Source organism: Nocardiopsis lambiniae, from assembly GCF_031845465.1.
Lineage (GTDB): Bacteria > Actinomycetota > Actinomycetes > Streptosporangiales > Streptosporangiaceae > Nocardiopsis > Nocardiopsis lambiniae.
Genome location: NZ_JAVREP010000008.1, coordinates 115,344 through 171,912 on the forward strand (window position 1 = coordinate 115,344; position 56,569 = coordinate 171,912).

Here is a 56,569-nt window from a genome sequence, read left to right on the forward strand (position 1 = left end):
GCGCGACTACCTGGAGGGTCAGGAGTACGAGCCGGCGCTGTCGATGTCCTACCTGGTGGACGCGGACGCCCTGCCGCCGGAGACGCACATCATGGCCGGCGGCGCGGAGGACCCGCCGATCCGGAACATGATCACCTACCCGCGCCGGGTGCGCGGCGCCGACGGCACCGTCCGCGACCGGCTGCTGGTGTTCGCCTACCCGGGACGGGCCGTCACCCGTCGTCTCCTGGGGCGCGGCCCCGAGGAGCAGTACGCCACCGTCACCCCGCTGCTGAGCAGGCTGTGGCCGGGTTTCCCCCGCGACCCCGAACCCTTCCAGGTGGCCGAGCGGCCCTACGGGTTCCCCATCCCCTCACCGGGGCGCTACCGGGCCTCGGTGGCCGCCACCCGGGACCAACGGCCGCCCGTGGTGTTCGCGGGCGACCACTTCAGCTCCCCCACCACCGAGGCCGCGATGCGCTCGGGCATCCGGGCCGCCCGCGGCATCCTGGGCACCTCGTAGGTTTCCGGTCGGGCGCCCCGGTCGGCGGTCGTGCGCGATCGACGGCCGCCCGGCCGGGGCACCGGGACGCGGACGGGCCCGGTGATCGTCGTCCGCCGACGATCACCGGGCTCAGGCGTACCACATGTCGTGCAGGGAGTCGCTGACCGGGACCACGGGACGCCAGCCCAGCAGGCGTCCGGCGGCGGCGATGTCGGCGAGCATCCAGCCACCGCCCATCCCCGCGACGGGTTCGAGCACCTCCTGCACCCGGTCCGGGTCGACACCGGACGTCCGGCGCAACCAGGCGACCATCTCGCCGATGCCCACCGCCCGGCCGCCGCCGACGTTGAGGATCCGCCCCGAGACACCGGGCCGGTCTCCGGCGAGCACCACGGCGCGGGCCACATCGCGCACGTCGACGAAGTCACGGCGATCCCCCGTCACCCGCAGGGAGACCCGTTCTCCCGCGACGGCCCGTCGGAACCGCTCCAGCAGGACGCCGGGGAAGGACGCCGGGGAGGGGTGCGGCCCGCAGACGTTGGCCACGCGCAGCACCACGGCGTCGACGCGTCCCTCCCGGGCGGCTCGGACGACCGTGTCCGACCCCGCGCGCTTGGTGCGGGCGTAGGCGTTGGCCGGGCGGGGCGGGGTGTCCTCGTGCACGGCCGTCCCGTCGGGGACCGGACCGTACTCGTGGAGGGTGCCCAGGTGCACCAGCCGGGGCGGGCGCTCCACGGCCTCGACGGCGTCGACCAGGGTGGCGACCGCCCCGACGTTGCCCTTCTCCAGCTCGCTCTCGGGCCGGTGCCAGCCGTCGCGGGAGTTGGCGGCGTCGGTGGCGTTGACCACCACCCGGGCATCGTGCGCCTCCAGCAGCCGCGCCATCTCCTCCGGGCCGGCCTCGGCCAGGTCGAGGCGGTGGAAGGGATGCCCTCCCAGGTGCGGGGCCGGCTCCCGCGCCACGGCCACGGCCGGGCGGCCGGTACGGGCGTGGGCGGCCAGTACGTGACGGCCGATCCACCCGGTGGCGCCGAGCACCACCACCGTCCCGGTCCCGTCCCCGGTCATACCGGCGTCCCCTGCCGCCACAACGCCTCCTCCAGTTCGACACAGGTGCGGTGGTCCGGTAGCCCGCCCTCCTCCATGACCTGTGCGAGGCCGGGGGCGGCCCGGTCCCGTTCGGACAGGATCGGGGTCACGTCCTCGGGCAGGGGCAGCCCCAGGTCCGGGTCCAGCGGGTGCAGGGCCCGCTCGTTGCGGGGGTCGTACTCCACCGACAGGGAGTAGGTGACGATGGTGTCGTCCTCCAGCGAGACGAACAGGTGGCCGACCCCCACGGGCAGGTAGAGCGCCACCGGGGCCGCCGGCTCCAGCACGACGCTCTCGTGCCGGCGGAAGGTGGGCGAGCCGACGCGCAGGTCGACGGCGATGTCCAGCGCCCGACCGCGCGGGCAGTGCACGTACTTGGCCATCCCGGGCGGGGCCTGGGTGTAGTGCACACCCCGCACGACGCCCCGGCGGGAGACGCTGTAACTGGTCTGCACCACGGGGAAGAGCCCGTGGCCCGAGACACGGCGCAGCTCCGCGCCCTGGAGGGGTGTGGCGAACAGGCCGCGTTCGTCGTCGAAGACCTCGTAGGGCAGCAGGTAGGCCCCCTCGATGCCGAGGGGGCGGGCCCGGAGGGTCACGCCGGGCCTCCCGCCACACCGACGAACAGCCCGGGGCCGGGGCCGGGGATGTACTCCACCGAGCACCCGGCGGCGGCGAACGCCTTCTCGTAGACCTCGCGCCGGTGGACGGCCAGCACGTGAACGTCGATGAAGTGCTCGACGCCCTCCTCGGGGGAGGCGACGGTGTAGTGCACGTCCATGTGGTGGGCGCCGTCCCGGTACAGGCTGTGGGACACGCGCGCGATGGTGCGGCCCTCGACGGTGACGAGCGCGCTGGACACGTGGCGTTCGGTGGCCCTCTCGGGGAAGTACCAGGGTTCCAGCACGATCACCCCGCCGGGCTCCGTGTGGGCGGCGAGGCGGGCCAGGGTCGCCTCGACCTCGGCGGCCTCGGACAGGTGGGCGATGGAGCTGAACATGCAGATGACCGCGTCGAAGCGGCGGCCCAGGTCGAAGGAGCGCATGTCGCCCTGGTGGACGGGCGTGCCGGGCAGGTTGGCGGCGGCGAGTCGCACCATGTCCTCGGCCAGGTCCACGCCCTCGACCCGTTCGAAGGATCCGGAGAGGTGGCCCAGGTGGGTGCCGGGACCGCAGGCGACGTCCAGCAGGGAGGAGGCGTCCGGGCGGCGCTCGCGCACCAGGGCCGTGATCTCGGCCGCCTCGGCCTCGTAGTCCTTGCCCCGGCCGCGGTAGACGGCCTCGTAGATCTCGGCGCGACGGTAGATCGCGGTGAGGGGGTCCTCATGGGTCTCGGTCATTGTTCTCCTTAGAGTTCGTCCAGGACCTTGCGCAGCACGGTGATGACCCGCTCCTGGTGCTCCCGGGGCAGGTGGGGGTACATGGGCAGGGAGAAGATCTCCCCCGCGAGGGCCTCGGTCACCGGCAGCGACCCCCGCTCGATCCCCAGGTGGGCGAAGCCGGACATGGTGTGGACCGGCCAGGGGTAGCTGATGTTGAGGTGGATGTCGTGTTCCCGCAGGCGCTCGATGATCGTGTCGCGCTCGGGGTGACGGACCACGTAGACGTAATGAACGTGTTCGTTGCCCTCGGTGGTGACGGGCAGCCGCAGGCCGTCGGGGGAGACGAGGTCGCCCAGGCCCTCGGCGTAGCGGCGGGCCACGTCGCGGCGGCCCTCGACGTAGGCGTCCAGGCGGGTCAGCTTGCGCCGCAGGATCTCGGCCTGGACCTCGTCCAGACGGCTGTTGTGCCCGGGTGTGCGAACGACGTAGTAGACCTCCTCCATGCCGTAGTAGCGCAGGCGGCGCAGCGCCCGTTCGACCTCGGGGTCGTCGGTCACCACGGCCCCGGCGTCCCCGTAGGCCCCGAGGACCTTGGTGGGGTAGAAGGAGAACGCGGCGGCGTCGCCCATGGTCCCGGCCGGTCGGCCGTGGTGACGGGCCCCGTGCGCCTGGGCGCAGTCCTCCAGGACCACCAGGCCGTGGCGGTCGGCGACGGACCGGACCGCGGCCATGTCCACGCACTGGCCGTAGAGGTGGACCGGCAGCAGGGCCTTGGTGCGTTCGGTGACCGCGGCCTCCAGCAGTCCGGTGTCCATGAGGTGGTCGCTCTCGTGGACGTCCACGAACACCGGGGTCGCGCCGACGGCGTCGATGGCGATCACGGTGGGGGCGGCCGTGTTGGACACGGTGACGACCTCGTCACCGGGCCCCACGCCCAGGGCCTGGAGGCCGAGGGCGACCGCGTTGGTGCCGTTGTCGACGCCGACGCAGTGGGCGAGGCCGTGGCGGGCGGCGAACTCCCGCTCGAAGCCGAGCACGCTCTCGCCGAGGATGAGTCTTCCCGAGGCGAAGACGGTGCGCACCGCGTCCAGGACGTCGTCGCGCTCCTTCTCGTACTCGGGCAGGTAGTCCCATACGCGGATGGTCATGTCGTCCTCACTCCTGTTTCCTCCTTCGCCGGGCACGGTGGCGCTCCCCCTTCCGGCCTCGGCCGGAGGGGGGAGCCGAGGTCACCGGGCGAGTTTCTCCAGCAGGCCGACGACCTCCGCCGGCGAGGGCAGCGCGGCCATCTGCTCCGACAGCGCACGGGCACGGTCGCCGTAGGCGGGGTCGGCGAGGATCCGGCCGCAGGCCGCGGCGATGTCCTCGGTCCGCTGGGCGCCCGGTTCGAGCAGCAGCCCCGCGCCGTAGTCGGCCAGGCGGCGCATGGCGTCGGCCGAGACGTCCTGCTCGACGATGAGCTGGGGGACCCCGGCGCGCAGGGAGGCCATGTCGGTCACACCACCGCCGTGGTGCAGGATCACGTCGCAGGTGGGGGCGACGACGTCGAGGGGGGCCCAGCCCACGTGGGCTTCGGGCAGGTCACCGCGCACCTCGGCGGCGACGTGCTCGGCGACCCCGATCACCACCTCGACGCCGAGGTCGGCGACGCCGCGGGCCATGTGGACCAGGGCCCGGGGGTCGGGCACCCGCGCCCCCGCGGTGATGTAGACGCGGGGGCGGTCGCCCTTGGTGTACATCCACGGTTCCAGGGGACGCTGGGGGTTCACCGGGAGCCAGCGCATCGGCTGCCGCCCGGCCTCCTGGCCGGGGGTGCGCAGGTCCGGCGGGCAGATGTCGATCCACAGGTCGGGGTCGGGGACGGCGTCAAGGCCGCGCCGTTCCAGTTCGGGTGCCAGGACGTCCCGGGCGCCGGGGGCGTAGATGGCGGAGTCCGTGCGGTCCCACTCCAGACGCACGGACGGCACGCCCAGCGTGTGGGCCAGCAGCGGGGCGGAGTAGAACATGGATCCGCCGACCACCAGGTCGGGCCGCCACTGCGCGGCCAGGTCGAGCAGGGCCGGCTGGCTCCGCAGGGCGATGTCGGCGTAGATGCGGCCGACGGCCACGGCCTGCTCGGCCGGGTCGGCGGGCGCGTTGCCCATGAACTCGGCGACGTCGGCCCCGGTGACGGGGGCGATCGTGAGGGGGGTCAGGCCGATGGCGGCGATGTCGGGGACGACCCATTCGATGCCGCCGACCACGACCTCGTGCCCGGCGCCGCGCGCGGCGTAGGCGAGGGCCGCGTGCGAGAAGATCGGCGAGGGACTGTTCCCGGGAATGAAGAGAATGCGCATGGGAATTCACTTTTCTGCGGCAGATGAGAACGCAGCCAAGGGTGGCCCCGGCCGAAGGGGCCGACAAGGGGCCCGAATCCGGTTTGTCATGTCGTCCCGCCCCCCGGAAATCACGACATGACATAGTGATCGCCGCGTTTCCGTGGCCGCGGGCACCGGGCGTTAGAACGGGGTTGACGCCTGGAAGGGAGAACGGCCGTGATCGACGACACCGAACTGACGACTCCGGAGAACCTGCCGGAGGAGGCGATCCGCAAGTACCAGGAAGAGGGGTACCTCCACATTCCCCGGGTCCTGACGGACGAGGAGGTCGCCGAGTGCTACGCGGACGCGAAGAAGCTCATCGAGGAGGAGAAGGGGGGTGTGTGGGACGACTCGGTGGACGAGATGGTCAAGGACAAGGGTGCGACCGTCATGCAGTGGCTGGAGGAGGCCGAGACCCGCAGTGAGGCCCTGCGCCGCCTGGCCCTGCACCCCCGGGTCACCACCATCGCCGAGATGATCACCGGCCGACCGCTGCGGATGTTCCGCTCCGAGATCCTGCGCAAGCCCAGCGACAACTCGGCGGCCACCCCGCCGCACATCGACGAGCCCTACTGGCCGTGGCAGGGCGGGGTCACGATGACCGCGTGGGTGGCCCTGGTGGACGTGCCCGTGGAGCGGGGGTGCATGTCGTTCGTGCCCGGTTCGAACAAGATCCCGCCGCCCGGCCCGGGTGACTGGGACATCTTCTCCAAGTACCCGGAGCTGTCGTGGCGGCCCCGGGTGACGGTGCCGCTGCGGGCCGGCGGCTGCACCTTCCACAACGAGCGGGTCGTGCACATGGCCGGGGCGAACCTGAGCGGCTCCGACCGGTTGTCGCTGGGCACGGTGTACATCGACGCCGAGACCCGGTTCGACCCCGACGCGGGCTTCTCCGAGGAGGACCTGGGGTTCGGCCCCGGCGACCTCATCGTCGGGGACAAGTACCCGCTCGTGGGCACGTTCTCCGGCTGAGCGGCCGTGTCCCAGAGCGCCGGGCGGGAGACCCGGCAGTCCACGGTCCTGGTCGAACTGGTCGATGACGGCGGGGCGACGATCGGCACGCGGGAGAAACTCGCGGCGCACCGGCCGCCGGGCGAACCGCACCGGGCCTTCTCGGTGTTCCTGTTCTCCTCCGACGGACGGATGCTGTTGCAGCGCCGCGCGGAGGGCAAGTACCACTCCCCCGGCGTGTGGTCGAACACCTGCTGCGGCCACCCCCTGCCGGGAGAGCCGCCGTTCCTGGCGGCGACCCGGCGCACCGTCGAGGAGCTGGGGGTCGCGCCCTGGTCGCTGCGGCCGGCGGGCACCGTCCGCTACGACCTGGAGGATCCGCACTCGGGGCTGATGGAACGGGAGTTCAACCACCTGTTCGTGGGTCGGGTCGCCGACACCCCGCGGCCCGATCCCGAGGAGGTCGCCGAGACGACCCTGGTGACCCCCGACGGGCTGCGCGGGCTCCAGAAGGAGACGGAGTTCTCCGTCTGGTTCGAGACGGTCCTGAACGCCGCCGCGCCGGAGATACGGAGGCTGGTGCCCGAACACCTTTGGTGAGGGCACCGCCCATCGGACCCCGGGCCCCGTGACGTTGCGCCAAACGTCACGGGGCCCGGCACCTTTCGCGGGGAGGCCGGCCCTCCGCAAGCCCGGATCGGGCCGGCCACGGGGTGGGCGGGGTCCCTCCGGAGAGCCCGCTCCTCCACTGGCCCGAGACTTGACAAGCTTGAAGCGATCAATAAAGTTGAGCGCAACCGCATCAAGTCATCGACGATTATGTCGAAGATACATGGAGGTGACGAGCGATGCTGATGCGCACCGATCCGTTCCGGGAGTTCGACCGGATCACCCAGCGGCTGCTGGAGAACGGCAGGCCGACCGTCGTGCCGATGGACGCCTACCGTGAGGGCGACGACTTCGTGGCCCACTTCGACCTTCCCGGGGTCTCCCCGGAGAGCATCGACCTCGAAGTCGAGCGCAACGTGCTCACCGTCAAGGCGGAGCGTCCCGCACCGCGCCGCGACGGCCTGGAGCCGATCGTGAACGAACGGCCGAGCGGCACGTTCACCCGACAGGTCTTCCTCGGGGACACCCTGGACACCGAGCGCATCACCGCGCACCACGCGGACGGCGTGCTCACCCTGCGCATCCCGGTGTCCGAGCAGTCCAAGGCCCGCAAGATCGCGGTCGGCCACGACGCCGGTCGCGAGCAGACCTCGATCGAGGTCTGACGGGGGCGCCCGTACCCTCTGCCGTGGGGGCCGCGCGAGCGGCCCCCCTTTCGCGTGTCACCAGTCGCGCTCGGCGAGCGCCTCCTCCGGATCGGCGTCGGCGAATCCACAGGCGGCCATCACGTGCTCGAAGGAGAGGGCGATGTCGTCGCGGGCCGCGGTCTCGATCTCACTGTCGGCCGCCCAGAACTCCTCCTGGAGGGCGTTGAACTCCTCGGCCGCCGCGTTGGTGAGGACGTAGAGGGCGGGCAGGTCGGCCGGGCGTTCGGTCTCGATGCGCTCGCGCAGAGCCACCAGGATCGCCCTGCCCTTGTCCACGAGGTGGTCGGGGAAGTAGGCGTCCCGGTACATGCCCGCCAGGTAGGCGTGTGCGCCGGCGGCGTCGGTGATGGGCACGGGGGTCCTCCTCGGTGACGGGTCCGCGCACATCCTGCCGGCCGGGTCCGACGAATCCGGTCAACCGGCGGTGACGGCCGCCGCGAGCAGGACGGCGGCGGAGAACAACAGGGCGCCGGGGGCGCCCACCGCGCCGGCCACCCCGGCGGCGGCTGCGGGGATGGCGACCTGGCCCAGCCGGTTGCCCCAGATCCGCAGGGCCAGGGCCGCGCCCCGGGCACCCTCGGGGGCCAGGGTGGTCACCTGGGCCATCGTGAGGGGCTGGCCGACGCCTAGCAGGAAGCCGCCGACGCCCAGGACCACGGCCAGCACCGCGAAACCGCCCAGGGGCAGGGCTACCAGGGTCAGCGACAGGCCCGCGACGGCGGTGCTGGTGACGATGAGGCCCGTGCGGGACCAGCGGCGCAGCATCCACGGCAGGGTCAGCCGCGAGAGCAGGGAGGAGCCGGCGCGCAGGCTCAGCAGCACGCCGACGAGCATCGGGGAGATCCCCCGGCTCTCGGCGATGAGGGGGAGGTAGGCGGTGAGGATGTCCACCGCGGACAGCAGCGCCAGACTGCTGAGCAGCGCGGAGGGCATCCGACGGCGGCGCAGCAGGTCCCGGGCCGGGACCGGCGGGGCGGCCCTCTGTTCGGCCGTGCGGCGGACCGGGCGCAGCCGCAGCAGCGGGATCAGGGGGAGCGCGGCCGAGGCGGCGACGAGGCCCGCGACGATCAGCGCGGTGGAGGTGGCCGGGAGCAGGGCCGCGCCGGAGGCGTCGGCGAGGATCGCGCCGGAGATCAGGGGGCCGGCGAGCTGGCCGAGGGAGGCGGCGGCGGCGAACCAGCCGAAGTCGCGGTCGAGGTTCCCCGGGCGCGAGTACCGCGCGATGATGCCCTGCCCGGCGACCATGCACAGCAGGTGGCCGACACCGACGACGGTGCCGGCCAGGGCCAGTCCGACGAGGCCGTCCGCGCCCGCCAGGAGCAGACCGCCCGCGGCCAGGATCGCCGAGCCCAGGCCGACGATCCAGGCGATGCGCGCCGAACGGTCGGTGAAGCGGCCCAGGGGGACGGCGATCGCGAGTGGCAGGAGCGCGTAGGCCGCGGTGATGAGACCGACCTCGACGGCGTCGCCGCCCACGGCGATGGTCCGGTAGGAGATGAGGGGACGGATGAGGTTGAGTGCGGTGTGGGTGAGCACCACACTGGCGAGGAGGGCCCAGAGCAGGCGCGTGCGCTCCGGAGGCTCCGTCTCCGCCATGGTCCCTCCCCCTCCCACCGTGCCCCCGCCGCGACGCCCCGGGTGGGATCCCGTCGCGGCAGGGGCATCGTATCGAGGACACGAGGGGCGAAACCGGGCGGGTCAGGAGCGGCTCGCGTCGATGACGCAGAAGCGGTTGCCCTCGGTGTCGGCGAGGACGACGAAGTCGGGGTCCTCGGGGTAGAGGTCCCAGTCGACGCGCTCGGCGCCCAGGGCGACCAGGCGTTCCACCTCGGCGGACCGGTCCGCGGCGTCGCGGGCGTAGAGGTCCAGGTGGACCCGGGGGTGTTCCTGGAGGGGGACGTCGCTGAGGCCGAGCGCGACCTGCACGCCGGGCCCTCGGGCGGGCACCAGGACGACCCAGCGGTCGGTGCCGGGCTCACGGGGGACGTAACCGAGGGCCGCGGCCCAGAAGGTCGTCGCGCGGGCCACGTCGGAGACGCCCAGTACGACCGATCCGATGTTCAGCATGTCCCGCATTCTGCCCGAGGCGGGGAAGGGACCGGTATCAGCCCGCGACCAGCGGGGGCACGAGGTAGACGAGTTCGAAGGCCTCGTAGGCCGCGCCGATGACGAACAGCGCCAGCGCGGGCAGGCTCAGCCACCCGACCTGCTTCAGCCCGCGGACGTACGCCTGGCGGCGGCTGTCGGTGCCGACCGTCGCGGGGCGCAGCCAGGCCCGGCCCAGGACGTAGGCGGCGAGCATGACGAGGATGTAGGCCTGGAACTCGATGAGGATCGTCAGCGAGTGCGGGATCAGGAGCTTCGCCATGGTCGCGTCGACCGGGGCCAGGGTCACCCCGAAGATGAACGCCTTGTACGAGAAGAGGACGATCCCGGCGAAGGGCACGACCATCGAGGGGAGCAGGATGATGGGCAGGGCGACCGTCAGGACGTTCACCGCGAGGATGGTCAGGGCGAACAACCAGACGTTCCCGAGCAGCTCCACCACCAGGTCCGCCGTACCGTCCTCTTCCAGGGACCCGGTCTGCGCGGCGTGCAGGTCGGGGAAGGCGAACGCCGCCGCGACACCGATGAAGAACAGGCCGAACACGATCGCGTTCATGGCGAGGTAGGCGCGGAGGTTCGCGCGGATGATCCGGAAGGGCTCTCGAAGGCGACGCATGTGTCTTCTTCCATGGTGGGGTCCGAACGGTCGCCACCACTTCAGACCATGCCCTCGGGGCATGGTCAAGCCCGGCGCGGGTTCGACCGGGGGAACGCTTGACCCGGTGCCGGGGTCAGGGTGTGGACTGGGAGCGGAAGCGGAGGAGGGTCACATGGCGTGGAGTACCCGGCAGGTCGCCGAACTCGCCGGAACGACGTTGAAGGCCGTGCGGCATTACCACGAGATCGGGTTGCTGGACGTACCGGAACGGACGGCGAACGGCTACAAGCGGTACGGGGTCCCACACCTGATCCGGCTGGTACAGATCAGGCGCCTGAGCGAGCTGGGGGTCCCGCTGTCGGAGATCGCGGCGATGGAGCACGGGGACCGGGAACCGGACGAGGCGATCCGCGTGCTCGACGCGGAACTGGAGGCGAAGATCGACCGGCTGACCCGGGTACGGGAGGAGCTCGCCGACCTCCTGCGCCACCGCGCCCCGGCGCACACCCCGCCCGGATTCGCCTCGGTCTACGGTGACCTGTCCGAGCGGCAGCGGTCGCTGTTGGCGGTCTACTCGACCGTGCTCAGTGAGAAGTCCGCCGAGGAGTTCCGCGAGCTCATCAGCGAGCCGGACGCGACGGAGCAGGAGTTCGAGGCGCTTCCCCCGGACGCGGACGACGCCGTGATCGCCGACCTCGCCGAACGCCTGGTGCCGGGAACCCTCCGTGCGCGCGAGAGGAGTCCCTGGTCGAGGGATCCGACCTCGGACTCCCCGCAGGGGTCTCGGCAGGCGGCGCGGGCGATGGCCGACGCGGCGGCGGAACTGTACAACCCGGCGCAACTGCGCGTGCTGAAGCGTCTGATCGAGCTCACGGCCGAGACGGCAGAGGGGACGGGCGACGAGGCGCGTTGAGCCGACCGTCCCGGCCGTACGCGGTCACCGGGGGCGGCGGATCCGGTGGTCGGCGGCGCGGCTGAAGACCGCGCGCACGGTGAGGGGGCCTCCGGCCTCGCCCGTCCAGTCCCAGTACAGGGAGAGGGATTCGAGCAGGCGCAGTCCGTGTCCGCCGACGGCGGGGAGTTCGCCGTCGGGGGCGGGTGGGAGGGCGAGGGGAACGCCGAAAGGCGCGGAGGTGTCGGGGCCGTTGTCGGTGACGTAGAGGATGTGCACGAATTCCTGGCGTTCGAGAACGATGCGAACGGTACCGCCGGGTTTTCCGGAAAGGGTGTGACGCAAACAGTTGGTGTGGAGTTCGCTGAGCGCCGACACCAGGGCGGAACTCACCGAGGGCCCGCTTTGGGAAGAGCGTTCGATCCACCGCCGCGCGACGGCGACGTGCCGGGGATCGCTGCCGCACAGGAGGCCGGTCGTGGCGGCGTCGGGGAAGGGAATGCGCCGGGGCAGGGCCGGGGCGGGCGTTGTGGCCTGCATGAATCTCTCCTCGTGTACCGGTGTCGAACCGATGGCTCGGGGTCGGAGGCCGCAGCCCCAGGGCTGTCGATGACAACCGCCGGGGATCCTTCGCCTCACCTCGAAGGAAGGCCGGAAGGTACGACGTGGAGGATTGACGTCTTCCGGATTTCTCCGCGATCCCCTGGAGAAGAAGATGCCACGGGTGAACTGCGACTTCTATGGTTCCGAGCGGAATGCAGGGAGGTGCCAACCACCTGTTGTCAGCTGTTTCCATATGTGCTTATCTGGATCCATGGATAAGCGTTCAAAAAAAGATCCGACTTTGCAGAGGTTCGCCAGGGAGTTATCTCAACTACGCCGAGATTCCGATTTGTCACAGAATGCCCTTGCTGCGAAACTCCGCATGAGCGGAGCCACCATCGGGCACTACGAGCGGGCGGAACGGGCTCTGACCAAACGAACGGTGACACTCCTCGACGAAGCCCTCGACGCCCGAGGAACACTCCTGGCACTGTGGCCGCAGCTCAGCCAGACACACGCCCCCGCGTACGCGACGACGTTCTTCGGCGCGCTCGCCCACGCCAGTCTGCTACGGGACTACCACCCGCTCCTGGTTCCGGGTCTGCTGCAATCCGAGAGCTACGCCCGGGCCACCATCAAGGCCGGGAGCGTGCGCGCGACGGAGGAAGAGGTCGAGAAGCTGGTCGAGGCCCGCATGCACCGACAGGAGGAGGTGTCACGGTCGCGGCTGACGATTTGGGCGATCGTCTCCGAACAAGTGATCCGACATTTGGAGCAGGATCCCGACATCCTGAAATCGCAGATCGACCGGTTGCTCTCGGCGGCAGACACCGGCCGTGTCGAACTCCAGGTGCTGCCTTCGACGCTGAGCGTCCGGCGGCACCCGGGGCTGTCCGGGGCTTTCAGCGTGCTGACCTTCTCCTTCCAGCCGGACCTCATGTACGTCGAAGGTCCTGGAAGTGGCACGATGATCACCGATGGAGCGGTGGTCGAGGAGACCACCTTGGCGTTCGGAAGAATCCAGGCCGCGGCCCTCTCCCCGGAGCAGACCGTGGACTTTCTCAAAAAGATCAGAGGAGATCTCCATGAGTGACGCTATGTGGCACACGTCCAGCTACAGCAACCAGCAGGGCGGTCACTGCGTCGAGGTCGCCGAGGGTGCCGTCACCGCCGTCCGCGACACGCAGAACCGGCATCTCGGGCACCTCGACGTCCCCGCCGCCGAGTGGACCGCCCTCCTGCGCACCGCCACCGCGCACGGCTGACGACACCGCCGGCCGGGCGGACCGCTCAGAGGACGTGGTCGGCCAGTCGGACGAACGCCTCCACCACCTCGGGGCCGTGCACCAGCTCGGCGTCGTTGTGGTCGGCCCCCGGCAGGACCACCTCCTCGAAGAGGTCCGCGCTCGCCTCGGCCACCGCGCGGCTCTGTTCCGGCGGCACGACACGGTCGGCGTCCCCGATCACCACCGTGGTCGGGACGTCCACCTCCGCCGCCCGCTCGGCCACCGGGTAGCGGTCCCACAACAGCATCCGTACCGGCAGGAACGGGTAGTGCCGCTCCCCCATGTCCGCCAGGGAGCTGAACGGGGAGCGCAGGAACAGCGCCGCGGGCGGGCGTTCGGCGGCCAGACCGGTCGCCACGGCGGCGCCGAGGCTCTCCCCGAAGTAGATCGTGCGGTCGGCGCCGAAGCCGCGTTCGGCGAGATGGTCGGCGGCGGCACGGGCGTCGGCGGCCAGCCCCCGCTCCGAGGGCGAGCCCTGGTTGCCTCCATAGCCGCGGTAGTCGAACAGCAGCACCGAGAAACCCTCGGCGGCCAGCGCGCGGGCCAGGGCCGCCCGGCTCTCCCGGTTCCCGGCGTTGCCGTTGGCGACCAGCACGGCGGCCTCACGGTCCCGGCCCAGGGGCGGAACGAACCAGCCGCCCGGTTCGAGGCCGTCCTCCGTGGTCAGGCGTACGTCCTCGGCCCCCGGAACGACCCCGGCGGCGGCCGGGGGGACACCGCCCGAGGGCAGGTAGATCACCGATCGCTGCCCGGCCCACAGGAGTCCCGCCGGGATCAGGATCAGGATGACGACGACCATCACCGCGACCACGGCCGAACGACCTCTTCTCCCACTCGTCACGGAACCTGGGTATCACACGCGCGAGTGCCCCGTTGGTCCCCGGTCTCCCGCGCGTGGACGCGGTGACGGCGCGGTGGGTCGGGTGAGTCGGAACCCGGACCGGTAGGCCGACGGGCTGAGGCCGGTGTGGGCGCGGACCGCCTGGCGCAGGTTGGCCGTCGTGCCCAGACCGCTGGCCCGGGCCACGGCGGCCAGGTCCAGCTCCGTGCCCTCCAGCAGGCGCCGGGCCGCGAGCACCCGCTCGGCGCGCAGCCACGCCAGCGGGGTGGTGCCCAGTTCGGCGCGGAAGCGGCGGTGCAGGGTCGCCTGGCTCACCGCGACCCGGACTGCCAGGTCGGCCACGGTGAGCGGGTCGCCCAGACGCTCGCGGGCCCATTCCAGGAGCGGGGCCAGGGACACGTCGGTGCTCTCCGGGACCGGGACGGGCACGAACTGGCGCTGCCCGCCCTCCCGGTGCGCGGTGAACACCAGGCGTCTGCTCACCGACGACGCCGCCTCCGCCCCGTGGTCGCGCCGGATCAGATGCAGCCCCAGGTCCAGGGCGGCTACGCTGCCCGCCGCCGTGAGCACGTCCCCCTCGTCCACGAACAGCACGTCGCGCTCCAGCCGCACCCTCGGGTAGAGGCGGGCGAACAGCTCCTCGTGCCGCCAGTGGGTGGCCGCCCGACGGCCGTCCAGCACCCCCGCCGCGGCCAGGGTGAAGGCACCCGTACAGAAGCTCACCAGCCGGGCTCCGCGCCCGTGCGCGGAGCGCACCGCCTCGATCACCTCCGGCCGGGGCGGCACCCACGGATCGGGCCGGTTGGGCACGATCACCGTGTCCGCCTCCTCCGCCGCCGCGTCCAGCCCCGCCAGGTCGGACAGGGTGAACAGGCCCAGGTGGACGGGCGCCGAGGGGGTGGCCGAGCAGACGGTGAGGGTGTACCACGTCCGATCGATCTCGGGTCGGCGCAGCCCGAACAGCTCGGTGGCGACCCCCATCTCGAAAGGGTTCGACCCGGAGTCGACGATCAGCGCCACCCGGTGCGAGGAATCTTGCGGCATGTGCGATTCCTAGCACTTCCGTGGCCCGCGCACCACCGAGAGGATGGCGTCCATGAGCGAAGAACCCATCGACCTGGCGACCGCGCTGGCCTCCTTCGAGCAGTTGTGGAGCCCGCGCGTCGTCACCCGGGTCAACGACTACGACGTCCGGGTGGCCAAGGTCCGCGGCGAGTACGTCTGGCACGCCCACGAACACACCGACGAGTTCTTCCTGCTGCTCGACGGGGATCTGCGCATCAGGCTGCGCGACGACGCCGACGCCCCCGAGCGCGCCGTGACCCTGCGACCGGGCTCGGTGTTCGTGGTGCCGCGCGGGGTCGAGCACCGGCCCGAGTCGGACGGCGGCGCCTCGATCCTGTTGTTCGAACCCACCGGAACCCTGACGGTGGGCGAGCGCCACGAGGAGATCCCCGACCACGTCGACGCCACCACCGGCCACCCCCTGGAGGGTTGACGGACCGCCGGAGGGCGGGACGTCCCCGGGCGAGGGTCGCCCGCTCCGGCGCGCCCGACCGGGATCAGGTGTCCGACCGCAGCTCCGGGAGCAGGTTCTCCTCGGCGTAGGCGAAGAAGTCCTCCACGTCGGCCCCGGCGTTCATCAGGACCAGGTGGTCGAACCCGGCCTCCGAGAAGGTCCGTACCTGCTTCAGGTGCTCCTGCGGGTCCGGGCCGACGGACGCCATCTGTCGCATGTCCTCCGCCCTGGTGAGGGCGGTGGCGGCCTCGAAGTTGATCGGGTTGGGCAGCTCCGACATCACCTTCCACCCGCTGAGGCCGAACCGGAACCCCTCCCAGGCGTTCCGGAGGGCGGTGTCCACGTCGTCGGCGATGGCCAGCGGCACCTCCACGTACCGTGGCCCGTCACCTCCGGCGGCCGTGTAGGCCTCCACGAGTTCCGGCTCGGGCTCGGTGGCGAACAGCCCGTCACCGAGTTCGGCCGCCAGGGCGGCGGCCCGCTCCCCGCCGGCCGCGACGATGATCTCGGGCGCGGTCTCGGGCAGGTCGAACACCCGCGCGTCGTCCAGGGTCAGGTACTCGCCCTCGTAGGAGTGGTAGCCCCCGGTCCAGAGCGCCCGGATGATCTCCAGCGACTCCCTGAGCATGGCGTGCCGCACGGTGACCGACGGCCACGCGTCACCGACGACGTGCTCGTTGAGCCGCTCGCCCGATCCCACTCCGAGGAAGTGCCGTCCGCCGGACAGCACCGCCGTGGTGGCCGACATCTGGGCGACGATCGCCGGGTGGTACCGCATCGACGGGCACGTCACCCCCGGACCGATGCGGATGCGCTCGGTGGCCTGGGCGATGGCCGCCATCACCGACCACGCGAACGGCGAATGGCCGTGGTCGAACAGCCACGGGTGGTAGTGGTCGCTGATCTCCACGAAGTCGAACCCGAGTTCTTCGGCGCGCACCGCCTGGCGCACCAGTTCGGGGGCCTCGTACCTCTCGGCCATGAGCTTGAATCCGATCTCCACCGTGTCTCCTCTCCATCGGGCCATCGCGTGGTGCCACTGCCCGGGACGGGCCGGTGGAACACCCGTGTCCCGGGAGTTTGGGGGATTCTTGGCGCGCCCTTCCTCCGACCCGGTCGGAGCCCGGCCCGTATCGTGGGCCCCGCCGATCCGAGAGGAGCCCCATGTCCATCCGGGACCTGCTGCGCGGTCTGCCCGTGTTCGCGGGAGATCTGCCCGAGTTCGATCCGTCCACCGCGCCCGACGACCCGATCGCGCTGTTCGTCGCCTGGTTCGAGGAGGCCGTGACGAGCGGGGTGTCCGAGCCGCACGCCATGACGGTCGCGACCGCCGACGAGAGCGGCGCGCCGTCGGCCCGGGTGGTCATCCTCAAGGACCTCACCCCCGAGGGCTGGTGGTTCGCGACCACGACGACCTCGCGCAAGGGGCGGGAGCTGGCCGTGGAGCCGCGGGCGGCGCTGCTGTTCCACTGGCGCGAGCAGGGGCGTCAGGTGCGGGTGCGCGGGACCGCCGGGCTCGCATCGCCCGAGCAGTGCGCCGCCGACTTCCTGCACCGGCCGTTGGAGTCGCGGGCCGCCGGGCTGCACGGCCGCCAGAGCGATCCGCTGTCCGACCCCGCGGAGATGGACCGGACCTTCGAGGAGAGCCGGGCCCGGGTGGAGGCCGACCCGTCCCTGGTGCCCGACGACTGGGGGCTGTACCTGGTGCGCCCGGCCGAGGTGGAGTTCTGGCAGGGCTCCCCCGACCGTCGCCACGTACGCCTGCGGTACCTGCGCGAGAAGCCCGAGGGACCTTGGGAGCGTGGCCTGCTCTGGCCCTGACGCGGGCCCCCGATCCCTCGGAGGCGGGCGTGGGACCCCGGGCGGCGGAGGTCCGGTGGCCGGAGCGCCGGTTCGCCCCCGACCGGGGCGGGTCCTGCTGCCACCGGGGCCGGCCGAATGCCCGGACGGCCGCACCGTGCGGGAAAAGCCCGTGCGCGCCCGGATCCCGCTTCCTAGGATCGCCGGATGACGAACTCCGCACACCTTCCGTTGCAGGGCAGGACAGCGCTGGTCACCGGGGTCTCCCGGCGCAGGGGCATCGGGTACGCGATCGCCGTCCGCCTGGCCGGACTGGGCGCCGACCTGTTCGTCCACCACCACCGGGCGCACGACGCGGACCAGCCCTGGGGCGCCGACGACCTGGGGCCGGTGCGCGACGGGGTCAGGGCGGCCCTGCGCCCCGGTGCCGCGTTCGGGGACCTGGGGCTGGACCTGGCCGCCCCGGACGCCCCCGAACGGCTCATCACGGCAGCCCGGGGCCTGACCGGCTCGCTCGACGTCCTGGTGTGCAACCACGCGCGTTCGGGCGGCGACGGCTCCATCCTGGACATGACCGCCGAGAGGCTCGACGGCCACTGGTCGGTCAACACCCGCTCCACCCTCTTGTTGACCTCGCACTTCGCCAGGGCGTTCGCCGGGGTGCGGGAGGCGCCGGCGGCCCGCCCCGGGGACCGGCGGGCGTTCTCCGCGCCTCTGGACGAGCACGCCACCGGCCGGGTGTTCTGGACGACCTCCGGGCAGATCCACGGCCCCATGGTGGGTGAGGTGGCCTACGCCGCGAGCAAGGCCGCGCTGGCCGGCCTGACCCCGACCGTCGCCGCCGAACTCCTGCCGCACGGCATCGTCCTCAACACGATCGACCCCGGCCCGGTGAACACCGGCTACCTGGACCCGGAGTCCACCGACCGCGCTCCGGAGACCATCGCACGGGTGCGGGACGCCACCCCCTTCGGGAGGTTCGGGCGTCCCGACGATCCGGCCCGGCTCGTGGGGTGGCTGGCCACCGACGAGGGCCGCTGGATCATCGGTCAGGTCATCAGCACCGACGGCGGCTTCTCGCTGGGGACCGGCGGCTGATCCGAGGAGGCCCGGGAGAGCAACGACGGGCGGGGGCCGCGCCCTCACGGACCGGGCCCCACGGGGGCGGTCGCGCCGGGCTCAGCTCCTGGTCGCGGGCGCCCTTTTCCCGGCCGAGCCGGTCCAGTTCCCGGGTGGGCCTCCCGACGGGGCCGGATCCAAACCGAACCCTGTTCTAGTGTCGCGGGTCGGTACGGGAGTAGGATGCGCGGCACCCCGGCCGCCTGCGAACAGGAACGGAAAGCACGCCATGCCCCCGACACACGAGGTGTTCAACCAGGCCGCCCCGCTCGGCGACTACAACGCCGCCGACGACCCGGCCCTCCTGGAGGGCGTACGGCGCGAGGGCGCCGGCTGGGCCGAGGCGGAGGTGCGCGAGGTCGGTGACGCCGCCGGCACGGAGCGGGTCCGCTCCTGGGGTGAGTCCGCCAACGCCCATCCGCCCGTGCTGCGCACGCACGACCGCTACGGCCACCGCATCGACGAGGTCGACTACCAGCCCGCCTACCACGTGCTCATGGACCAGGCGGTGGAGTTCGGACTGCACGCCGCACCCTGGGGCGACGAGCGGCCCGGCGCCCACGTGGCCCGCGCCGCCAAGTTCTACCTGTGGTCCCAGCCCGAGGCCGGGCACGGCTGTCCGATCTCGATGACCTACGCGGTGGTCCCCGCGCTGCGCCACGCCCCGGAACTGGCGCGGCGGTACGAACCCCTCCTGACCTCCCGCACCTACGACTTCGGGCTGCGCGCGCCGCACACCAAGCGCGGCCTTCTCGCGGGCATGTCCATGACCGAGAAGCAGGGCGGGTCGGACGTGCGCGCGAACACCACCCGCGCGGTGCCCACCGACGACGGGCATCACCTGCTCACCGGGCACAAGTGGTTCACGTCCGCGCCGATGAGCGACTTCTTCCTCACCCTGGCCCAGGCGCCCGAGGGGTTGAGCTGTTTCCTCGTGCCCCGGGTGCTGGAGGACGGCACCCGCAACCGGCTGCACGTCCAGCGGCTCAAGGACAAGCTCGGCAACAGGTCCAACGCCTCGGCGGAACTGGAGTACGACGGCGCGGTCGCCCACCTGGTGGGCGAGGCGGGCCGGGGTGTGCCGACCATCATCGAGATGGTCAACAGCACCCGGTTGGACTGCGTCATCGGTTCGGCGGCGGGCATGCGCGCGGCGCTCACCCACGCCCTGCACCACGCGGAGCACCGGTCCGCGTTCGGCGAGGTCCTGGTGGACCAGCCGCTCATGCGCAACGTGCTGGCCGACCTGGCGTTGGAGTCGGAGGCGGCCACCGCGCTGATGACGCGGCTGGCCGGGGCGGTGGACCGGTCGGTGCGCGGTGACGAGGCCGAGACGGCCTTCCGTCGGCTGGCGGTGGCCGTGAGCAAGTTCTGGGTGACCAAGCGCCAGCCCGCGCACGCCGCCGAGGCCCTGGAATGCCTGGGCGGCAACGGGTACGTGGAGGAGTCGGGCATGCCCCGGCTGTTCCGGGACTCCCCGCTCAACTCCATCTGGGAGGGGTCGGGCAACGTGGCGGCCCTGGACGTGCTGCGCGCGATGGGCCGCGGCCCCGAGACCGTGGAGGCGTTCTTCGCCGAGCTGGACACCGCCCGGGGGGTGGACGACCACTACGACACGGCGCTCAAGCGCCTGGAGCAGGTCCTGAGCGACCCGGAGGAGATCCGGTACCGGGCGCGTTCGGTGGTGGAGCTGATGGCGCTCACCCTCCAGGCGTCGGTGCTGCTGCGCCACTCGCCCACCCCCGTGGCCGAGGCGTTCACCGCGTCCCGGTTGGGCGGTGAGTGGGGGCACGTGTTCGGCACCCTGCCCCGGGGTGTGGACACCGGTCTGATCCTGGACCGGGCCCGGCCCCGGCGGTGAGCTCCCGGCCGGTCCCTCCTGTGGCGGGAGGGACCGGTGTGACTCTTGTGGCCATTTGCGTGGACCGAATGCGGGGAGCGCGGTCGAAGTTCGTCTCATCCGCGCGCCTCGTATATCCCCGGAAATCATCATTTTCGGGGTCGCGATCCTCGATCCGGGGTGGCCGATGAATGATCATCGGCCCAGTTCTGCATACTTCTGCGGTCAGAGCGGAAGGAAGAAGTCGTCATGAACACGACCGCCCGCTTTCGGACCATCGCAGGACCGTCCGCGCACCCGACCGCAAGGGGAGCGCTCACGGACGGCCCGGACGATACCCTCCGAAGGCCCCGAGATCAAGAGACCGATAACGTCCATGGTGGAAGTCTGGCCAGGTAGTTCCTATCCTCTGGGTGCGACCTACGACGGGTCCGGTACCAATTTCTCCCTCTTCTCCGAGGTCGCCGAACGGGTCGATCTGTGCCTGTTCGACGACGACGGCGAGGAGACCCGCATACCTCTGACCGAATACGACGGATTCGTCTGGCACGGATATCTTCCGGGCATCGGTCCGGGTCAGCAGTACGGGTACCGCGTCCATGGTCCCTACGCACCAGAGCACGGACTGCGCTGCAATCCGAACAAACTGCTCACCGATCCCTACGCCAAGGCGCTGAACGGCAATCTCACCTGGCACGAATCGCTGTTCAGCTACCACTTCGCCGATCCCGGTCGCAAGAACACCGCCGACAGCGCGCCCTACGTGCCCAAGTGCGTCGTGGTGAGCCCGTTCTTCGACTGGGGCAACGAGTCCAGACCGCGCACCCCGTACCACCAGACGGTGATCTACGAGGCGCACGTGCGCGGCCTGACCATGCGCCATCCCGGCATCCCCGAGCATCAACGGGGCACCTACTCGGGGTTGGCGCACCCGGCCATGATCGACTACCTCACCTCGCTGGGGGTGACGGCGGTCGAGATCATGCCGGTGCACCACTTCGTGCCCGAGCACGCCATGGTGGCGCGCGGGCTGACCAACTACTGGGGGTACAACACCCTCTCCTTCCTGGCCCCGCACAGCGGGTACGCGGCGCGCGGTTCGCGCGGTCAGCAGGTCCAGGAGTTCAAGGCGATGGTGAAGTCGCTGCACGAGGCCGGCATCGAGGTGCTGCTCGACGTGGTGTACAACCACACCGCCGAGGGCGACCACATGGGACCGACGTTGTCCCTGCGGGGCATCGACAACCTCAGCTACTACCGGGTCAGCGATCAGGACCAGCGCTACTACCTCGACTACACCGGGTGCGGCAACAGCCTCAACGTCCGGCATCCGCACTCGTTGCAGCTCATCATGGACTCGCTGCGGTACTGGGTCCTGGAGATGCACGTGGACGGGTTCCGGTTCGACCTGGCGTCGGCGCTGGCCCGGGAGTTCCACGACGTCGACCGGCTGAGCACGTTCTTCGACATCGTCCAGCAGGATCCGGTGATCTCCCAGGTCAAACTGATCGCCGAACCCTGGGACGTGGGTCCGGGCGGCTACCAGGTGGGCAACTTCCCGCCGTTGTGGACGGAGTGGAACGGCAAGTACCGGGACACCGTGCGCGACTACTGGCGCGGCGAGCCCGTGATGGGCGAGTTGGCGTCGCGACTGTCGGGCTCCAGCGACCTGTACCAGGACGACGGGCGCCGTCCGGTGGCCTCGATCAACTTCATCACCTGCCACGACGGTTTCACCCTGGCCGACCTGGTCGCCTACGACCACAAGCACAACGAGGCCAACGGTGAGGACAACCGGGACGGCACCGACGACAACCGGTCCTGGAACCACGGGACGGAGGGACCCACCGAGGATCCGGCGATCATCACGTTGCGACGCCGCCAGGTCCGCAACTTCCTCACCACCCTGTACCTGTCCCAGGGGGTGGTGATGCTGTCCCACGGCGACGAGGTGGGACGCACCCAGGGAGGCAACAACAACGCCTACTGCCAGGACAACGAGATCTCCTGGATCGACTGGAAGGCGGCCGGTCTCGGGGAGGGGGAGGAACCCGAGAACGACCTGCTGGACTACGTCCGAGGGTTGGCGCGGTTGCGCCGGGAGCACCCGGTGTTCCGGCGTCGGCGCTTCTTCCGGGGCAGCCCGGTGGAGGGCGGGGGGACCACGAAGGCGGGCGACCGGGAGGGGTTGCCCGACATCGCCTGGTTGCGTCCGGACGGTCGGCCGATGGACGGGGGCGACTGGAACCGCCCCGGCCGGGCCTTGGGGGTGTTCCTCAACGGGGACGCCATCACCGAGCCCGATCCGCGGGGGCGGCGCATCCGGGACAGCTCCTTCCTGCTGCTGCTCAACAGCGGCGCGGACGCGGTGGACTTCACCGTGCCGGGCACCGAGTACGGCATGGCGTGGGAGACGGTGCTGGACACCGCCGAACCTGACGTGGCGGACCGGCCCTTCGTGGCGGCGGGCGGCCCGATCCGGGTCATCGACCGGGCGCTGGTCGTGCTGCGCCGGGTGTCCCACCGCACCGGCGGCGAGGGCTGATGGGGGGCGAGGACTGATCGGCACCGACCCGGCGGCGCGACGACCGCGCCGCCGGGTCGGGCGGGGGCGACACGGGCCGGGCGTGGAGGGCCCCCGCCACGGCGAGGCCCTACGCTGGTGCACCATGTCCGGCAACGATGTGAACGTGACCTTCCGTGCGCTCCTCCCCTCCCCTGACGTGGAGGTGGACCTGGTCGCCGCCTACGCCCATCCGGTCGGCCTCGACCGCCCCTGGGTGAGGGCCAACATGGTGGCCAGCGTCGACGGCGGGGCCATCGGTCCCTCCGGGCGCAGCCGCGACCTGTCATCACCCGCCGACCGCCGGGTGATGGGGGTCCTGCGCGGACTGTGCGACGTCGTGCTGGTGGGCGCGCACACCGCCCGGGTGGAGGGCTACGACCCCGTCAAGGCCCGGACCTCCTGGGCCGCGCTGCGGGCCGGACGCCCCGCGACCCCTCCCGTCGCCGTCGTCTCACGCACGCTGGACCTGCCCGAGCGGCTCCTCACCGAAGCGCCCGGTCACGCGCGCACCATCGTGTTCACCACGGCCACCGCTCCGGCCGACCGCAGGGCGCACGCGGCCCGCCACGCCGACCTGGTGGTGGTCGAGGGGGAATCGGTCACGCCCGCCCACGTGGTCAACGCGCTCGCCGGCCGAGGGCTGTACCGGATCCTCACCGAGGGCGGCCCGCACCTGCTGGCCGAGTTCACCGCCGCCGGGCTACTGGACGAGCTGTGCCTGACCCTGAGCCCGCGCCTGTTGGGCGCCGGGGCGCCGCGCATCGTCTCCGGCGGTCCGGGCACCCCCGGGACGCGCGAACACGTCTCGACGCAAAGCACACCCGTGCGCATGGCGCACCTGCTGACGGCGGAAGGCGCCCTGTTCGCGCGCTACGTGCGGTGATGGCGCACACCCGCGAACCCTGACCATAACCGGTCGATTTCGGCCACCACTCAATCACGCATGAACCCTCCCTCAATCGGACATACCCGAGATGTGCCATCCAGTGGACACACCGCATCGACGGGACTGACCGGGCCTGGCCCCCGGCCGAGAGGAAGAACGTGGTGCCGACGTCCGAAAACGGATCCCCTCCGCCGGTCTACAGGGAGATAGCCGAGGAACTACGCGAGCAGATCCGCTCCGGACGGTACGCCGACGGCGACCGCCTTCCCGGGGAGAACGTCATCATGGAGCGCCATGGCGTCGCGCGGGCGACCGCACGGCAGGCGCTGTCCGTGCTCATCAACGAGGGACTGGCCGTGGCCGTGCGGGGGTCCGGCGTCTACGTGCGCCTGTTCCGCCCGATACGAAGACACGGTGCCCGACGCCTGTCCAGAGAGCTGTGGGGCAACGGACGGGCCATCTGGCAGACCGACACCGATGGCGAGGATCGCGGCTACGACGTGGACCGCCTGCGGGTGGAGGAGGGCACGGCGCGCGATCACGTGGCCCGCGTTCTGGGATTGACCGAGGGCGAGGGGGTGCTGCTGCGTTCCCGGCGTTACCTGGTGGACGGCCGGCCCGTACAGACGGCCCTCTCGCACCTGCCCCTGGCCCTGGTCGGCGACGAACCGCGCTTCCGCGACGGCGACACCGGACCCGGTGGGATCTACGCGCGCCTGGCCGAACGGGGGCTGGCCCCGGCGCGCTTCACCGAGGAGATCCGCGGCCGGATGCCGACCCCGGAGGAGACCGAGGCCTTGGGACTGACCCCGGGGACCCCGGTGCTGGAGGTGGCGCGGACCGCGCTGACCGCCGATCACCGGCCCGTGGAGTTCAACGAGATCACGATGGACGGCTCGGCCTACGTGCTGCAATACGACTTCGAGGCCTGAGCGTCGAACATCCCGGTGGGGCGCCCGCGCGGGCGCCCCACCGGGATGTTCACTCCCGTTCCTCCGCCACCGCGCGACGCCTCCGTCTGGAGGTGAACACCAGGCGGCCCAGGGGCAGCAGCACCGCCCCGACCACCACGGCGCCCAACCCGGCGATGAGCAGCGCCTCGGGCTCGGTCCGCATCCATTCGGCCACGCCGAATCCCAGAAGGAGGGAGACGGCCACCGCCACCAGGGAGAACACCGTCAACCCGGTGAACAGCGTCCGGTCGTCCCAGGGTTCGGACGCGGTGGAACGGCCCGCCCTGGCCGGGAGGAGGCGCAGGGTCGCGTCCGCGGCCCCCCGTATCTCCCGGGCCGCCGCCCGGGTGAAGGCGTGGATCCCGCCGCGCGCGCCGGCGGTGGCCCGTTCGACCCACCACAGCCCGTATCGCACCCTTCCGACTCTTCGTGTTTTCTTGGTCACATTAAGTGACTGTTCCGTTGTAACGGCCATGTCACCCGCCTCGTGCGCCCTCGATCTTCGAACCCTGTCCGCTGCCCTACCCGCACGGATGACTACCGAACGCCACCGAGGGTGAAGTTAGGGGTATGTCACGGCCAAGGGGGATTTACCACGCCGGAGAGTGAACGCGCCCCGAGTCCGCCCGGGGGCGACACCGGCATCCGTTTCCGGATAACGTCGAAGGTATGGCTGATACAGCGGACCGGACCCCGCACGGCGGGACCGACATCCCGAAGACCGACCGGGAGTGGCGCGAGCGGCTCGACGACCAGGAGTACGCGGTACTGCGCCTGGCCGGCACCGAACGCCCGTGGACCGGGGCCTATGTGGAGACGAAGACCCGGGGCGTCTATCGTTGCAGGGGTTGTGGGAGCGAGCTGTTCCGTTCCGACGAGAAGTTCGACTCCCACTGCGGCTGGCCCAGCTTCTACGACCCGGCCGACTCCGACGCCGTCGTCCTGCGCGAGGACCGCTCCCTGGGCACGGTGCGGACCGAGGTACGGTGCGCCACCTGCGACTCCCACCTGGGGCACGTCTTCCACGGTGAGGGGTACGCCACGCCCACCGACGACCGTTATTGCATCAATTCGGTCGCCCTTACCCTGGAGCCGACGGAGTAGGTTGGCGTACCATCCTGGTTCCGGGCGTACGCCTGCGGGTCGCCCGAGGGCGACCCGGTGTTCACCTGATCACCGCCCTCGGCGGATCAGGGATAATCGCATGCGGCGTGCCGAAGGCCTGCTCCCCCGCCGGCCCGCGACACACCGAATCACCCGCGACGAAAGCGCTCGATGACCGACGACTCACCTTCCACATCCGTCTCCCACCGGCCACCGGCACGCCCTCGGTTCGGCATGGCCCAGGGTTCCGCCCCGTGGCTGCTGCCGGCGCTCGGCGCCGCCGGCGTCGCGGCCCTGGCCGCCCGCGGTTCCAGAGCACGCACGGCGGTGGCCGTGCCGGTGGTGGCCCTGGCCGCCGGGATGACGTGGTTCTTCCGCGACCCCGAACGGGGTCCGGCGACCGGTCGGGTGTTGTCAGCGGCCGACGGCGTCGTGCAGAGCATCGATGCCCGATCCGATGGCCGCACCCGGATCGCGGTGTTCATGAACCCCCTCAACGTGCACGTCAACCGTGCCCCCCTCGCCGGTGTGGTGACCGGTGTCGAACACCGCCCCGGGGGCTTTCGCCCCGCATTCGACAAGGACAGCGAGCGTAATGAACGCGTCATCTGGACCCTTGAAACCGAGATCGGTGAGATCACGGTCGTTCAAATCGCCGGCGCGATGGTCAGGCGTATCATCCCGTATCTCGCTGCGGGGCAGAAGGTCGAACAAGGCGAGAGGATCGGGCTCATCCGGTTCGGCTCCCGCGTCGACGTCTACCTTCCGGCCGGTGTCACCCCGGCGGTGGAGGTCGGCCAGCGGGTCCGCGCCGGGGAAACCCGCCTTGACGCCGACTGAGGGCCCCCTCGCCTCACCCGTCACCGACGGTACCCCCCGGCTTCGTCTGGCCCTGGCCGACTACCTGACGCTGGGCAACGCCCTGTGCGGGTTCCTCGCCGTGTTGGCGCTGGTCTCCGCCCTGTCGACGCACATCGCCACCGGCGCGACGGGGCCCCTGCCCCGCAGCGCCATGGCCATGGTCGTGGGGCTGATGCTGGTGGCCGCCGCGCTGGACGTGCTCGACGGGCGGGTGGCCCGCAAGCTCGGCGGCAGCGGCATGGGCGCCGAACTCGACAACCTCGCCGACGTCATCAGCTTCGGGTTCACCCCCGCGTTCCTGTTCGTGGTCTGGGGCACCCAGAGCGGCGGAGCCGGGACACTGACGATCATGGCGGGCGGCGCGGTGCTGCTCGCGGTGATCGTGCGCCTGGCGCGCTTCTCCCTCCAGGCCCCGGGCACGGGGTACTTCACCGGTCTGCCGTGCCCGTTCGGCGCGATGGCCGTGGTCACCGTGGTGTTGCTGAACCCGCCGCCGGCCATCGCCGCGGTGGCGGTGCTGTTCATCTCCTGGCTGATGGTGAGCCGGGTCGAGTACCCCAAACCGCGCGGACGCAAGGCGTACGCGGTCCTGGGCGTGCTCGGCACCGGTGTGGCTCTCATCGTGTCCTGGGGTCTGGGCCTGCCCGCCGGACAGTGGTTGGTCTACCTGATGAGCGCCCTGGTGCTGGCCTTCATCGTGACCGTGCCCTTCTACGTCCTGGCCACCCGGCACGCGATCGAGGAGCCGGCCCGACCGGCCGCCCCCGTCGAGGAGTAGGCGGGAAGCGGGACGAACGCGCGACGGCGCCCCGGCGGAGATCCGCCGGGGCGCCGTTCGCCGTCCGGGGCCGGTTACGGCAGGGACTCGACCAGCTCGGCGACACTCTTGCGACGACCCGTGTAGAACGGGATCTCCTCGCGGGTGTGCAGCCGGGCCTTGGCGCCGCGCAGGTGGCGCATGAGGTCGACGATGCGGTGCAGCTCGTCGGCCTCGAAGGCCAGCAGCCACTCGTAGTCGCTCAGACCGAACGAGGAGACGGTGTTGGCGCGCACGTCCGGGTAGGGGGCGGCCATCCGGCCGTGCTCGGCCAGCATCGCCCGACGCTCGTCGTCGGGCAGCAGGTACCACTCGTAGGAGCGCACGAAGGGGTACACGCAGAGGTTGTCGCGGGGCTCCTCGCCCGCCAGGAACGCCGGTACGTGGCCACGGTTGAACTCGGCGGGCCGGTGCAGGCCCATCACCGACCACACCGGGGTGGCGGCGCGGCCGACCGCGGTGCGGCGGAACGCGGCGTAGACGTCCTGGAGCCGCTCGTGGGTGTCGGCCACCCACCAGAACATGATGTCGGCGTCGGCGCGGAAGCCCTGCACGTCGTAGCCGCCGCGGGTGGTGACGCCCTGCTCGGCCGCCTTGTCGAGCAGGCCCTGGAGTTCGTCCGCGGCGGCGGCCCGGTCGACGCCTTCGAGGGTGTCGACCTTGAAGACCGACCACATGGTGTAGCGGATGAGGGCGTTGAGGTCGGTGCCGTCCTGGCCGGTGGCGTCGTTGTGCTGGCCCGTCACGGGTTGACTCCTTGCTGGTTCGTGCCGTCGGCTCCGTCGCCGCGGCTGGTGTGACTGTCGGTCTGGAGGGCGGAGAGCAGGTCCCGGGCCTGGCGATCCGCGTCGGCGATGCACGCCGGTACGCCCACCCCGCCGTAGGCCGCTCCGCACACCGACAGTCCATGGTGGCGGGCGAGGGCCTCACGGACGCGGGCGACGCGCGCGGTGTGCCCGACCGTGTACTGGGGCAGACCGTCGTCCCAACGGGTCACCCGGGTCTGGGCGGGGCGGCCGATCGGGCCGAGCACCTCGGACAGGTCGGCCACGGCGGTGGCGACGAGCTCCTCGTCGGAGCGGTCCAGGACACCGGTCTCGCCGAAGCGGCCGATGGAGCAGCGCACCATGACCAGGTCCTCGCCGGTCGCGGCGAGCTCCTCGGCGATCCAGGGCCACTTGTTGCTCGAAAAGGTGGCCGCCTTGACGGTGAGGCCGCCCTCCCCCACCGGGACGAGGAAGCCGGTCCCGGTGAGCGGAGCGGGCAGCGCCGACGCCGGAAGGGCCAGGGTGATCAGGGCCATGCTCGCGTACTCGATGCCGCGCAGGTCGCGAGCGGCCTCGGGGACGTGGTCGGCGAGGAGGCGGGCCGCCTCCGGGGCCGGACAGGCCAGCAGGACGGCGGAGGCCTCGACCCGGTCGCCGCCGTCGAGGTGGACGCGCCAGCCCTCGGGGAGGCGTTCCAGGGAGCGGGCACGGGTTCCGGTGCGCAGGTCCTCGCCGTGGCGTTCGGCGAGTTCGCCGGTGAGACCGGCGATGCCGCCGCGCAGGGAGGCGAAGACCGGTCCCGACACGGCCGCGGGGCCACCCAGGGCGTCGTGGACGCCGCGGATCAGGGATCCCCCGTCGCGGGCCATCGCCGCGATCCGCGGCACGGTGGCCTCCAGGGAGAGGAGGTCGGCGTTGCCCGCGTAGACGCCGCCCAGCAGCGGTTCCACGAGGCGCTCGACGACCTCGCGGCCCAGGCGCACCCCGACGTAGGAGGCCACGGGGAGGTCGCCGCGCACCGGGGTGCGCGGGCGCACCAGGTCCAGGGCGGCGCGAGCGGTCCCCAGGGGGGAGAGCACGCCGCTGCGGGCCAGCGCCCGCAGGTCACCGGGGACGCCCATGAGCTGTCCCCGGGGCAGGGGGCGGACGCGACCGCGACTGTAGACGGCGGCCGTGCCGGGACCGGGGTGGACGACGCGGTCGGTCATCCCGAGTTCGGCGATGAGATCGAGCGCCTCGGGGCGGCGCGCCAGCACGGATTCGGCACCGGCGTCGACGTCCACACCCGCCACGGGAGAGGCCCGCAGCTTGCCGCCGGGCGCGTCGGCGGCCTCGATCACGGTCACGGCGGCGCCGAGCCCGGTGAGGCGGTGCGCGGCGGTGAGTCCGGAGACGCCGCCCCCGACCACGACGACGTGCGGTGCTTCAGGCATGTTCCCAGCTTCCCAGATGCCGTGGATCACAGCGTCCCGCCGCCCCCGTTGGCGACCGGGGTCGCGACCCTCCCCCTCCAGGATCGGACATCCGGTACCGGAGGGGCGCCGGGAACGTCCCGTGCCGGCAGAGCCTTTCGACCCGATTCGGACCGTTGTCCGCTCGTTACCAAGGGGCCGAAACGGGTGTGGGGCGGGCCACGTCGAAGGAGCATGATCATCTCAGGTTCGACCCCGGTGCGGCGTTTCGCCGGGGTGATGTGCGCGGGCCTGACGGCCCTCATGGTCACCTCGTGCGGGGCGACCCTCCATTCCTCCGACTCCTCCGCCGGGTCCTCCGCGGAGTACGCCGTCCCGGACGCCGTCGAGGACGGGGGGTTCTCCGAGGAGACGGGCCGGGCCGAGGACGGTGCGGTCGAGCAGGAGGGGGGCGCGTCGGGCATCGACTCCGACGTCGTGATCTCCGACCGCGAGCTCATCCACACCGCCGCACTCACCGTGCGGGTGGACGACGTCCCCGAGGCCTCCGAGCGCGCCAAGGAGCTGACCCTGGCCGCCGACGGCTACGTCTCCTCGGAGTCGCTGTCCACGCCCAAGGGCGGCACTCCCGAGGCGTACCTGACGCTGCGCATCCCCCACGACGACTACGAGGGCGCGCTGGAGGAGCTGGCGGACCTGGGCGACCGGTCCGACCTCGACCGATCGGTGCAGGACGTCACCGAGGAGGTCGCCGACGTCGAGAGCCGCATCGAGTCGTCCGAGACGGCCCTGGAGACCCTGCGCGGGTACCTGGAGGAGGCCGAGAACGTCGACGACCTGCTGCGGGTCGAGCGGGAGGTCCAGGACCGCCAGGCGGAGCTGGAGGCGCTCCAGGCGCGGCGGAAGACCCTGGAGAACGAGATCTCGTACTCGACGGTCCACCTCGTGTTGATGCCGCCGCAGACCTACATCGAGGAGCCCTCCGAGGAGAGCATCGGGTTCCTGGGCGGCCTGGAGCGCGGTTGGCTGGCGCTGGTCTCGGTCTTCGAGGGGTTCGCCGTGGCGCTGGGCTGGCTGCTGCCGTTCCTCGCCGTCCTGGCCGTGCCGGTGACCGCGCTGGCGTGGTGGCTGCGCTCCCGTGTCCGGCGCCGCCGGGCCGCCGCGCCGGCCCCGCACCCGTACCCGGGGGTACCGGTCCACACCGGCGCCGGGGGCCCCGGGACCGCGGGGGCCGACGGGACGCCCGCTCCGGAAGGGGGCGCCGTCACGCCCGGGCGCGAGGGGACGACCGAGGCCGCCGGGACCGGCGAGGCGTCCGAGGACGGCCGGGACACCGACACGGACGGGCCGACGGCCGCCGAACGCTGACACCGTGACGCCGACGGCGCCCGCCCCCCACCGGGGGCCGGGCGCCGTCGGCGATCAGGGGAGGCGCGGGTCAGACCGCGGTCTCCTCGTGGACGAACGCGGTGAGGCGCTGGAGCATGTCCGGGTCGGTCTCCGGAAGCACGCCGTGGCCCAGGTTGAAGATGTGGCCGTCGGCGGTCCGGCCCCGGGACAGGATGTCGCGGGTGCGCTCGGCCACGACCTCCCAGGGGGCGAACAGGGTGGCCGGGTCCAGGTTGCCCTGAAGGGCCGTGCCCGGCTGAACCCGCTGGACGGCCTTGTCCAGGGGCACCCGCCAGTCCACGCCCACCACGTCGGCCCCGGCCTCGCTGAGCAGGCCGAGCAGCTCACCGGTGCCCACGCCGAAGTGGATGCGGGGCACCTCGTACTCGCTGAGCTGGCCGAAGATCCACGAGGTGTAGGGCAGCACGGAGGCGCGGTAGTCCTCGGCGCCGAGCGCGCCGACCCAGGAGTCGAACAGCTGGATCGCGCTGGCGCCCGCTTCGATCTGGGTGCGCAGGAAACCGAGCGTGATGGCGGAGAGCCGGCGCATCAGCTCGTCCCACAGTTCGGGCTCGCCGTACATGAGCGCCTTGGTGTGCTCATGGTTCTTGGAGGGCCCGCCCTCGATGAGGTAGGAGGCCAGCGTGAACGGGGCGCCCGCGAAGCCGATGAGCGGCCTGTCGCCGAGCTCTCCGGTGAGCATGCCCACGGCCTCGGTCACGTACGACAGGTCGTCGGGCTCGATGTCCCGCAGCCGCTTGACGCCGTCGGCGTCGCGGATCGGGTCGGCCACCACGGGGCCGACACCGGGTTTGATGTCCAGGTCGATGCCGATGGCCTTGAGCGGAACGACGATGTCGCTGAAGAAGATGGCGGCGTCGACGTCGTACCGGCGGACCGGTTGCATCGTGATCTCGGTGATCATGTCGGGACGGGCGCAGGCCTCCAGCATCGGCACGTCGGCGCGGACCCGTCGGTACTCGGGCAGGGAGCGCCCGGCCTGGCGCATGAACCACACCGGGGTGTGGGACACGGGCAGGCGCCGGCAGGCGCGAAGGAATGGAGATTCTTGCAGCGTCACCCTCCGATCGTGCCATGCCCCGCCCGGTGCTCTCACGCGGATGGCGGGATCCGGCCCTCCCGGGCCCCGGCCCGGGAGGGCCCACAAAGGCGCACAAAGGCTCGCAAGGGCGCCGTCCGGTGGCGGAGCGGTCCCAAGATCATCACAAAACCCCGACACGCCGGGGGATCTACGACCACGGGGCCGTGACTCGTGCCACGGTCGGTTCCGTGCCCACCCTCCTGCCCGCGATGGGGAGAGCCGTCCCCTTCCGAGCGACACCCCGCCAGCGCGCGATCACACACAATGAAGGCTGACGTTTCCACCATGCCCGATGTCGGTAGCGCCGCGGATGCCGGCGAAACGTTCCGACGAGCGATCGAAGCCCTGAACAGCCCTTCCCTCAGGTCCGAGATCACCGTCCGGGAGATCCCCGCCCCGGCCCGTCTGGCCCCCCATACCGCCGCCGTGTCGGCGCAGGTCACCGTACACGGCGAAGAGATCGCCTGGGGGCGCCTCATCGTCCTGTACGACCCCGAGGGGACCCGGGAGTGGCCCGGGCCCTTCAGGGTCGTCTGTCAGATCAACTCCGAGTTGGAGTCCGATATCGCCACCGACCCGCTGCTCGGGCGGGTCGCCTGGAGCTGGCTGACCGACGCCCTGACCGCGTGCGGGGCCTCCCACCACACGTTGAGCGGCACGGTCACCCGTGCCACCACCGAGGGGTTCGGTACCAAGGCCGGCGAGGGGTCGACGACGGAGGTGGAGATGCGCGCCTCGTGGACCCCGGAGGAGGACGACCTGCTCCCGCACAGCGCGGCCTGGCAGACCCTGTTGGCGGCTGCCGCGGGGCTGCCGCCCGCCGATGTCGTCGACATCGCACGACAGCGTTCACGGCCCTGAGGTGCCCGGCCCGCACGGGTCCGGAGACCTCGTTCGTGACCGGACCGAATCCGCGTACGGTGTCGGCAGCGCATAACGTAGTGGTGTGGCGAACGCGTTGAACTCGAAGACAGAACCCCGCGATCCAGGTGACGACGACGCCGAGAAGGCGCCCCTGTTGCGGGAACCGCGCGAAGGCCTGCCGGAGGTCACCTCCGACGGTGACGCCCTGGCCGGAGTGATCTCCGCCCTCGCCGCCGGCAGCGGACCGATCGCGGTCGATGCCGAGCGCGCGTCGGGGTACCGCTACGGGCAACGCGCCTACCTGGTCCAGCTGCGCCGGGAGGGGGCGGGGTCGGCGTTGATCGACCCGATCGCCTGCCCGGACCTGAGCGGGCTGGACGACGCCGTGCGGGACACCGAGGTGGTGCTGCACGCGGCCCACCAGGACCTGCCGTGCCTGACCGAGGTCAACCTGCGACCGCGCCGGTTGTTCGACACCGAGCTGGCCGGCAGGCTGCTGGGCTACCAGCGCGTGGGGCTGGGTTTCATGGTGGAGCGGATGCTCAACGTGCGCCTGGCCAAGGAGCACTCGGCCGTCGACTGGTCGCAGCGTCCCCTGCCCGAGGACTGGTTGCGGTACGCGGCGTTGGACGTGGAGATCCTCATCGAGCTCCGGGACGCCCTGGAGGTGGAACTGGAGGAGGCGGGGAAACTGGAGTGGGCCCGGGAGGAGTTCTCCTCGGTGTTGGCCGCCCCGCCCAAGGAGCCGCGTCCGGATCCGTGGCGTCGCACCTCGGGCATCCACCGGGTGCGCAACCAGCGTTCCCTGGCCGCCGTGCGGGAGCTGTGGTACGAGCGCGACCGCATCGCGCAGGAGCGGGACATCTCGCCCGGGCGGGTGCTGCCGGACGCGGCGATCGTGGAGGCCGCGGCGACCATGCCGCGCACCGCGACCGACCTGACCAGGATCCGCCAGTTCGGGATCAAGCTGGCGCGGCGGTACGTGAGCACGTGGATGCAGGCGATCGACCGGGTCCGGGAGTTGGAGCAGTCGGACCTGCCCCGCCCCAACGCCCCCGGAGACGGCCCGCCGCCGGTCAACCGGTGGGCCGACCGCGCACCCGAGGCGGCGCGCCGGCTGGAGGCGGCACGGGCGACGGTGACGGGCATCGCGGAGGACGTGGTGATGCCGACCGAGAACCTGCTGTTGCCCGACACCGTGCGAAGGCTGGCGTGGGCGCCGCCCGCGACGGTGGACCCGGACTCCATCGGGGTGTTCCTGCGCGAGCGCGGGGCCCGGGAGTGGCAGATCGGGCTGACCGCGGAACCCCTGGCGACGTCCCTGAAATCAGCAGAAGAAGAGTAAACCTTTACCCACTTCAAACGTCCCGAATCCCATGTGTCCGAAGTCACTATACATTCAGGGGTCGAACCGCCTGTTCCATCACCTCGTGTCCGATTAAGTTATGGAAACGTGCCCTGGAACTTCCAGGTTCCGTGACCTCTTGACGGGTGAGAGGGAACATTGCCACGGTGTGGGTGCACACCGGGAGCACCGGTGGTCCGATCCGGGGTGCGACAAGGATGCGATCAGGGAAATAGGGTGAGTCTGCTGTCGTTCTGGCGTTCGTTGCTGGGCGGAACCGGGCGGGCGCGCGTGAACCGGGCGCGTGCCGCCGACGAGGTCGTCCCCTCGCTCGACGAGTCCGTGCCCGAGACACCCGACCGGGTCGTGGTGGAACCCTCCGTTCCCCTCCCTTCGCGGGTCCCGGCCACGGCGGGCGTGATGAGCGATCCGAACCCCGTGGCGGCGCTCGCGCCGGCGTTCGACCCCTCCCCTCCCGCGTCCACCGCGGGGATGCGCGCGGCCTCGCTGGAGCGCACCCTGCGGTCCCTCGTGGAGCGGCTGGGCACCGAGCACCCCGACACCATCACCGCCCGCAACAACCTGGCGACCAAGTACGCGCAGATGGGCCGCCGCCAGGCCGCCGTGCAGCAGTTCGAACTGACGCTGGCCGAGGCCATCGCGGTCTTCGGCACCGAGCACCCCCGGACCGAGATCATCCGCGAGAACCTGGCCTGGGCCTATGAGGACGCCGGGCGACCCGCCGACGCCGCCTCGCAGTGGGAGGTCCTGCTGCGCGACCGGGAGGGCGCCTTCGGCCCCTCCGACGAGGACACCGTGGAGGCGCGCACCCGGCTGGCCGTGTGCTACCGGCGCAGCGGCCGGCTGGACGCGGCCATGGCCCACTACGAGCGGGCGCTGGAGGACGTGACCGGCGCGGAGCGCTGCGAGGACCTGCGGCTGGGGCTGAGCGCGGCGCAGAGCATGTCGGGCCGCTACGACGACGCCGTCCGCCAGTTGCGCATGGTGCTGTCCGCCCGACGCCGTCGGATCGGCAAGGGTCACCTGGACACCCTGACCGTGCACCACCGGCTAGGCCGCGCCTACACCCAGGCGGGCCGCACGGAGGAGGCCGTGGAGACGCTGCGCGAGGCCTACCGGTCCGCGCTCAACTCCTCGGGCGACCCCGAGGTGCGCCGGCTGACCCTGCGGCTGCGCCGCGACCTGGCGGGCGCCTACAGCGCGGCGGGCCGGCACCGCGAGGCCGACGCGCTGTTCTGACCGGTCGTCGGCCTCCGGGCCTTCGATCCCACCGCACCGTCCGCCGCTCCGGGCCGGGACCCCTCGGGTCCCGGCCCGGAGGCGTGCCGTGCGCCCGTACCGCGCGGTGCGGGCGAGCCGGGGCGACGGGCGAGGAGGCGCGCCGAAGGGCGGGAGTCGCGGGAGCCGCCGGGGCGGGACGCGCCCCGGACGCCGACGCCCGACCAGCGAGGACCGCGCCCTCCCCCGCCCCGGGCGGCGTCCGTTACATACTCGAACCCTCCCCGGTGTCCGCCGGGGCGGGAGCGCTTCGCGTTCGAGCACGTCGCACCGGTGGTGACGCCCACCGGGGACCGGGGACGGCGGCGAGGGCCGACACCCCCGGGACATCCGCGCGACAACGCCGGGCCCGGCGCTCGCACAATTTGTTACTGACGAGTAGCATGGGCTTGACAGTCCATCCCACGCTTTGGAGAAGGAGGGGCCATCGTGCCGCGAACCGCCCGCGATGTCGTATTCGTCGACGGGGTCCGTACCCCGTTCGGCAAGTCAGGCAAGGGCCTCTACGCCGAGACGCGCGCCGACGACATGGTCGTCCGCGTCATTCGCGAACTGATGCGCCGCAACCCGGATCTGCCCCCGGAGCGCATCGACGAGGTGGCCATCGCCGCCACCACCCAGATCGGCGATCAGGGCCTGACCATCGGGCGTACCGCCGCGATCCTGGCCGGGCTGCCGCGCAGCGTCCCCGGCTACGCCATCGACCGCATGTGCGCCGGCGCGCTCACCGCCGTGACCACCTCCGGCGCGGGCATCGCCTTCGGCGCCTACGACGTGGTCATCGCCGGCGGCGTCGAGCACATGGGCCGGCACCCCATGGGCGAGGGCGTCGACCCCAACCCCCGCTTCCTCTCCGAGAAGCTGGTCGACCCGACCGCGCTGGTCATGGGCAACACCGCCGAGAACCTGCACGACCGGTACCCCTCCATCACCAAGGAGCGCGCCGACGCCTACGCGGTGCGCAGCCAGGAGAAGGTCGCCAAGGCCTACGCCGACGGCAAGATCCAGCCCGACCTGGTCGAGGTCGTGGTCCGCTCCCTGGAGCAGGGTTACGGTCTGGCCACCAAGGACGAGCCGCCGCGGCCGGGCACCACCATGGAGTCCCTCGCCGGCCTCAAGACCCCCTTCCGCGCGCACGGCAACGTGACCCCCGGTAACGCCGCGGGGCTCAACGACGGTGCCACCGGCGCCATCCTGGCCGCCGAGGAGGTCGCGCGGGAGCTGGGCCTGAGCGCCAGGATGCGCCTGGTCGACTTCTCCTTCGCCGGTGTCGAGCCCGAGGTCATGGGTGTCGGCCCGGTCCCGGCCACCGAGAAGCTGCTGGCCCGTCAGGGCATCTCGATGGACGAGATCGGCCTCATCGAGATCAACGAGGCCTTCGCCGTCCAGGTGCTCGCCTTCCTGGAGCACTTCGGCATCGCCGACGACGACGCCCGCGTCAACCCGTGGGGCGGCGCGATCGCGCTGGGCCACCCGCTGGCCTCCTCCGGCGTGCGTCTGATGATGCAGCTCGCGCGCCAGTTCGCCGAGCGTCCCGACGTCCGCTACGGCATCACCACCATGTGCGTCGGTATGGGCATGGGCGGCACCGTGCTCTGGGAGAACACCAACTACGAGGGGGGCAAGTGAGCACCGCGATCGACGAGGCGCGCGAGCTGTTCAAGGACGAGGTCGTCACCAAGGCGATCTCCCGGGACATCGAACTCCCCTACGGTGCCGGCACCGCCGTCCTGATCACCCTGGACAACGGGCACGACCACACCCGGCCCAACACCTTCGGCCCCGGCGGCCTGCTCAGCCTGGACGCCGCGATCGAGGCGGCCCGCGGTCGCAAGGACATCGTGGCGCTGGCGGTGACCGGCAAGCCGTTCATCTTCGCCGTCGGCGCCGACCTGAGCGGTGTCCCGGCCCTCCAGAACCGCGATCAGGCACTGGCCATCGGCAAGCTGGGACACGACGTGTTCCGCAAGCTCGGCGAGCTGGACGTACCGACCTTCGCACTGGTCAACGGCGCGGCCATGGGCGGCGGTGTCGAGGTGGCCCTGCACTGCACCTACCGCACCATCTCCTCGGGCGTCCCGGCGCTGGCCCTGCCCGAGACCTTCCTGGGCCTGGTGCCCGGCTGGGGCGGCACCTACCTCCTGCCGAACCTGATCGGCGCGGAGAAGGCCCTCAAGGTCATCATCGAGAACCCGCTGGCCCAGAACAAGATGCTCAAGGGCGCGCAGGCGTTCGAGCTGGGCATCGCCGACGCGATGTTCGAGCCCGCCGACTTCGTCGAGGAGTCGCTGCGCTGGGTGGCCAAGGTCGTCAAGGGCGACGTCACCGTCGAGCGCCCCGAGGTCGACAAGGGCGAGGCCTGGGACAACGCGGTCAACATGGCCCGGTTCGTCGTCGAGGGCAAGCTGCACGGCGCCGCCCCGGCCCCGGCCCGCGCCGTCGAGCTGGTCGCCGAGGCCAGGACGCGCACCCGTGACGAGGCCTTCGCCGCCGAGGACGAGGCGCTGGCCGACCTCATCATGAGCCCCGAGCTCAAGGCGGGGCTGTACGCCTTCGACCTCGTGCAGAAGCGCGCCAAGCGGCCCGCCGGCGCACCGGACAAGTCGCTGGCCCGCAAGGTCACCAAGGTCGGCGTCGTCGGTGCCGGTCTGATGGCCGGTCAGCTGGCCCTGCTGTTCGCCCGCCGCCTGGACGTGCCGGTCGTCATGACCGACCTGGACCAGGACCGTCTGGACAAGGGCGTCGCCTACGTCCACGGCGAGGTCGACAAGCTCCTGAAGAAGGGGCGCGTCAACCAGGACAAGGCCAACCACCTCAAGGCCCTGGTCACGGGTTCGCTGACCAAGGACGCCTTCGCGGACGCCGACTTCGTCATCGAGGCCGTGTTCGAGAGGATGGAGGTCAAGCAGCAGGTGTTCGCCGAGGTGGAGGCCGTGGTCTCCCCCGAGGCGATCCTCGCCACCAACACCTCCTCGCTGTCCATCACCGAGATGGCCTCGAAGCTGGAGCACCCCGAGCGGGTCGTCGGCTTCCACTTCTTCAACCCCGTCGCCGTCCTGCCGCTGCTGGAGATCGTCCGCGGCGAGAAGACCGACGAGGTCGCCCTGGCCACGGCGTTCGCCACGGCCAAGAAGCTGAAGAAGACCGCCGTCCTGTGCAAGGACGCCCCGGCGTTCGTGGTCAACCGCCTGCTCACCCTGTTCATGGGCGAGGTCCTGGGCGCGGTGTCCGAGGGCACCGAGCCCGAGACCGCCGACCGCGCGGTGGCCCCGCTGGGTCTGCCGATGTCGCCTCTCATGCTGCTCCAGCTGGTCGGCCCGGCCGTCGCGCTGCACGTGTCGGAGACCCTGCACGAGGCGTTCCCGGAGCGGTTCGCGGTCTCCCCCGAGCTGGCCGAGGTCGTCAAGGCGGGCAAGACCGCGATCTTCGCGCCCGACTTCAGCATCGACCCCGAGGTCAAGAAGCTGCTCGTGGGCGGTGACGAGCCCTCCGCCGAGAGCGAGATCCTGGACCGGGCGCTGCGCGCGCTGGCCAAGGAGATCCGGATCATGTTGGACGAGGGTGTCGTGGCCGAGGCCGCCGACATCGACCTGTGCCTGATCACGGGTGCCGGCTGGCCGTTCCACACCGGTGGCATCACCCCCTACCTGGACAAGGTCGGGGTGTCCGAGGCCGTCAACGGCAAGCCCTTCCACGAGGGTGACCCGAAGGCCGTCTGACCACGTGGGACCATCGTCCGACACGGCCCGGGCCCGGCATCCCTCACGGGGTGCCGGGCCCGTTCCGTGGGGGGTCAGCGGGCGGACCCGGCCCGTATCGGACCGGTGGGCAGCATGCCGTGGCCCCGATACCAGGAGCCCATGGCGGTGATGGTCTCGGCGACGGAGCGGAACCCCACCCCGAGTTCGTCGCGGGCCAGGTCGGAGCTGATGTTGCGGGTGTCCCCCTCACGCAGGACCCGCACGCCCTCACGGGTGGCGGTGGGTTCCCCCCCGCTCAGCCGGGCCTGGAGTTCCATGAGCGCGGCGGCGGCCGTGGCCAGACCGGCGGGGACCGCCCGGGGCGGGCGGACCCCGGTCTCCGCGGCGATCGTTTCGGTCAGCGCGGGCAGCGAGCGCTTCTCCCCCGCCACCACGTAGCGCTCGGAGGAGCCCACCCTGGCCGCGGCGACGCAGGCGTGGGCCACGTCGCGGGCGTCCACCACGTAGTTGGACAGACGCGGAACGGCCCGGACCGTCCCCTTGGCCACATCGAGGAAGAGCCGGCCGGAGGAGGTCGGTCCGGCGTCCCCGGGACCCCACATCCATCCGGGCAGTACCGTGGTGACCCGGGTGGAACCGGTCCGGCCCGAGCGGACCATCGCGGCGACCGCACGGTCGGCGCGCACCTTGCTGGTGGGATAGGAATCCGACACGGTCGGACGCGCGTACCTCTCCGGAGGCGGGGTGGACTCGTCGGCCGGGCGTTCGGGGCCGCGCAGGGCGAGGGTGTTGATGGACCCCGTGTGCACGAACACGGGGGTCCCCGCCGCGGCCACGGCGCTCAGGACCAGCTCGGTCCCGTGCACGTTGATCTTCTCCAGGGGCTCGGTGAGTGTGGGGTCCTGGAAGTACTCGCGGAAGTAGGCCGCGGTGTGGAAGACCTCGTCCACCCCGGCCAGGTGCGACCGGTAGGTGTCGGGTGCGGTGATGTCCCCGGGGACCAGCCGCAGCCGAGGGTGGTCGGGCAGCAGCCGGCGGGCCCGGTCGACGTCCCGGACCAGGGCGACGACCTCCTGGTCGAGGTCGAGGAGGAACCGGACGATGTTGCCGCCGAGGAGGCCGGTGGCCCCGGTCACCAGGGACCTCTCCCGGTCCGGGAGTCGTGTCGCGTCGGTGTCCGCCATGGTGTCACATCCCAACTATCGTATAATTTTAATATAATCTTTTTCGGTGATTAATTTTTGAGGGTGAGCGGGCATGGAGAACGCGTCGGGGTGGGACACCCCCCTGTGGCAGACGACCGGCTTCCGATTGATCAAACTGGGTGAGCTGGTCCAGGCGGTCACCGCCGACATCTTCGACCCGCAGGAGATCTCCTCCCGGCAGTTCCACGTACTGGCCGCGGCGGAGGCGATGTCCGAGCCCTCGCAGAAGGAGCTGAGCCGTTCGCTGGGCGTGGATCCGAACGTGATGGTCGGTCTGATCGACGACCTGGAGTCGCAGGGGCTGGCCGTGCGCACGCGCAATCCGAAGGATCGGCGACGCTACATCGTGACGCCCACACCCGAGGCGTCGCTGCTGTTGCGGAAGGCCCGTGAGGCGATCGCCCTCGCCGAGGAGGAGTTCTTCTCCTCGCTCTCCAGGCAGGAGGTCCGGACCCTGCACGAGCTCTCGGGCCGACTGCTCGACGCGCACCCCCGGGTCACCAAGTTCGAGTGAACCGGACGGGAGCCGCCGGGGATCGGGACGGACGATCCCCGGCGGAACGCGCTACTCGGAGATCCCGAACCGGGCGTGCAGCCGCTTGAGCGGCGCCGGCGCCCACCAGTTGGCGTCACCCGCCAGACGCATGAACACCGGGACGAGCACACCGCGGATGAGGGTCGCGTCCACCAGGATCACCACCGCCATCCCGATCGCCAGCATCATCAGGTAGAGCACGTCGGAGACCGCGTAGGTCGCGAACGAGGCGGCCAGGATGACCGCGGCCGCCGTGACGAGCGGCCCGCTGCGCTGGAGGCCGGCCGCGACGGCCCGGGTGTTGTCCCCGGTCAGGTCGTACTCCTCCTTGATCCGGGACATCATGAACACCTCGTAGTCCATGGAGAGACCGAACGCGATGCAGAACATCAGGATCGGGAAGGTCGTCTCCAGGGTCCCGTTGGCGGTGAACCCGAGCAGCCCGGACAGGTTGCCCTCCTGGAAGATCCACACCATCACGCCGAACATCACCGCGAGGCTGAGCACGTTGAGGACGATCGCCTTGGCGGGCAGCAGCAGGCTCCCGGTCATGAAGAACAACAGGACGAAGGTGATGGCCAGGATGAGACCGAACACCAGGGGCACCTGGCCCAGCAGCGCGCCGCGGAAGTCGGTGAGGTCGGCCGGGTAACCGCCGATCTCGGCCTCCGCCGGCGCCGGCACGTCCCGGATGCGCTCGATCAGGTCCTCCGCGTCGCCGAGGGCCGCCGCGTCGGGCACCGCGGAGAACCACGTCGCCTCCTCCGAGCCGAACCTCTCCCGGGCGTCCGGCTCCGCCTCGGCCACCTGCTCGCCGTCCACGAACCGGCCGGTGAGGGCGTCGACCTGGTAGACGCCCTCGACCCGGGACAGGTCGGCGGCGTAGGCGGTGATGGCGTCCGACGCGGCGTCCGTGCCGGGCAGGTCCGCGATCACCTGGACGGCGTCCATCTCCTCCTGGGCGAAACCGGTCTCGATCTGGTCCTGCACGTCACGGCTGGAATTGCCCTGGGGCAGCACGCGGGCGTCGGGCAGGCCGAAGTTCAGCCCGAGCGCGGGAGCGGCCAGCACCAGGACGACGAGCAGGGCGGGCAGACCCCACAGCACGGGGCGGCGCATCATCCGCAGGGCGGTGTCGTGCCACCAGCCGCGGTCGGGGTCGGGTTCGCGCTTGGGCCGGACACGGTGCCCGATCCGCGCCAGCGCGGCGGGCAGGATGACCAGGGACGCGAACACCGAGGTCACCACGGTGCCCATACCGGCGTAGGCGAAGGACTGGAGGAACGGGAAGGGGAAGAGCATCAGGCACGACAGCGCGACGGCGACGGTCAGGCCGCTGAAGGCGACGGTGCGCCCGGCCTTGGCCACCGCGATCGCCACGGCCTCGGGGACCTCCCGGCCGCGGGCCAGTTCCTCCCGGAAGCGGTTGATGACGAACAGGCTGTAGTCGACGCCCAGTCCCACGCCCATCACCAGGGTGAGGTTGGCGGCGAAGGTGGACACGTCGGTGATGTAGGTGACCCCGCGCAGCAGGGCCAGCGTGGTGATCACCGAGAACAGCCCCATGCCCAGGGTGAGGGCGGCCACCGAGAACCGGCGGTAGATGATGAACAGGAGCACGAACACCAGGGGGAAGATGATCGCCTCGGCCAACAGGAAGTCGGCCTGGGCCTGGAGGGCCGCCTGGCGGAAGATCTCGTCCCCGCCGCCGACCTCCACCCGCATGACGTCGTCCTCGCGGGTGAAGTCCGGGGAGATCTCGCCCAGCGCGGTCCGCGCCTCGGTGACGCTCCCCTCCATGCGCACGGTGATGAGCGCCTGGGAGCCGTCCTCGGAACGCATCGCCGGGGAGTCGCCGCGCCCCCAGTAGGAGGCGGTCTCGGCGACGCCCTCCCGGGAGGCCAGTTCGTCCTCCAGGGCAGTGGCGGCCTGGATCACGGCGGGATCGTCGACGTCACCGCCCTGGGCGGTGACCAGGAGCAGGAAGTGGTGCTTGCCGGTGGCGAAGCCCTCCTCCAGACGCTGTTCCACCAGCGCGGACTCCGAGCCGGGGCTCTCGAACCGGCTGAGCAGCAGTCGGTCCATCGTGCCCGCGGCCAGGACCAGGCCGATCAGCGTGAGGACGATGCCGAGCGTGATGAACCGTCCCGGACGCCGGGCCAGTGTCTCTCCGAGACGGGCCAGCAGGGGCGGGCGGTCCGGGGGCCCGCCGTGGCTTTCGGCGCCCGGGGGTGGCGCGGTGGTCGATGAGGTCGCCATGGTGTTCTCGCCTTCCAGGGTCAAGACGTGGGGGCGTGCCGTTCCATCCATTCGGCAGCCGTGTCGTACAGGAGTTCCGCGCCGGCGTCGATGGTGACGAAGTGGCCGGCGTCGGCAAGGGTGGTCTCGGTGACGTCGGGGCTGGAGGTGAAGAGGCCCGGATAGCCCTCGACCCCCTGGCGCAGCACGTCGTGGGCACCGAAGACCAGGTGGACGGGAACGTCGATCTCCCCGACCAGGTCGAGGTCGTAGAGGATCGCCATGGGCTCGGAGACCATGACCCCGCAGGGGTTGCGGCCCCACAGCCCTTCGATCTCGGCGACGACGGCGGGGTCGGCGTGGGGGCCGAGTCCTCCCTCGACGAAGTCCTCCAGGGTGGGGTCGAAGTACACGTGGCCCCGCGGGTCACCGGGATCGGTGTGCTCCTCCCCGCCCTCCAGGCAGGTGCGGTAGGCGGTGAGGAAGCGGCGGTTGGTGTCGTCGGTGATGCCGACGGCCGCCCAGCCGGTGAGGAACAGGCCGTCCACACCGCCGAAGGAGACCGCGACGCTCTCGGCGACCAGGGCGCCGCTGGAGTGACCGCCCATGACGACGGTGTCGAAGGCCACCGGGTCGTCGCCCCGGACCTCGTAGTCCCCCGCGCGCAACCGCTCCACCACCTGGTGGGCGATGTCGGCGTGGGCACCGCTGCAACTGGCGAACCCCTCGGGGATGTCGCTGGAGCCGTAGCCGAGGCGGTCGATGGTGATCGAGGCGTGTCCGCGCTCGGCGAGCTCGTCGACGTAGTTGCGGCCCTCGACGTCCAGTCGCCAGATCCACTCACCGGTGTTGGTGCCGTGGATCAGCAGGGCGACGGAGGGCGAGTCCGCGGCCAGGACCGCCTCCGGCGCGGTCAGGTGACCGCGGACGGTGTACTCCTCACCGTCCGCGGAGCACCGTCCGCGGGTGCGGTTGACGTTGTCGACCGTGAACTCCACCTCCAGGTCCACGACCCCCGGCGGGGTCTCGGCCGGCCTCTCGGCGGCGGGGTCGATCGCGGTGGGGGTGGTGGCCGCGGGCCGCTCCGGGACGGTGGGGACCGTCCGGGCGGCGGCCGTGGTGACCGTGGCGGCCGTGGTGATCAGGAGCGCGACCGCCACGGCCGCGACCCGGACGGGGCGCCCGCGTCGGAGCGCGCGGTTCGGGGGTGTGCCGGTGGTGTTCACCGTTGTCCCTCCAGCCAGTCGGCCAGGGCCGCGCGCAGGTCGGCCGCCCCGGGTTCGAGGACGAGATAGTGACCCGCGTCGGGCACGGTGACGGTCTCGGTGTCCGGTGCCCCGCTGAAGAGCGCGACGTGGTCGGCCCCGTCGGCGACGCGGGTGTCGTCGTCGGCGAAGGCGAACAGGACGGGCACCTCGACGCCGTGGAGATGGCGGGTGTCGGTGGACAGCGCCTCGACCTGGGTGCCCAGGTCACCGCAGGGTGTGCGGTCCTGGAGGCCGGCGGCGAGGGAGGCCACCGGGGTCGAGGGATCATGGAAGTTCGCCCGGGTGTAGGAGGTGCGACCCACGTCGACGTAGGCGTACCCGGCCGGGGCGGTGTCCTCGGCCCCGGGCGGGCCCGCCCCGGCGTCGGCGGGCACGCCGCCCTGCATGCAGGAGGCCAGGCCACCGAAGAAACGGGCGTTGGCCCGGTCGGTCAGACCGGTGCCGCTCCAGCCCAGGAGCACCAGGGCGTCGGGGGCTCCGGGGCCGTCGAACGAGTAGGCGGTGATCTGGGCGATCTGGGCGCCGCTGTGGTGCCCGGCCAGGGTGACGTGGTCGAAGGCGGGCGGGTGGTCGGGGCCGCTCTCGGAGTCCTCGACGGTGTAGTCGCCCTCGCGAACGCGTTCGATGACCTGGGCGGTCATGTCGGCCTGCGAGCCCAGGCACATCGACATGCCGTCCGGCCGGTCCCCGGCCCCGTAGCCGAGCCGGTCCAGGGTCAGGGAGACCCGGCCCAGCAGCGCCATCTCCTCGGTGTGGTGGAACCCGGGTTCGTCCAACCGCCAGAACCACTCCCCCGCGGCCTGTCCGTGCTGGTAGACGGTGACGGCGAGGTCGTCGTCCGGGTCCGTCAGCATCCCGGCCGGGCCGGTGAGGTGACCGTTCAGGGTGTACTCCTCGCCGTCGCTGTTGCAGGGCAACCGCGAGTCGTTGCGGTTGACGACGGTGAAGCGCACCGGGACGTCGACGATGTCGGCGGCGGCCATGCGCTCGGCGGTGGCCCGCGCGCGTTCCTCGGCCGTGGGTTCGGGTGCGGCGGCGGGTCCGTTCTCCTCGGAGGGGAGCAGTATCAGGGCGGCGGCGGTCAGGACGACGGCCGCGCCCGCGGCGATCAGGGTGTTCCTAGTCCCGGGCACGGGCCACCTCAGCGTTCTCTCGGACGGGTTCGGCGTCGCGTTCCGCCACCGGGGGCGGGACCACCGGTGACGGCCCGGCGGGGACGCGGGCGGGGTCGGCCGCGTTCTCACCGAGGGTCGCGTCGAAGGCCCGGTGGAAGCGGCGCAGCGGGCCGGGCGCCCACCAGGTGGCACGGCCGGTCATGCGCAGGACCGAGGGCACCAGGAGGCAGCGCACGATGGTGGCGTCGGCGATGACGGCCAGGGCCACGCCCCAGCCGAGCATCATCGTGTTGGTCACCCGCGAGGCGCCGATGACGATGAGGACGACCGCCAGGGCGACGGCGGCGGCGGTGATGACGCCGCCGGTGCGCCGCAGGCCGAGTTCGACGGCCGCGCGGTGATCGCCCGTGCGGTCGTACTCCTCGCGCATCCTGGCCAGGAGGAAGACCCCGTAGTCCATGGACAGCCCGAAGGCGATGCAGAACATGAGCACGGGCAGGGCGGTGTCGATGAACCCGGTCGGGGTGAAGCCGAGCGGCCCGGAGAGGTTGCCGTCCTGGAAGACCCAGACGACGGCGCCGAACATCGCGGTGAGGCTGAGCGCGTTGAACAGCACCGACAGCACGGGCAGGAGCACACTGCCGGTGAGCAGGTAGACCAGGACGAGCATGCCGGCGACGACGACGGTCAGGGCGAGCGGGACGCGCTCGGCGATGGCCTCCTGGGCGTCCACGACGGCGGCGGCCTGGCCGGCGACCGAGACCTCCAGGGGGGTGTCGACCGCGCGGATGTCGCGGACCAGGTTCTGGCTCTCGGGTGAGATGTCCTCGACCTCGGCGTCCGGCAGGACCTGGATGTAGGCCAGGTCCTCGGATTCGCGCAGGGCGTCCACGGGGGTGCGTTCACGCAGGTGGACGCCGTCGATGTGGACGCCCAGGGGGGAACGGACCTCCTCGACGCGGTCCAGGCGCGAGAGGGCGCCGACGTAGTCGTCCAGCAGTTCGGTGTCGGTGTCCTCCGGGGCCTCGTGGACGAGCACGTCCACGGCACCGGTGGCGGTGGAGCCGAAGTCGGTCCGAATGGTGTCCATGACCTCCCGGGACTCCACCCCGGCGGGCAGTTGGCGGTCGTCGGCCATGCCGAACTCGACCCGGAGGAAGGGCAGTCCGGCCACGATCAGGAGGGTGAGGGCGACCAGGGCGAACACGGGGGCGCGCCCCATGACGGTCCGGGTGAGCCGGCCCCAGCGCCGGTCGGCGGCCTCCTCCGGGGAGAGGGCGGAGCCTCGGCGCAGCAGGCGGCGCGGGTCCAGCGCGTTGACGCGCGGGCCCAGCAGGGTGAGCACGGCGGGCAGGACGACCAGGGAGGTCAGCGCCGCCAGCAGCACCACCGTCACACCGGAGTAGGCGAAGGAGCGCAGGAAGTAGAGGGGGAAGAACAGCATCGCGATCAGGGCGGCGGAGATGGCCAGGGCGGAGAAGACGACGGTGCGTCCCGCGGTGCGCACGGTGGTGAGCGTGGCGGCGGCCGGTTCGGCCCCGGACGCGAGTTCGGCCCGGAACCTGCGGACCATGAGCAGGGCGTAGTCGATCGACAGGCCCAGGCCGAGCGCGATGGTGAGGTTCTGCGCGAAGACCGACACGTCGGTGAATCCGGCGATCGCCCACAGCACCGCGTTGGTGCCGATGATGGAGACCACCCCGACCAGCAGGGGCAGGGTCGCCGAGACGACGCTGCCGTAGACCCACACCAGGATGAGCAGGGTCAGGGGCAGGGCGATCATCTCCGACCGGATCAGGTCCTCGGCGATGGTGGCCTCGATGTCGTTGAGGACGGCGGTCTGGCCGCCGACGCCGACGGTGAGGGGCCCGTGGTCGCCGCCGTAGCGTTCGGCGAGGTCGGCCACGGCCTCCCCGGCCTCGGCCTCGGTGCCGGAGACGTGCGCGGCGATGAGCGCGCGCGTGCCGTCGTCGGACTTCAGCTCGTCGGAACCGGTCTGCCAGTAGGAGGTGACGCCGGCGACGGCGTCCTCGTAGGCCAGTCCTTCGGCCAGTCCCAGTCCGCGGGCGGCGACCTCGCGGTCGTCCACGCCCTCCTCGGCCGTCACCAACAGGAGGAGGTTGGGCCTGCCGTCGGGGAAGTGGTCCTCCAGGATCTCCGCCGCCAGGGCCGACTCCGAGGACGGGTCCTCGGTGCCCTGGCCCGCCCGGAGGCGGTCGGCGACACCGGAGCCCAGGATCACCGCGCCGATCACCGCCAGGAACGCGATCGCCAGGACCCACCAGGGCCTGCGCGTGGTGAGGCCGGTCAACGCGTCGAGCATCGTGTCACCCCCGTTCGTCGTGCGCGGGCGGGACCGCCGGTGGCGGCCGGAGATCTCCGGCCGCCACCACGGGTGCCGTCGCCGTCACAGTACCGTATAAACATGCGACGATCATCAACCTAAACGATAGGGTTCATATATCATTTACTTGAGGGACCGTTCGGCGTCGGGCAACAGGGTCGCTCCGAGGAACACCCCCGGTCGCCAACGCGCGTCCAGGGGGGCGACCGAGGCGACGACCGCGTCGGGCCGAACGTGGATCACCCACTCGGCGCCCTCCCCTCCTCTCCCGGACAGCAGGGCGACGTCGTGATCGCCCACCGCCTCCACCGCCGACGGGGCGAGCAGGAGCACGTCCACGTCCTCGGGGAGGCGCCCGCGCAGCTCGGCCGCCGCCTCCCGCGCCCGCGACGAGCCGCCGCCCACCACCAGCGCGTGCCGCCCGGAGGCGAGGTAGGCGTGCAGGCTGGTCGCGTCGGTCCCCTGGAGCGGGGACAGCGGGGCGTCGCCGATGCGCCGTCCCGGAAGGGCACCGCCCACCGCGTCGCGGGCCCGCCAGCCGGCGGGCGGCGCGACCACGGCCGGGCTCTCGGTCAGATCCGGGGAGATCTGCGCCAACTGCGGCACCAGACGCTTCTCCAGCAGCCCCGACGCCGACAGGACGCGCATCAGGGTGTCGCGCACCAACCTGGCCAGAGGGGAGCGGGCCATCCAGGTACGGGTCTGCCGGTCGGCGCTGCGCACCACCGTGCGGGCGATCGGACGACGCTCCAGCGGATAGCTGTCCAGCAGCGTCTCCGGAGCCCCGCGCAGGACCGCGGCGAGCTTCCAGGCCAGGTCGAACCCGTCCTGGATGCCCGTGTTGAGGCCCTGACCGCCGGCCGGACTGTGCAGGTGGGCGGCGTCCCCGGCGATGAGCACCCGGCCGCGCCGGAACTCGCGCGCCACCCGGGCGTGGACCCGGAACCGGCTGCGCCACCACACGGTGTCCACACGCAGTCCACGGGGACCGCGCTCGGCCAGCAGCCGGGCGATGAGCGCGTCGTCGGGCGGCGCGGTCTCCCCGTCCGGAGCGATGTCGAAGAAGACCCGGTGGCCGCCGCCGGGCAGCGGCACGACCACGAGCACCCCGTCGGGGGTCAGGTGGTACTGGGCCTCCCGGACCGGGGTCGGGCCGCTCACCACACCGTCCGCCAGGAGGAACACGCGGTCGTAGGTGTCGCCCTCGAAGGGCACCCCCAGTGCTTCGCGCACCACGCTGCGGCTGCCGTCGGCGGCCACCACCCAGGGAACGACGACCTCTTCCCGGGTATGGGCATCGCCGTCGGGGCCGAGGACCACCCGCACCCCCTCCCCGTCCTCGGTCGGTTCCGCCGTGTGGACCCGGGTGGACCACTCGACGGACCCGCCGAGGGCGAGCAGGCGATCGTAGAGCGCCTGCTCCGTTCCGGGCTGGGGCAGGCAGATCGGGCCCGGGAACGCGGTGTCGCCCAGCCCGCCGAAGCGGACCCCGCCGATGCGCCTGCCCCTGGAGAAGTAGGAGGCCGACTCCAACGGCAGGGACCGGTCGACCACCTCTTGGGACACGCCCAACCTGCGCAGGACCTCCAGCGCCCCGCTCCACAGGATGAGGGCCTTGGGCTCCTCGGCCACCCCCGCACGGCGTTCGACCACGCGGCAGGGGACCCCGTTCTGTAGGAGCGTGCAGGCGGCGGCCAGCCCCGTGGGGCCGGCGCCGACCACGAGCACCGGGGGGTGCGGGCCCGGCGCGCTCATCGCGGAGCCTCCGCGGCCCGTGCCGGTCGGCCGGCGCCGTCGAGCAGTTCCGTGATCTCGGCGATCGCCTGGGCGTTGTCCTGGAAACGGACGGTGGCCATGCCCAGCTCGGCGGCCGGCTTGAGGTTGGCCTCCAGGTCGTCCACGAACAGGCAGCGGTCGGGGGTGAGGCCGAGCCGGGCCAGGAGTCGCTCGTAGATCTCGGTGTCGGGCTTGCGGACCCCCTCGTGCGCGGAGTTGACCACGACCTCGAAGAGTTCGTCGGCGGGCACGGTGGCCCGCCACAGTTCCTCCCACTCCAGGACGTTGTTGGTGAGCAGGGCCAGCCGGTAGCCCTCCATGTTCAGGTCGCGCAGAAAGTCGGCGAACCCGTGGTTGCCGGTGCGACCGGCGAACCACAGTTCGCCGAAGGTGCGGTCCTCGGGCAAGGTCCATCCCCCTTCGGGCAGCTCGGCGGTGATCTGGGCGACGAGGTCCGCCTCGGTGATGGCCCCGACCTCCAGTAGCGCCATCGGGTCGGCGCCGCCCTTGGCCGCGGCGGCACCGATGGCGGTGAGGATGGCGTCGGCGCTCAGGCCCGCCGTCCGGGCGAAGTGCTCCAAGGTCTCGTGGAGCGGGTTGGTGAGCACGCCGCCGTAGTCGCACACGACGGCCTCGATACGGGTCACACCCACTGGGCCACCTCGATCCGGAAGGAGCTGTTGGTCGTTCCCTGCTGGTTGACGCGGACGTCGACGCCGACGACCGGACCGAACCGCTCGTCGGAGCGGAAGGGCGCGATGTCGGCCTCCAGGGTGGAGGGGAGGTCGTTCTCGCAGAAGGACGAGAACGACGCCTCCACCGAGACCGGGACCAGGGTCGCCGGGTCCAGGCCCTCGGAGCGGGCCACGCCGGCCACGGCCACCTGGCGAGCGGCCTCGATGAGGAGGTTGCCGGGCAGGTGGTCGAGCGGGTGGTCGAACAGGTGGGGGTGACTGTGGTCGGGGACCACGGTGGCCCGCCAGCTCTCGTCACCCCGCTGGACGGGGTCGGTGATGACCACGTTGCGCGGGTCGCGGCGACCCACCACGAAGGGCTGGGCCGGGATCGCCCGGGGCGCCGCGGCGGCGCTCCAGTCCAGGGACTCACGGCCCTTGGTGCGCAGCGCCTGGTAGGCCTGACGGCTCAGGAAGATGAGCGCGCCGGTGGCCTGGGCCACCTCGGTCCCGTTGAGGAGGACCGCGCCTCGGAAGTCGTAGCCGCGCAGTCTGCCCGCCTGGTTGCGGTACAGGTCGGCCTCGGTGGTGACCATGAGGCGGGCGGGTTCGGCGCCCTGGCGCAGCCCGTCGAGGTCGCCGATGTGCAGCGACATGCGGTGCATGATGAACGCCCGGTCCATGGGGACGTCGAGGTGCCGGTGGGAGATGAGCACGCCGGTCTGGCGGCACGCCTCCAGGATGAGCGGCAGATCGTAGGTGGGGGTCTCCAGCATGACGTGGCCGCGGGGCAGCTGGGCGGCGACGTCGAAGGTGTTCTCGCCGGTCTGCCGGGAGTCGGTGACGAACACCTCCGAGACGGCCTTGCGGTGGACCAGCCCGCGGGGAACGGTCGCGTCGTAGTCGAGTTCGCGGATCACGGTGTTCTCGGGATCCAGGTCGGCCAGGGCCCGCTGTGCGGAGTCCGTCACCTCGGCCACGGCACTCGGGGCGTCTGCGGTCGTGCGGTTCATGTCTTCCCTTTCGTTCGCGTTCTCCTCGGGGGGTGTTCCGCCGAGGGACAACGGGGTTCGGAACGGTGAGGAGAGCGGTCCCCCGTGACGGGGACGGGCGGGGAACGGCCCGTCCCCGTACAAGAACCGAGTATCGAGAGGGGGCCTGAAGACGACCTGGAACCCGACCTGAAGGCCAATTGTGAAGAAAATTCATTTTTGGCTCCGCACGCGGCGTTCACATGCGAAGATGCGCGTGCAATTGATCCCTAACGCAGATGATCAAGGCTTTGTGACTATCGACACAAGGTACGACTTGAGCCCTGTCGCCTCCGGTCCTCGTCTGCGAAAGCTCCCGACTCGACGTCGGAGTGGAGCCGATCCACTACATAAAGCCATGATCTGCGTGTTTATGATCGCCTTACCGCATCCGAGCGACATGGACCCGTCGGGACGGGGCGGGACTCCGTACCCCTCAGAGCGAATCGGTCGGAACCGGAACCGGGGCGATGTCGGGAGAAGCCGGAGTGCACGGAACGTGGGAGACATCGATAACGCAAGACAACGGCCGGAAGGATTCCGGAATGATCAGAACACGGCGGACGGCACCGACGACCGTCTCGGTCCTGGGAGAGCTGGAGGTGAGCGGGGATCACGGCCCTCTGCCCCTGGGCGCACCCCGACAGCGCGCGGTGCTCGCGGCACTGGTGCTCAACGGCGATCGCCCCTTGACCACGCAGCGCGTCATCACGATGGTCTGGGGTTCGAACCCGCCGGCCTACGCGGTCAACCTGGTCCACAAGTACATGTCGGGCCTGCGCCGCGCCCTGGTCGACCTGCCCCCGCACAAGCGGGTCGACATCGAGAGCGGACCGTCGGGATACCGGCTCGTGGCACCGGTCGGCCAGGTGGACCTGGTGCTGTTCCAGACCTGGATCGACGCCGCGCGCGACCTGCGCGCACGCGGTGACGGCGAACGGGCCGCCGAGTTGTTCGGCCGGGCGCTGGACCTGTGGCGCGGCCCCCTGCTCGGGGAGCTCTCCGGCCCCGCCTTCGACGAGGAACGCGAGTTCATGGAGACCGTTCGACTGGCGGTGCTGGAGGAGTACGCCACCGTCGCCATCGAGGTCGGACGCCAGGCCGACGTGATGGAATCACTGCGCGAGGCGCTGCGCCGCCACCCCCTGGAGGAGAACCTGGCCAGGCTTCTGATCCTGGCCCTGTACAGCGAGGGACGCACGGCCGAGGCCGTCCGTGTGTACCAACGCCTGACCTCGCACATGCTGGGCGAACTCAACGTGCCGCCCCGCCCCGAACTGCACGATCTCTACCAGATCATCCGACGCCACGGGCCGATCCCCACCGGGAGACGGCTCCAGCGCATCCCCTGACCCCCTCCTCACCGATGCCGCCGCGCACCGGTGACCCTGCCGTGGCGCGTCACAGGTCCCGCCGGAGAGAACCTCACGGCGGGACCGTCTCCGACCTCAGACCCCGGCGGGCACGCGTTCGCGTTCGTCCGAGCCCCGGACCGAAGGCTCCTCGTCCCCGCCCTCGGAGATCCCGATGCGGTCGTGCAGCCACCGCAGCGGCCGGGGCAGCCACCAGTTCACCCCGCCGAGCAGGCGCATCGTCGCCGGCACCATGATCGCGCGCACCAGAGTGGCGTCCACGAGCACCGCGAGCGCCAGACCGATGCCGATGATCTTCAGGAACAGCAGGTCCGAGGCGCCCATGGCCAGGAGCACCACCATGAGCAGGATCGCGGCGCTGGTGATGATCCGGCCGGTGTGCTGGAGACCGGCCGCCACCGATCGGGTGTTGTCACCGGTGCGCAGGTACTCCTCGCGGACCCGGCTGAGCAGGAACAGCTCGTAGTCCATGGCCAGGCCGAACGCGACGACGGTGATGAGCACCAGGTACGTGGGGTCGATCGTGCCCACCGCCTCGAACCCGAGCAGGCCCGCGAAGGCCCCCTCCTGGAACCCCCAGACGACCACGCCCAGCGAGGCGCTCAGGGACAGCGCGCCCATGAGGACCGCCTTGACGGGGAGGACCACCGAGCCGAAGGCCAGGAAGAGCAGGAACAGTGTGGCGCCGGCGATGAAGCCGATGGTGGTCGGGGCCGCCGCCACGATGGCGGCGACGTTGTCCTGCTGCATGGCGGCCACACCGCCCACCAGGGCCTCCTCCGCGCCGTCGGGCGCGGGTTCGGCGCGCACGTCGGCCACGAGGCCCTTGATCTCGTCGGAGTCGGCGGCGCCCTGGTAGGCGACCAGGACGTGGGCGACGCCGTCGCCGGTGCGCTCCACCCGTGCCAGGGTGACCTCGGGCAGACCCTCCAGACGTTCGACGTAGTCGTCCAGGGCCTCGTCGCCGGCGTCGCCGACCACGGCGACGTGCAGCCGTCCCAGGCCGCCCCCCGGGAAGTCCTCGGCGACCGACTCGGTGGCGATCCGGCTGCCGGCGTCCTGGGGCAGGTAGCGCTGATCGGTGGTGCCCAGGTGGGCGGAGACCAGGCCGGAGCCGAAGATCACCAGGACACCGAGGACCGCGACCAGTGAGACGGCGGGGCCGCGCATCACGGTGCGGGCCAGGCGCGTCCATCCGCCCTCGTGGAGGGTCCCGGTGACGGTGCGTCGGGGCAGCGGCAGTCTCAGGCCGTCGATGCGGTGGCCCACCACCGACAACAGCGCCGGAAGGAAGATCAGGGCGGCGAGGAGGTCGAACAGGACCACGGCGATACCGCCGAAGCCGATCGACTTCAGGATCGGCTGGGGAAAGAAGAGCAGGCCGGCGAAGGCGATGCCGACGGTGACCCCGGAGAAGGCGACGGTGCGGCCGGCGGTGTCCACGGTGCGACCGACGGCGGCGGCCACCCCGCGCCCCCGGGCCAGTTCCTCGCGGAACCGGCTGACCATGAACAGGCCGTAGTCGATCGCCAGCCCCAGGCCCAGGATGGTGGCGACGTTGACGGCGAACACCGACACCTCGGTGACGTGGGTGAGGGCGCGCAGGGTCACGAGGGAGCCCAGGATCGCCAGACCGCCCACCGCGAGGGGGACCACGCCGGCGATGAGGCCGCCGAAGATCAGCACCAGCAGGAACAGCAGGAGGGGCAGCGTGATGAGCTCGGCGCGGACGACATCGCTCTCGGCGGCCTCCGACAACTCGTGCTCGACGGCGATGGGGCCGCCCAGGTGGGTCTCCAGCGGGCCCGAGGTCAGGTGTTCGGCGACGTCGTCGTACTGGTCCAGCCGTTCGGGGTGGCTCTCCCCCGTGAGCGTGATCGGGATGTACGTCGCGTGCATGTCCTCGGAGACGAGCATGCCGCGCTCGATGTCGGAGAGCCCTTCGTCGAGGTAGACGTCGAAGTCGGCGACGGCGCCCCGGGGCATGTCGTCGGCGATGCGCTGGATCGCCGCGGCGAAAGTCGGGTTGTCCACCTTCATCTCGTCGCTGCGGTAGACGGCGACGATGTCGACGTCGTCGTGGCCCAGTTCGCCTTCGAGCACGTCCATCGCCCGGGAGGACTCGGCTCCGGGGTCCTCGAAACCGCTTTCGCTGACGTCCGAGAAGACGCCGGATCCCCACACCACCGCGAACACGGCGAAGACGGCGGTGGTGACCAGGACGGCCCACCGGAAGCGATGGGCGCCAAGCCCGAGACGACCGAAAAGCCCCGTGTGCGTTGGCATGAGCAGCCCTTTCGGCGAACGGCCTTCGTGTCCGTTAACGCTGTTCGCTAACGGTGTTCACTAAAGCGTGCAGGCATTACGATGTCAATATCACCGGATGTGACCATAAAACGGGGTGTACCGCAGCACATGACGAAGCCGCAGCTTGAACGGGTCGAGCGGGTACCGAGCCGCCGGGAGCGTGTGCGCGAGGCCACACTCTCCGAGATCAAGGCGATCGCCCGCAGCCACCTCGTCGAGCACGGGGTCGCGGGAGTGTCCCTGCGGGCGATCGCCCGGGAGATGGGGATGACCGCGCCCGGCCTGTACCGCTACGTGTCGGGGATCGACTCGCTCCTGGTGCTCATCACCGCCGACATGTTCGACGAACTGGCCGCCGCGGTGTCGGCCGCCGACGCCAGCGTGCCCGCCGAGGACACCGACCTGCGCATCAACACCTCGCTGCGCGCCTTCCGGGGGTGGGCACTGGAGCACCCGGCGGAGTTCGCCGTGATGTTCGGGCCGCGCAAGCGGCTGGAACAGGAGGTGGACCTCACCCCGGCGGTCGAGGCGGGAAGGCGGTTCGGAGCCACCTTCTTCACCCTGTTCGAGCGCTTGATCGAGGAGGCGAGGTTCGAGCTGCCCGACAGCGGGCGGGTCACACCGGAGCTCGCCCGAGAGCTGCGGGCCTTCGCCGTCACCTGCGGCTTCGCGGGATCGGAGACGTCCGTCGAGGCGATGATGGTGCTCAGCTCGTGCTGGGTGCGCCTGTACGGCGTGGTCTGCATGGAGGTGTTCCAGCACCTGGATTTCGTGATGCGGGACATGGAACCACTCTTCGAGTCCGAGCTTCAGAACGTACTGACAGGCCTGGGCGTTCAGTACGAAGCACCGCAAAGCAACGAAACGGCTACCATCAGTACGCCCGATTAAGCCCCATACTGGAGGTCTGTGGCACTTGCCGGATTCGCCCGGGGTGGATCCGGTCCTGGCCGGCGCGCCATGGCATGAGAGCGAGGACCGACCCTGTGGAGAACCGACCCGGCGATGAGCGGTACGAACCGTCCACCGGCACCCCCTGGGTCCCCGGCACCACCGTGCACACGAACTCCTCGCGGTCCTCCGACGGCGGGGCCGACCGGGGCCTTCCGCCGGGCGTGCCCACCGCGCCCCCGCCCGCCGGCGCCCCTCGGCCCCCGGCGGCCCCCGACGCCTCGGACGCGCCCGACGGCGTTTCCACCCCCGGGACGCCGCAGGGCCCGTACACATCACAGGTCCATCGAGGCGAGGGCGTCCCCCCGGGCGCCCACGCGCCCGGTGGATCACAGGTTCACGGCGGTGGTCACGGTCCTCCCGGAGCGTCCGCCGGCGGGCCGTACGGCCCGCACGGCGGGCAGGTCCACCGGGGCGAGGGCGTCCCCCCGGGTCCCCCCGGGACGCCGTGGGGGCCGCAGGGGTACCGGGGCGGGCCGGCCCCCGGCGGCCAAGGGGCGCCGTGGGGGCCGCAGGGGTACCGGGGCGGACCGTGGGGACCCCGGTTCCCCGAGAACGGCCAGGGCCCCTTCGCGCAGGCGTACGGCGGGGCACCGCAACGGCAATGGCGCTACGTACAGC

Annotated in this window: 52 protein-coding genes (1 of these 52 running past the window's edge); 26 read left to right on the forward strand and 26 right to left on the reverse strand. The window is 71.6% G+C overall.

Annotation, left to right across the window (positions count from 1 at the left end; translation table 11 throughout):
- Positions 1–502, forward strand: the 3' end of a protein-coding gene (locus RM479_RS14000) for an FAD-dependent oxidoreductase (RefSeq protein ID WP_311512171.1). Its footprint begins 848 nt before the window's first position; the window shows 502 of its 1,350 coding nt (coding positions 849–1,350); the start codon falls outside the window, past its left edge; the stop codon is at positions 500–502.
- A gap of 111 nt (positions 503–613) precedes the next feature.
- Here RM479_RS14000 and RM479_RS14005 read toward each other — a convergent pair whose 3' ends face one another.
- The 5 genes from RM479_RS14005 to RM479_RS14025 form a co-directional block, all read right to left on the reverse strand.
- Positions 614–1,573: an NAD-dependent epimerase/dehydratase family protein gene (locus tag RM479_RS14005; protein ID WP_311512172.1), complete on the reverse strand. Its 960-nt coding sequence runs from the start codon at positions 1,571–1,573 to the stop codon at positions 614–616.
- Positions 1,549–2,172: a dTDP-4-dehydrorhamnose 3,5-epimerase family protein gene (locus tag RM479_RS14010; protein ID WP_311512173.1), complete on the reverse strand. Its 624-nt coding sequence runs from the start codon at positions 2,170–2,172 to the stop codon at positions 1,549–1,551. The genes RM479_RS14005 and RM479_RS14010 overlap by 25 nt, the downstream gene beginning before the upstream one ends.
- Complete coding sequence (locus tag RM479_RS14015) at positions 2,169–2,912, reverse strand: class I SAM-dependent methyltransferase (RefSeq protein ID WP_311512174.1); 744 nt, start codon at positions 2,910–2,912, stop codon at positions 2,169–2,171. The genes RM479_RS14010 and RM479_RS14015 overlap by 4 nt, the downstream gene beginning before the upstream one ends.
- Positions 2,913–2,920: 8 nt before the next feature.
- Positions 2,921–4,042: a DegT/DnrJ/EryC1/StrS family aminotransferase gene (locus RM479_RS14020; RefSeq protein ID WP_311512175.1), complete on the reverse strand. Its 1,122-nt coding sequence runs from the start codon at positions 4,040–4,042 to the stop codon at positions 2,921–2,923.
- A gap of 81 nt (positions 4,043–4,123) precedes the next feature.
- Positions 4,124–5,230 carry a nucleotide disphospho-sugar-binding domain-containing protein gene (locus RM479_RS14025; protein WP_274811560.1) on the reverse strand — a complete coding sequence of 369 codons (1,107 nt, stop codon included), beginning with the start codon at positions 5,228–5,230 and terminating at the stop codon, positions 4,124–4,126.
- Between the two features lie 198 nt (positions 5,231–5,428).
- Between RM479_RS14025 and RM479_RS14030 the strand changes: the two genes are divergently transcribed.
- The 3 genes from RM479_RS14030 (at position 5,429) to RM479_RS14040 (ending at position 7,479) form a co-directional block, all read left to right on the forward strand.
- Positions 5,429–6,226: a phytanoyl-CoA dioxygenase family protein gene (locus RM479_RS14030; RefSeq protein ID WP_311512176.1), complete on the forward strand. Its 798-nt coding sequence runs from the start codon at positions 5,429–5,431 to the stop codon at positions 6,224–6,226.
- A 6-nt stretch (positions 6,227–6,232) separates the two neighbouring features.
- Entirely contained in the window at positions 6,233–6,805 is a 573-nt protein-coding gene (idi, locus tag RM479_RS14035; protein ID WP_311512177.1) for an isopentenyl-diphosphate Delta-isomerase, read from the forward strand.
- A gap of 248 nt (positions 6,806–7,053) precedes the next feature.
- On the forward strand, positions 7,054–7,479 hold the full coding sequence (locus RM479_RS14040; RefSeq protein ID WP_311512178.1) for an Hsp20/alpha crystallin family protein: 426 nt from the start codon (positions 7,054–7,056) through the stop codon (positions 7,477–7,479).
- A gap of 57 nt (positions 7,480–7,536) precedes the next feature.
- Here RM479_RS14040 and RM479_RS14045 read toward each other — a convergent pair whose 3' ends face one another.
- The 4 genes from RM479_RS14045 to RM479_RS14060 form a co-directional block, all read right to left on the reverse strand.
- Positions 7,537–7,875 carry a DUF5713 family protein gene (locus RM479_RS14045; protein ID WP_311512179.1) on the reverse strand — a complete coding sequence of 113 codons (339 nt, stop codon included), beginning with the start codon at positions 7,873–7,875 and terminating at the stop codon, positions 7,537–7,539.
- Between the two features lie 60 nt (positions 7,876–7,935).
- Positions 7,936–9,117, reverse strand: a complete 1,182-nt coding sequence (locus tag RM479_RS14050; protein ID WP_311512180.1) for an MFS transporter — start codon at positions 9,115–9,117, stop codon at positions 7,936–7,938.
- Positions 9,118–9,219: 102 nt separating this feature from the next.
- A complete protein-coding gene (locus tag RM479_RS14055; RefSeq protein ID WP_311512181.1) occupies positions 9,220–9,588 on the reverse strand; it encodes a VOC family protein in 369 nt (122 codons plus the stop codon).
- A 37-nt stretch (positions 9,589–9,625) separates the two neighbouring features.
- Positions 9,626–10,243: a stage II sporulation protein M gene (locus RM479_RS14060; protein WP_311512182.1), complete on the reverse strand. Its 618-nt coding sequence runs from the start codon at positions 10,241–10,243 to the stop codon at positions 9,626–9,628.
- 154 nt (positions 10,244–10,397) lie between these two features.
- Here RM479_RS14060 and RM479_RS14065 point away from each other — a divergent pair, with 154 nt between their 5' ends.
- Entirely contained in the window at positions 10,398–11,138 is a 741-nt protein-coding gene (locus RM479_RS14065) for a MerR family transcriptional regulator (RefSeq protein ID WP_311512183.1), read from the forward strand.
- Positions 11,139–11,162: 24 nt separating this feature from the next.
- Here the strand turns inward: RM479_RS14065 and RM479_RS14070 are convergent, their stop codons facing one another.
- Positions 11,163–11,657, reverse strand: coding sequence for an ATP-binding protein (locus RM479_RS14070; RefSeq protein WP_311512184.1), 495 nt, complete (start codon positions 11,655–11,657; stop codon positions 11,163–11,165).
- A gap of 274 nt (positions 11,658–11,931) precedes the next feature.
- Between RM479_RS14070 and RM479_RS14075 the strand changes: the two genes are divergently transcribed.
- Positions 11,932–12,753 carry a helix-turn-helix domain-containing protein gene (locus RM479_RS14075; protein ID WP_311512185.1) on the forward strand — a complete coding sequence of 274 codons (822 nt, stop codon included), beginning with the start codon at positions 11,932–11,934 and terminating at the stop codon, positions 12,751–12,753.
- On the forward strand, positions 12,746–12,925 hold the full coding sequence (locus RM479_RS14080; RefSeq protein ID WP_311512186.1) for a DUF397 domain-containing protein: 180 nt from the start codon (positions 12,746–12,748) through the stop codon (positions 12,923–12,925). Before RM479_RS14075 ends, RM479_RS14080 begins: the two co-directional genes overlap by 8 nt.
- A gap of 25 nt (positions 12,926–12,950) precedes the next feature.
- On the opposite strand, the gene RM479_RS14085 is transcribed toward RM479_RS14080, so the two are convergent.
- Together RM479_RS14085 and RM479_RS14090 are read right to left on the reverse strand one after the other, a co-directional pair.
- Positions 12,951–13,787, reverse strand: a complete 837-nt coding sequence (locus tag RM479_RS14085; RefSeq protein WP_311512187.1) for an alpha/beta hydrolase — start codon at positions 13,785–13,787, stop codon at positions 12,951–12,953.
- Between the two features lie 12 nt (positions 13,788–13,799).
- Positions 13,800–14,831, reverse strand: a complete 1,032-nt coding sequence (locus tag RM479_RS14090) for a helix-turn-helix domain-containing protein (protein WP_311512188.1) — start codon at positions 14,829–14,831, stop codon at positions 13,800–13,802.
- A gap of 52 nt (positions 14,832–14,883) precedes the next feature.
- Here RM479_RS14090 and RM479_RS14095 point away from each other — a divergent pair, with 52 nt between their 5' ends.
- Positions 14,884–15,285, forward strand: a complete 402-nt coding sequence (locus RM479_RS14095) for a cupin domain-containing protein (RefSeq protein ID WP_311512189.1) — start codon at positions 14,884–14,886, stop codon at positions 15,283–15,285.
- A gap of 64 nt (positions 15,286–15,349) precedes the next feature.
- Here RM479_RS14095 and RM479_RS14100 read toward each other — a convergent pair whose 3' ends face one another.
- On the reverse strand, positions 15,350–16,309 hold the full coding sequence (locus RM479_RS14100) for a TIGR03557 family F420-dependent LLM class oxidoreductase (RefSeq protein WP_311512190.1): 960 nt from the start codon (positions 16,307–16,309) through the stop codon (positions 15,350–15,352).
- 161 nt (positions 16,310–16,470) lie between these two features.
- Here RM479_RS14100 and RM479_RS14105 point away from each other — a divergent pair, with 161 nt between their 5' ends.
- The 6 genes from RM479_RS14105 to RM479_RS14130 all read left to right on the forward strand — a co-directional run bounded on the left by RM479_RS14105 (position 16,471) and on the right by RM479_RS14130 (position 24,449).
- The gene (locus RM479_RS14105; protein WP_311512191.1) at positions 16,471–17,127 is read left to right on the forward strand and encodes a pyridoxine/pyridoxamine 5'-phosphate oxidase; all 657 of its coding nucleotides are present in this window, start codon (positions 16,471–16,473) and stop codon (positions 17,125–17,127) included.
- Positions 17,128–17,313: 186 nt separating this feature from the next.
- Positions 17,314–18,204 (forward strand): SDR family oxidoreductase, encoded by an 891-nt coding sequence (locus RM479_RS14110; protein WP_311512192.1) that lies wholly within the window; start codon positions 17,314–17,316, stop codon positions 18,202–18,204.
- A 250-nt stretch (positions 18,205–18,454) separates the two neighbouring features.
- Complete coding sequence (locus RM479_RS14115) at positions 18,455–20,086, forward strand: acyl-CoA dehydrogenase family protein (protein ID WP_311512193.1); 1,632 nt, start codon at positions 18,455–18,457, stop codon at positions 20,084–20,086.
- A 355-nt stretch (positions 20,087–20,441) separates the two neighbouring features.
- A complete protein-coding gene (gene glgX / locus RM479_RS14120) occupies positions 20,442–22,610 on the forward strand; it encodes a glycogen debranching protein GlgX (protein ID WP_311512194.1) in 2,169 nt (722 codons plus the stop codon).
- A gap of 124 nt (positions 22,611–22,734) precedes the next feature.
- Positions 22,735–23,514, forward strand: a complete 780-nt coding sequence (locus RM479_RS14125) for a pyrimidine reductase family protein (RefSeq protein WP_311512195.1) — start codon at positions 22,735–22,737, stop codon at positions 23,512–23,514.
- Positions 23,515–23,678: 164 nt separating this feature from the next.
- Positions 23,679–24,449: a GntR family transcriptional regulator gene (locus RM479_RS14130; RefSeq protein WP_311512196.1), complete on the forward strand. Its 771-nt coding sequence runs from the start codon at positions 23,679–23,681 to the stop codon at positions 24,447–24,449.
- Positions 24,450–24,498: 49 nt separating this feature from the next.
- On the opposite strand, the gene RM479_RS14135 is transcribed toward RM479_RS14130, so the two are convergent.
- Positions 24,499–24,885: a hypothetical protein gene (locus RM479_RS14135; protein WP_311512197.1), complete on the reverse strand. Its 387-nt coding sequence runs from the start codon at positions 24,883–24,885 to the stop codon at positions 24,499–24,501.
- Positions 24,886–25,139: 254 nt separating this feature from the next.
- Here RM479_RS14135 and msrB point away from each other — a divergent pair, with 254 nt between their 5' ends.
- The 3 genes from msrB (at position 25,140) to pssA (ending at position 27,213) form a co-directional block, all read left to right on the forward strand.
- The gene (gene msrB, locus RM479_RS14140) at positions 25,140–25,574 is read left to right on the forward strand and encodes a peptide-methionine (R)-S-oxide reductase MsrB (RefSeq protein WP_311512198.1); all 435 of its coding nucleotides are present in this window, start codon (positions 25,140–25,142) and stop codon (positions 25,572–25,574) included.
- Positions 25,575–25,745: 171 nt separating this feature from the next.
- Positions 25,746–26,414: a phosphatidylserine decarboxylase gene (locus tag RM479_RS14145; protein ID WP_311512199.1), complete on the forward strand. Its 669-nt coding sequence runs from the start codon at positions 25,746–25,748 to the stop codon at positions 26,412–26,414.
- Positions 26,401–27,213 carry a CDP-diacylglycerol--serine O-phosphatidyltransferase gene (pssA, locus tag RM479_RS14150; protein WP_311512200.1) on the forward strand — a complete coding sequence of 271 codons (813 nt, stop codon included), beginning with the start codon at positions 26,401–26,403 and terminating at the stop codon, positions 27,211–27,213. Before RM479_RS14145 ends, pssA begins: the two co-directional genes overlap by 14 nt.
- 74 nt (positions 27,214–27,287) lie before the next feature.
- Here the strand turns inward: pssA and hemQ are convergent, their stop codons facing one another.
- Together hemQ and hemG are read right to left on the reverse strand one after the other, a co-directional pair.
- Positions 27,288–27,998, reverse strand: a complete 711-nt coding sequence (gene hemQ / locus RM479_RS14155) for a hydrogen peroxide-dependent heme synthase (protein WP_311512201.1) — start codon at positions 27,996–27,998, stop codon at positions 27,288–27,290.
- Positions 27,995–29,452, reverse strand: coding sequence for a protoporphyrinogen oxidase (hemG, locus tag RM479_RS14160; RefSeq protein ID WP_311512202.1), 1,458 nt, complete (start codon positions 29,450–29,452; stop codon positions 27,995–27,997). Before hemG ends, hemQ begins: the two co-directional genes overlap by 4 nt.
- A 213-nt stretch (positions 29,453–29,665) precedes the next feature.
- On the opposite strand from hemG, the gene RM479_RS14165 reads away from it, so the two are divergent.
- Positions 29,666–30,799 carry a DUF4349 domain-containing protein gene (locus RM479_RS14165; protein ID WP_311512203.1) on the forward strand — a complete coding sequence of 378 codons (1,134 nt, stop codon included), beginning with the start codon at positions 29,666–29,668 and terminating at the stop codon, positions 30,797–30,799.
- 70 nt (positions 30,800–30,869) lie between these two features.
- On the opposite strand, the gene hemE is transcribed toward RM479_RS14165, so the two are convergent.
- The gene (gene hemE / locus RM479_RS14170) at positions 30,870–31,895 is read right to left on the reverse strand and encodes a uroporphyrinogen decarboxylase (protein ID WP_274811656.1); all 1,026 of its coding nucleotides are present in this window, start codon (positions 31,893–31,895) and stop codon (positions 30,870–30,872) included.
- Positions 31,896–32,207: 312 nt separating this feature from the next.
- Here hemE and RM479_RS14175 point away from each other — a divergent pair, with 312 nt between their 5' ends.
- The 5 genes from RM479_RS14175 (at position 32,208) to RM479_RS14195 (ending at position 39,149) form a co-directional block, all read left to right on the forward strand.
- Complete coding sequence (locus RM479_RS14175) at positions 32,208–32,783, forward strand: DUF3000 domain-containing protein (protein WP_311512204.1); 576 nt, start codon at positions 32,208–32,210, stop codon at positions 32,781–32,783.
- Between the two features lie 85 nt (positions 32,784–32,868).
- Complete coding sequence (locus tag RM479_RS14180; protein ID WP_311512205.1) at positions 32,869–34,131, forward strand: ribonuclease D; 1,263 nt, start codon at positions 32,869–32,871, stop codon at positions 34,129–34,131.
- 342 nt (positions 34,132–34,473) lie between these two features.
- Positions 34,474–35,391, forward strand: a complete 918-nt coding sequence (locus RM479_RS14185; protein ID WP_397222195.1) for a tetratricopeptide repeat protein — start codon at positions 34,474–34,476, stop codon at positions 35,389–35,391.
- Positions 35,392–35,859: 468 nt separating this feature from the next.
- The gene (locus tag RM479_RS14190) at positions 35,860–37,059 is read left to right on the forward strand and encodes a thiolase family protein (protein ID WP_274811591.1); all 1,200 of its coding nucleotides are present in this window, start codon (positions 35,860–35,862) and stop codon (positions 37,057–37,059) included.
- A complete protein-coding gene (locus RM479_RS14195; protein WP_311512206.1) occupies positions 37,056–39,149 on the forward strand; it encodes a 3-hydroxyacyl-CoA dehydrogenase NAD-binding domain-containing protein in 2,094 nt (697 codons plus the stop codon). Before RM479_RS14190 ends, RM479_RS14195 begins: the two co-directional genes overlap by 4 nt.
- 74 nt (positions 39,150–39,223) lie before the next feature.
- On the opposite strand, the gene RM479_RS14200 is transcribed toward RM479_RS14195, so the two are convergent.
- Positions 39,224–40,315 (reverse strand): NAD-dependent epimerase/dehydratase family protein, encoded by a 1,092-nt coding sequence (locus tag RM479_RS14200; RefSeq protein WP_311512207.1) that lies wholly within the window; start codon positions 40,313–40,315, stop codon positions 39,224–39,226.
- 73 nt (positions 40,316–40,388) lie between these two features.
- On the opposite strand from RM479_RS14200, the gene RM479_RS14205 reads away from it, so the two are divergent.
- Positions 40,389–40,850 (forward strand): MarR family winged helix-turn-helix transcriptional regulator, encoded by a 462-nt coding sequence (locus RM479_RS14205; RefSeq protein WP_311512208.1) that lies wholly within the window; start codon positions 40,389–40,391, stop codon positions 40,848–40,850.
- A 51-nt stretch (positions 40,851–40,901) separates the two neighbouring features.
- Here the strand turns inward: RM479_RS14205 and RM479_RS14210 are convergent, their stop codons facing one another.
- The 7 genes from RM479_RS14210 to RM479_RS14240 all read right to left on the reverse strand — a co-directional run bounded on the left by RM479_RS14210 (position 40,902) and on the right by RM479_RS14240 (position 51,299).
- Positions 40,902–43,130 (reverse strand): MMPL family transporter, encoded by a 2,229-nt coding sequence (locus RM479_RS14210; protein WP_311512209.1) that lies wholly within the window; start codon positions 43,128–43,130, stop codon positions 40,902–40,904.
- Positions 43,131–43,150: 20 nt separating this feature from the next.
- Positions 43,151–44,335, reverse strand: coding sequence for an alpha/beta hydrolase (locus tag RM479_RS14215; RefSeq protein ID WP_311512210.1), 1,185 nt, complete (start codon positions 44,333–44,335; stop codon positions 43,151–43,153).
- Positions 44,332–45,510, reverse strand: a complete 1,179-nt coding sequence (locus RM479_RS14220; protein WP_311512211.1) for an alpha/beta hydrolase — start codon at positions 45,508–45,510, stop codon at positions 44,332–44,334. Before RM479_RS14220 ends, RM479_RS14215 begins: the two co-directional genes overlap by 4 nt.
- Positions 45,497–47,815 carry an MMPL family transporter gene (locus tag RM479_RS14225; protein ID WP_311512212.1) on the reverse strand — a complete coding sequence of 773 codons (2,319 nt, stop codon included), beginning with the start codon at positions 47,813–47,815 and terminating at the stop codon, positions 45,497–45,499. The genes RM479_RS14220 and RM479_RS14225 overlap by 14 nt, the downstream gene beginning before the upstream one ends.
- A 144-nt stretch (positions 47,816–47,959) precedes the next feature.
- Positions 47,960–49,591 (reverse strand): FAD-dependent monooxygenase, encoded by a 1,632-nt coding sequence (locus RM479_RS14230; RefSeq protein WP_311512213.1) that lies wholly within the window; start codon positions 49,589–49,591, stop codon positions 47,960–47,962.
- On the reverse strand, positions 49,588–50,259 hold the full coding sequence (locus RM479_RS14235; RefSeq protein WP_311512214.1) for an HAD family hydrolase: 672 nt from the start codon (positions 50,257–50,259) through the stop codon (positions 49,588–49,590). Before RM479_RS14235 ends, RM479_RS14230 begins: the two co-directional genes overlap by 4 nt.
- The gene (locus RM479_RS14240; protein WP_311512215.1) at positions 50,256–51,299 is read right to left on the reverse strand and encodes a ScbA/BarX family gamma-butyrolactone biosynthesis protein; all 1,044 of its coding nucleotides are present in this window, start codon (positions 51,297–51,299) and stop codon (positions 50,256–50,258) included. The genes RM479_RS14235 and RM479_RS14240 overlap by 4 nt, the downstream gene beginning before the upstream one ends.
- 563 nt (positions 51,300–51,862) lie before the next feature.
- Here RM479_RS14240 and RM479_RS14245 point away from each other — a divergent pair.
- Complete coding sequence (locus RM479_RS14245; RefSeq protein WP_311512216.1) at positions 51,863–52,669, forward strand: AfsR/SARP family transcriptional regulator; 807 nt, start codon at positions 51,863–51,865, stop codon at positions 52,667–52,669.
- 96 nt (positions 52,670–52,765) lie between these two features.
- Here RM479_RS14245 and RM479_RS14250 read toward each other — a convergent pair whose 3' ends face one another.
- Complete coding sequence (locus RM479_RS14250; RefSeq protein WP_311512217.1) at positions 52,766–54,976, reverse strand: MMPL family transporter; 2,211 nt, start codon at positions 54,974–54,976, stop codon at positions 52,766–52,768.
- Positions 54,977–55,105: 129 nt separating this feature from the next.
- On the opposite strand from RM479_RS14250, the gene RM479_RS14255 reads away from it, so the two are divergent.
- A complete protein-coding gene (locus tag RM479_RS14255) occupies positions 55,106–55,888 on the forward strand; it encodes a TetR/AcrR family transcriptional regulator (protein WP_311512218.1) in 783 nt (260 codons plus the stop codon).
- Positions 55,889–56,569 lie beyond the last annotated feature (681 nt).

What these genes read in the sequence shown, in the direction of transcription:
- RM479_RS14250 (WP_311512217.1), bottom strand. Translation starts at nt 54,976, where the DNA reads ATGCCAACGCACACGGGGCTTTTCGGTCGTCTCGGGCTTGGCGCCCAT.
- RM479_RS14090 (WP_311512188.1), bottom strand. Translation starts at nt 14,831, where the DNA reads ATGCCGCAAGATTCCTCGCACCGGGTGGCGCTGATCGTCGACTCCGGG.
- RM479_RS14080 (WP_311512186.1), top strand. Translation starts at nt 12,746, where the DNA reads ATGAGTGACGCTATGTGGCACACGTCCAGCTACAGCAACCAGCAGGGC.
- RM479_RS14055 (WP_311512181.1), bottom strand. Translation starts at nt 9,588, where the DNA reads ATGCTGAACATCGGATCGGTCGTACTGGGCGTCTCCGACGTGGCCCGC.
- RM479_RS14230 (WP_311512213.1), bottom strand. Translation starts at nt 49,591, where the DNA reads ATGAGCGCGCCGGGCCCGCACCCCCCGGTGCTCGTGGTCGGCGCCGGC.
- RM479_RS14245 (WP_311512216.1), top strand. Translation starts at nt 51,863, where the DNA reads ATGATCAGAACACGGCGGACGGCACCGACGACCGTCTCGGTCCTGGGA.
- msrB (WP_311512198.1), top strand. Translation starts at nt 25,140, where the DNA reads ATGGCTGATACAGCGGACCGGACCCCGCACGGCGGGACCGACATCCCG.
- RM479_RS14020 (WP_311512175.1), bottom strand. Translation starts at nt 4,042, where the DNA reads ATGACCATCCGCGTATGGGACTACCTGCCCGAGTACGAGAAGGAGCGC.
- RM479_RS14210 (WP_311512209.1), bottom strand. Translation starts at nt 43,130, where the DNA reads ATGGCGACCTCATCGACCACCGCGCCACCCCCGGGCGCCGAAAGCCAC.
- RM479_RS14110 (WP_311512192.1), top strand. Translation starts at nt 17,314, where the DNA reads ATGACGAACTCCGCACACCTTCCGTTGCAGGGCAGGACAGCGCTGGTC.
- RM479_RS14095 (WP_311512189.1), top strand. Translation starts at nt 14,884, where the DNA reads ATGAGCGAAGAACCCATCGACCTGGCGACCGCGCTGGCCTCCTTCGAG.
- RM479_RS14050 (WP_311512180.1), bottom strand. Translation starts at nt 9,117, where the DNA reads ATGGCGGAGACGGAGCCTCCGGAGCGCACGCGCCTGCTCTGGGCCCTC.
- RM479_RS14105 (WP_311512191.1), top strand. Translation starts at nt 16,471, where the DNA reads ATGTCCATCCGGGACCTGCTGCGCGGTCTGCCCGTGTTCGCGGGAGAT.
- RM479_RS14200 (WP_311512207.1), bottom strand. Translation starts at nt 40,315, where the DNA reads ATGGCGGACACCGACGCGACACGACTCCCGGACCGGGAGAGGTCCCTG.
- RM479_RS14015 (WP_311512174.1), bottom strand. Translation starts at nt 2,912, where the DNA reads ATGACCGAGACCCATGAGGACCCCCTCACCGCGATCTACCGTCGCGCC.
- RM479_RS14175 (WP_311512204.1), top strand. Translation starts at nt 32,208, where the DNA reads ATGCCCGATGTCGGTAGCGCCGCGGATGCCGGCGAAACGTTCCGACGA.
- RM479_RS14040 (WP_311512178.1), top strand. Translation starts at nt 7,054, where the DNA reads ATGCTGATGCGCACCGATCCGTTCCGGGAGTTCGACCGGATCACCCAG.
- RM479_RS14065 (WP_311512183.1), top strand. Translation starts at nt 10,398, where the DNA reads ATGGCGTGGAGTACCCGGCAGGTCGCCGAACTCGCCGGAACGACGTTG.
- RM479_RS14070 (WP_311512184.1), bottom strand. Translation starts at nt 11,657, where the DNA reads ATGCAGGCCACAACGCCCGCCCCGGCCCTGCCCCGGCGCATTCCCTTC.
- RM479_RS14025 (WP_274811560.1), bottom strand. Translation starts at nt 5,230, where the DNA reads ATGCGCATTCTCTTCATTCCCGGGAACAGTCCCTCGCCGATCTTCTCG.
- RM479_RS14255 (WP_311512218.1), top strand. Translation starts at nt 55,106, where the DNA reads ATGACGAAGCCGCAGCTTGAACGGGTCGAGCGGGTACCGAGCCGCCGG.
- RM479_RS14240 (WP_311512215.1), bottom strand. Translation starts at nt 51,299, where the DNA reads ATGAACCGCACGACCGCAGACGCCCCGAGTGCCGTGGCCGAGGTGACG.
- RM479_RS14225 (WP_311512212.1), bottom strand. Translation starts at nt 47,815, where the DNA reads ATGCTCGACGCGTTGACCGGCCTCACCACGCGCAGGCCCTGGTGGGTC.
- RM479_RS14060 (WP_311512182.1), bottom strand. Translation starts at nt 10,243, where the DNA reads ATGCGTCGCCTTCGAGAGCCCTTCCGGATCATCCGCGCGAACCTCCGC.
- glgX (WP_311512194.1), top strand. Translation starts at nt 20,442, where the DNA reads ATGGTGGAAGTCTGGCCAGGTAGTTCCTATCCTCTGGGTGCGACCTAC.
- hemG (WP_311512202.1), bottom strand. Translation starts at nt 29,452, where the DNA reads ATGCCTGAAGCACCGCACGTCGTCGTGGTCGGGGGCGGCGTCTCCGGA.
- RM479_RS14145 (WP_311512199.1), top strand. Translation starts at nt 25,746, where the DNA reads ATGACCGACGACTCACCTTCCACATCCGTCTCCCACCGGCCACCGGCA.
- RM479_RS14115 (WP_311512193.1), top strand. Translation starts at nt 18,455, where the DNA reads ATGCCCCCGACACACGAGGTGTTCAACCAGGCCGCCCCGCTCGGCGAC.
- RM479_RS14125 (WP_311512195.1), top strand. Translation starts at nt 22,735, where the DNA reads ATGTCCGGCAACGATGTGAACGTGACCTTCCGTGCGCTCCTCCCCTCC.
- RM479_RS14205 (WP_311512208.1), top strand. Translation starts at nt 40,389, where the DNA reads ATGGAGAACGCGTCGGGGTGGGACACCCCCCTGTGGCAGACGACCGGC.
- RM479_RS14075 (WP_311512185.1), top strand. Translation starts at nt 11,932, where the DNA reads ATGGATAAGCGTTCAAAAAAAGATCCGACTTTGCAGAGGTTCGCCAGG.
- RM479_RS14165 (WP_311512203.1), top strand. Translation starts at nt 29,666, where the DNA reads ATGATCATCTCAGGTTCGACCCCGGTGCGGCGTTTCGCCGGGGTGATG.